Consider the following 57,671-nt stretch of genomic DNA (forward strand, 5'->3'; position numbering starts at 1 on the left):
ACCTGGATGCGTTGCGTAAACATAAATTGCCGGTGCAGGAATCGTGGATCATTCACTCCGGCTTCGGACAGGAAAGCGGATACCAGGATTTTCAGCAGCTTTGGGAGCTGCCGGAAAAACCAGACGCCATTTTTGCGGTCAACGACCGTAAGGCTGTCGGCGCCATGCTGGCCATGAAAGAAATGAAAATCATTCCGGGCAAAGAGGTGGGCGTGATCGGCTTCACCAACGATCCGGTATCAGCGATCATCTCCCCATCTCTCAGCACCATCGCAGAACCGGCCTATGAGATCGGCAGGGTAAGTTGCCAGCTGCTGCTGAATCATATCCGGAAAAAGAATTTCGTAGCGGAGGAGGTAGTGCTGCCGGGGAAATTGATAGAAAGGGAGTCCACGCAGCGTAATAGGTAAACTTCAATAATATGATAACGGTAAACATTGCAGGCTTACACTCAGGTAAAATCACCATGTAGAAATGAAACAAATGTTGCCCCTGTATCTCTGTCTGGTTTTCCTAACGGCTTGCAACATTACGCCAGTCGGGCCAGTGGAAGAACTATCGAGGAGTTATTGTCCTGATAGCAGTAAATATCTGTTGTTCTATCAGCGTCAGCAAGGCGCCTGGGATGGTGACCATGCCTGCCTGGTTACCGCCATGACAGCCATTGATACTTTAACAGCTACCGAAAAACTACCTTCTGTAGCGGTTTATTATTTAGACAGTGTTTATTGGCAAGAAAACGACTCAGCAGTGGTACTGGAAAAGTATACCGCATCTGTTCACAAGGAGCAACCGCCTTCCCGTGACACCATGATCAGGGGAATTAGCATACAAGTCCGGTATCATTAGCTATTCCGCCAGTTCTTTCACCCTATATTTTACAATCTTTTTAATCAGCGCTGCCGGCAGCGGCTTGTCTACCGGAAACTGGATAGCGCCTTTCGATGTTTTGTAAGCAGTTAAATCGTCCTGGAAGATATCGATGGCGCCACCACCGGGGTAAAAGCCGATATGGCTTTTATAACCGGCAAACCATACCAGCACTTTATTCTGCTTAAACGCTGGTATGTTATAACTGATCACTTCTGTAGCTTTGGGCGCCGCTTTGCGGATGATTTCCCGGATCTCCTGCGCCTTTGCAATGCTGGTTTCCGGCAGCGTGGCCAGGTATTCGTCGGTAGTAGTGAATTTAGTTCCCATCGTCGTTCAGTTGTACTGCAAACTTACAAATACTGCCGCAGCGGCACGCGGTGTCAATACGACAAATACAGGGGCATATGCCGCCATAAATGATTATTTTGGGAAACCTATTTTGATACAGATGACAAACAGCCAACAACCTAAGATCAGCCTTATCACCGGCGCCAGCAGCGGCATCGGTTATGCAATTGCGCGCGCCCTGGCGGCAGACGGCCATACCGTGGTGATTACCGCCCGCCGCCGGGAGCGGCTGCAGGAACTGGAGGCCGCCCATGTGAGGGTGATGCCCGGCGACCTCACCGATCCCGTTTTCCAGGAACAGGTGGTCAATACCGTTTTTGACGCCTACGGCCGCTGCGACTATCTCTTTAACTGCGCCGGCAGCATTGAAGCCGGCCCGATTGAAAGTATTGACATTGATAAGATGTCGGCCATGATGCGGCTGAACGTGGAAGCGACTTTCCGGCTGACTTACCTGGTGTTGAAACGTTTCAAGGCACAGGGCTCCGGACATGTGATCAACCTGTCGAGTGTGATGGGAACGAAAGTACGGCCTACGGCCGGCGCTTACGCGGCCACCAAGTTCGCTATGGAAGCGCTGTCCGAAGCACTGCGGATGGAGCTGGCAGGTACCCCCATCAACATCTCCTGTATAGAACCCGGACTGGTGATGACGGAACTGCACAAAGACTGGGCCGTGCATCCCAGGGAAAGTATGGGCATCCATGACCCCCTCACCGTAGCGGATGTCGTACGTACGGTGAAGTTCATTTTGGAACAACCAGCACATGTGCGTATCCCTAAACTGATGATCCTTCCGGGCCACCACCAGATATAAGTTATGGAGTCACCACCACTTTGCCGCGGGTGCTGCCGCTGGCGATCTGCTGATGTGCTTTCGCCATGTCGGCGAACGGGTAAGTGGCGGATACATGAGAGACCAGCTTTCCGCGTTCCAGCAGGTCTGCCAGCGACTGCATGTCTTTCCCGCTGGACGCCACCATGATAAAATAGCCGTTTTTATTCTGAGCGGCGGCCTTCTCTCCCACTGCCTCCCGCAATCCGCTGGGCAGGCTGATGATGGTGCCCTGTGGCCGCAGCGTTTTCAGGGAACGGTCAATGTATTCTCCGCCCATCGTGTCCAACACGAAGTCAAGGTCATGATAATGTTCTTCAAACGGAGCTGACCTGTAATCGAAGTGTTCATCGGCCCCGAGTCCCAGCACAAAATCACGATTGGCTGCGGAAGCGGTTCCGATCACATACGCGCCTGCCGCTTTGGCCAGCTGCACCGCGTAATGCCCTACACCGCCGGCAGCTGCATGTATCAGCACTTTATCTCCGGGATGAATGGTGGTGCTTGCCAGCGCCTGCAACGCTGTCAACGCCGCCAGTGTAGCCGCGGCGGCCTCCTCATAGGAAATGCCTGCCGGTTTAAGCGCCAGTTGCTCCGCCGGCGCCGCTACGTATTCCGCGTACGCTTTACCATGACCGGGAAAATTGACCATCCCAAACACCTCGTCTCCCTCTTTGAACAACGGAGAATGAGAGGCGGTGACGATACCAGCGATATCCCATCCCAGGATAATCGGGTCTTCTGCCTGTAATTTGGCAAACATTGCTTTACCGCTGCGGGTCTTTACATCTACCGGGTTGATGCTGATGGCTTTCACCTGTACCAATACTTCCCCCGTTGCGATCTCCGGCTCCGGCAAGGTGGTATGCACCAGCTGGTCAACCTCTCCCGCTCCTTTTAATATGATTGTTTTCATGGTGTCGAAATTGTTTTGTTGCAAATGTAAGTCGCCCACCGCCCCATTTTGCTGTACAATGCTGATATAAATCTGTAAAAATTCCAGATACCCGATAAAAAAAGCGGCCCGGAAAACCAGGCCGCCCGTGGATGTATATTCGTTCACTTTAAAACGTTTTGATGTCTTCACCGAGATCGTATACCGGCACCTGTTTTTTCAATGCGCTGGCCACGATACTGCTGCCTGCGGCACTGCGGTAACCGCCGGCGCAATGCACGACGATGGGCTTGCTCAACGGTATTTCGTGTGCCCGTTCCCGTAACTGGTCCAGCGGAATGGCAATGGAGCCGGGCAATAAAGCCCCCGCCTGAATTTCGTTGTCCATGCGTACATCTACGATGGTGAATGCTTCCGGGTGTTTGCGGAGCTCGTCCAGCGGCACGGGGGCCATCGTCTCGGAGCCTCCGGAATAAACTGTTCCGCCGCGTATCATACTTTCATAGCCGATGCTGGCCGCTCTGCGCAGCGCTTCCTTCAGCTGCGTCATATCTTCCGCTATCAGATAAAACATTTCACCCGGCGTCACCACACTGCCCAGCCACGTTTCAAACTTTCCTGTCAGCTGCAGGTTGATGGCATGCAGCAAATGACTTTGTTTAAAGGCTGCCGCCGGACGGGTGTCCACCAGCAGCACATCGCCTTTCATCGCAGCGTCGGGCGTGATCACCACTACCTGTCCCAGGGAAGCCATCATGGCTGGCGCCCCTTTCCGGTTGATGTCCACATCATACGGGAAATACTTGGGGATATACGGCTGCTGGGACAACAGCTCGGCCACAAAAGCGTCTTCTGTATAGTCCTGCAAGCTCCAGTTGGTCAGTTTCTCTGCGCCAATAGTACTGTGATTGGCTTCCCCCAGCGATTTACCGCACAGCGTGCCGGCGCCGTGGGCGGGATACACCAGGGTATCGTCCGGCAGCGTCATCAGTTTCTCCCGCAGGGAATGGTACATCTGCCTGGCCAGGTCTGCCCGGGTAGCGGTCAGATTACCTGCTTTCTCACGCAGGTCAGGCCGGCCGCAATCGCCGATGAACAGCGTATCACCGGTAAACACCGCTTTCACAACGCCTTTTTCCTCCAGCACAATGCTGATGCTGTCCGGCGAATGGCCCGGCGTATTCAGGGCTTTGAATGTCAACTCCCCTGTTTGTATCGTATCTCCTTCATCGAAAGCCGTATGCGGGTAAGCGGCGCCTACCAGCGCGGAACAGTAGATGGTAGCCCCGGTGGTCTGATGCAGCTCCAGGTGACTGCTTACAAAGTCGGCATGCGGATGCGTCTCTATCACACCGGTGATTTTTGCGTTTTTCGCAGCGGCAAACTCCACATACGGCGTTACGTCCCTGGCAGGATCTATCAGTATGACGGTTCCCGCCTGTTCGCTGTACACAGCATAGGAATAATGGGACAGCCCCTTATCTTCAAATTGTCTGATCTCCATAACTATATATTTTTAATGCGGTAATTGATCACGGAAACGGCCATACACCCAGGTACCGGCGATGGCACTCAGCAAAGTAACGGCGACTACGGTGGTGCCTACACCGATCTGGGCGAACAGCGGGCCCGGACAGGCGCCGGTGATAGCCCAGCCCAGGCCGAACATCAAACCACCATAGATTTGTCCTTTGTTGAATTTTTTAGGTTGAAACACAACGGTTTCTCCCTCCAGTGTTTTGATATTGTATTTTTTGATGAGCCACACTGATAACATGCCCACCATGACTGCACTGCCGATAACACCATACATATGGAAGGACTGCAGCCGGAACATTTCCTGGATACGGAACCAGCTGATCACTTCTGCTTTCACAAAAATGATCCCGAACAAAGTGCCGATCACCAGGTATTTTAATTGACTAAACCACGTATTCATAAAAAGTCAGCATTACAATGAAAGAATAAAAGGCAGTATCAGATTAGCCATTACAAAACCGCCTATCATAAAACAGATGGTGGCTACCAGTGAAGGCCATTGCAGCGTGGAAAGCCCCATGATGGCATGACCGCTGGTACAACCACCGGCGTAACGGGTGCCGAAGCCCACCAGGAAACCGCCGCCGACCATCATCAGCAGGCCGCGGACGGACAGCAACGCTGGCCAGTTGAACAGCTGGCCGGGCACCAGCGAATGAAAATCTGTAATACCATATTGCGCCAGGTCTGTCACCAGTTTGGGATTCACCGCCACCGGCGCCGGATTGACCAGCAGCGATCCTGCGATGATTCCTCCTAACAGGATACCCGCTACGAAAAGAAGGTTCCACACTTCCTTCTTCCAGTCATACTGAAAAAAAGGCACTTTAGCGGGTATACATGCCGCACAGATATGCCGCAGCGAAGAACTGATACCAAAAGATTTGTTACCCACGAGCAGCAACACCGGCACAGTGAGACCGATCAGCGGTCCTGCGATATACCAGGGCCAGGGTTGTTGTAAAAATTCAAGGATTGTCATTATGATGATATGTGTTTGTGTTACAAAGGTGTAGCAATACATTCACGAATATGGTGACAATTGTTACACAAGCTTTTTCTTATTTCAGCACTGTTTCGAGCAGGATGATGTAAACGCCCATGACCAGTACAAACCAACCGAAACCGCGCTTGAGCTTTCCGCCCGGTATCCTCCGGGAAAGCAGCCCGCCGCCGATCACCCCTGCCACGGCAATGCCGGTCAATGTCAGCAGCAGCGGCCAGTTGATGCCAGCATGGCCGGTGTCGCCCATAAAGCCGATCAGCGTGCTCATGGCCATGATCATCAGGGAGGTGCCTACCGCCGTTTTCATAGGCAGGCCGGCCATTATGATCAGTGCCGGAATGATAAGAAATCCGCCACCGGCGCCCAACAGGCCGGTCACAAAGCCAATCAGCAGGCCGTAGAGCGCCAGCCGTATTTTACCGGCAGGCCCCATCGGCCTCACGGTCTGCGGTGCTGCGGTCCGCCCCAGGATCATGGAGAAAGACGCCAGCAGCATCAGGCCGGCAAACAGCAGCATGACCGCCAGTTCCCGGGTGACCATCCAGTCGCCGATGCGGAACAGCTCCGCCGGCAGGGCCGGCATCACATAACGCCTTGTCATCCATACCGCCACAATGGTGGGTATGCCAAACAGCAACGCCACCGGCACATTGACCTGTTGTTTCCGGTAGCTGCCTACCGCGCCCACCAGGCTGGTGGCGCCTACGATAAACAGCGAATAGGAAGTGGCAGCCGCCGGGGTGATACCAAAAAGGTACACCAGCACCGGGAGGGTCAGTACAGACCCACCGCCGCCAATGAGTCCCAATGATACGCCTATCAGCGCTGCAGCGATATAACCTATAATTTCCATTTGTTACATATTTGCTTTACTATCCATACAAAAGTACGGACCCGCCAAAGCAAACTCTGTGACTTAGGTTACACAGGCAATACTTCTATAGAATTCCTGTTGAGTTTGACAATGCCTTTCTGTTCAAGTTTTTTTAGTAAACGGGAAACGACTTCCCTGGACGAGTTGAGATCAGCAGCGATCTCCTGGTGGGTTAATTTCAATTCCTGTGTGCCCAGTTTGGTGGCCTGGGAGCGGATATAGGATAAAAGACGCTCGTCCATATTTTTAAATACGGTGCTGTCCAATACGCTCAGCACCTCTTCGAAACGGCGGCGGTACGATTCTATCACAAACTGGTACCAGCTCTTGTGATCCTTCATCAGCGCCTCCATATACCGTACAGGTATCATCAATACCACGGAGTCTTCCACGGCTTTGGCCATCACCTCGCTCGCTTTTCCGGAAGCCACACATACCATGGAAATGGCACAGGCATCACCCGGTTCCAGATAATACATAAAAAATTCACCTATATCTTCGCCTTCGCGGTACAATTTGATCCTGCCTTCCAGCACCAGCACCGTATATTTAATGTACTGGCCCTGCTGCATCAGCACCGTACCGGCAGGTACCGTCTGCAAGGCGCCTATCTCCGACAGATGTGTTTTCAACGCATTGTCCAGTGCGGGAAAATGAGCGTTGAGGTATTCCAGAATATCCGATTTAGCATCCATAGTACGCGCGATATGGCTACAAGGTACAAAAAAGCCCGCGATCAGAACGCAGCACAGACATCATCACAAAAAAATATAAAAGAACTTAAAATTATATAACAACCATTCCGCTCCTTACGGCTACTTTTGTCTGCATGAAGAAAGTCCTCACACTCATTTTACTGCTGCTGTACGTTGGCACCTCCACCGGCGCCACGTTCCACATGCACTACTGCATGGGCAAGCTGGTAAAAATAGAACTGTGGCATGGGGACAAGAAAAAATGCAGCCACTGTGAGACAGACCTGAGCAAGGGATGCCCGAAAAAATGCTGCAAGGACGAGCATAAGACCGTGAAACTGGAGAAAGACCAGAAGGTGACCGTTCACGCCCTTCCTTTCCTGCAGATGCCTGTAGCAGACATTCCTGCGAGCTATGTGCAGCTGCCGGCTGCCAGGATAGTGCCGCTGGCGACAGCACACCCGGTGAGCCATGCGCCCCCCTATAGCAGTAAGGTCCAGCCCTATATACTACATTGTATTTTCCGCGTGTGATACCCCTCTCCACAGAATGGCAAGCCTGCCGTTACTGATTTACTACCCTTTTATTACTGTTTTTTCCCGGGAGATAACTGACTCCTCCGTGTGACGTATAGCCTGTGCCGTTATACCCGCCTGCCGGTATATGCAGTCTCCGACAGACCTTGTGCCTGCAGCGGTTTCTGTTATCTTCTGGTACCCATTGAACTAACATATATGGTACATCGAATTATCGAATGGTCGCTGCGCAACCGCTTCATTGTGCTGGTACTGGCCACCGCCCTGTTTGCCTGGGGCATTTATGCCGTCAAAAAAAATCCTATCGACGCTATTCCCGATCTGTCTGAAAACCAGGTGATCGTATTTACCGAATGGATGGGCCGCGGTCCGCAGCTGATAGAAGACCAGATCACCTATCCGCTGGTGACCAACCTACAGGGGCTGCCCAAAATCAAATATGTGCGCGGTTCCTCCATGTTCGGCATGAGCTTTATCTATGTCATCTTCCACGATGATGTAGACATCTACTGGGCCCGTGAAAGAGTGCTGGAAAGGCTCAGCACCGTATCCCGTACCCTGCCTGCCGGCGTGTCGCCGCAGCTGGGGCCGGACGGCACCGGCGTGGGCCATATCCTCTGGTATACGCTCGACGCCCCGCAGATGGACCTCGGCGAGCAACGCGCACTACAGGACTGGTACGTTAAATTCGCCCTGCAAAATGTGGAGGGCGTCAGTGAAATCGCCTCCTTCGGCGGCTTCCAGAAACAATACCAGATCACCGTAGATCCCAATAAACTGCTGTACTACCGTCTTTCCGTACCGGAAGTGATCAACGCCATCCGGACCAACAACAACGAGTCCGGCGGCCGCAAATTTGAAATCAGCGACATCGGCTATATCATCAAAACCTCCGGCTACCTGAAGTCGGCCGAAGAAATCGCCGACATACCCGTCAAAACCCAGAACAGCATCCCGATACGTGTAGCCGATGTAGCCACCGTGCAGATGACCGGCGAAACGCGCCTCGGCATCTTCGACCAGGACGGCGAGGGAGAACGTGTAGGCGGCATCGTGGTGATGCGCTACGGTGAAAACGCCGCAGAAGTGATCGATCACGTAAAAGCCAAAATGAAAGAAGTCGCCAAAGGTCTCCCCGAAAACGTGAAGTTCGATATCGTGTACGACCGCGGAGAGCTGATCAAAGAATCCGTAGACTCCATCCGGCACACGCTGATCGAAGAAATGATCGTGGTGTCCGTGGTAGTGATCATCTTCCTGTTCCACTGGCGCAGCGCCCTCAGCATCATCATACAGATACCGATCACCCTGGCCGCCAGCTTCCTGCTGCTCAACGCCTTCGGCATATCCTCCAATATCATGTCGCTCACCGGTATCGCACTGGCCATCGGCGTGATCGTGGACAACGGGATCATCATGAGTGAAAACGCTTATAAACATCTGTCCGAACGGTACGCCAGCTGGCAGGAACAACAAAAAAACAAATAACATGAACTGGCTGAAAAAGATATTCAAGAAAACACCACAGTGGATCAGCGAAGAAGAAAGACTGAAAGTCATCGAACAGTCCAGCAAGCAGGTGTCGCGCGGCGTGTTTTTCGCTACCATCATCATCATCACCTCTTTTCTGCCGGTGTTTATGCTCACCGGGCAGGAAGGTAAGCTGTTCCACCCGCTGGCCTATACGAAAACATTTATCATGATCATGGACGCCCTGCTGGTGATTACGCTGGCGCCGGTCCTGATCTCTTTCTTCATGAAAGGTAAATTCCGGCCGGACAATGCCAATCCGGTCAACCGTATACTGGAACGCATATACGAACCTGTTATCAAAGGCGTATTAAAATGGCGCAAGACCACCATCGCCATCAATGTCATCGCGCTGGTGATCACCATTCCCCTGCTAAAAAGCCTTGGCAGCGAGTTTATGCCGCCGCTGGACGAGCAGAGCATCCTCTTCATGCCGGTGACGCTGCCCGACATCTCCAACGCAGAAGCCAAACGTATCCTGCAGGTGCAGGACAAAATCATCAAATCCGTACCGGAAGTGGAGAAAGTGCTGGGAAAAGCCGGCCGCGCCAGCACCGCTACCGACAACTCCCCTATCAGTATGATCGAGACCATTATCATGCTGAAACCCAAATCACAATGGCGGGAAGGCAAAACGAAGAAAGACATCATCGACGAGCTGGATAAAAAGCTGCAGATACCCGGCGTGGTAAACGGATGGACACAGCCTATCATTAACCGTATCAACATGCTGGCCACCGGCATTCGTACAGACGTAGGCGTGAAGGTATACGGCCAGCAGCTGGACACCATCGCCGCCGTTTCCGAAAAAGTGAGAAAAGCGCTGGAAGGCACCCCCGGTATCACCGACCTGTACGTGGAACCCGTTACCGGCGGCAAATACCTCGATATCACCGTTCGCCGCGCCGACCTGGCCCGTTACGGCCTCAACGTAGACGATGTGAACCAGACCGTGGAAACCGCCCTGGGCGGCGCCCCCATCGGCAATACCATCGAAGGGCGGCAGCGTTTCTCCATCAGCGTGCGGCTGGCGCAGGACTACCGCAACAGCGTAGAGCGCATCCGCCGCATCCCCATTATGTCTGCCGCCATGGGCGAAGTACCTTTGTCCGCCGTCGCCGATGTGAAATTCACCGACGGTCCGCCGATGATCACCTCCGACAACGCCATGCTGCGTGGCGCCGTACTGTTCAACGTACGTGGCCGCGACCTCGGCAGCACCGTACAGGAAGCCATCAAAAAAATGGGACAGGCGCAGGGCATCCTGCCACAGGGCTACTACCTGGAATGGAGCGGCCAGTATGAAAACCTCATCCGCGGCCAGCAGACATTACTGTGGATAGCGCCGGTGGTGCTGGTCATCATATTTTTCTCCCTCTACTTCGCCTTCCACTCTATCCGCGAAGCATTCCTCAGCCTCATCACCGTGCCTTTTGCCCTTATCGGCGGCGCCTATATGATTTATTTCTGGGGCGTAAACCTGTCCGTGGCCGTAGCCGTAGGTTTCATCGCCCTCTTCGGCATCGCGGTGGAAACAGGCATCGTGATGGTCATCTACCTCAACGACGCCATGCAGCAGCTGGTGAAACAGAAAGGCAACAGTGCTGAGACCATCACCCGGGAAGACCTTCGGACCCACGTCATCTACGGCGCTGCCAAAAGGCTCCGTCCCAAACTGATGACGGTCTGTGTGTCCCTCTTCGGCCTGGTGCCCGTACTGTGGGCCAACGGCGTAGGCACCGATGTGATGAAACCCATCGTACTGCCCATGATCGGCGGCGTGCTCACCTCCTCCACGCATATCCTGCTGGTGACACCCTTGATCTTCCTCATGACAAAAGAATATGAACTGCGTAAGCACGGTAAACTGGAGATACATGAAGTACATCACTAAATATAAACACATAGAGGATTTGCACGCAAAGACGCGAAGCAGCAAAGGCGCAAAGATTGTATCCGGTTTTTTAATGCTGGTGATGTCTTTGGTGACAACTGCTGCTCCTGCGCAACAGGCGCCGGTACTATCGCTGCAAAACATCCTGCAGAAAATAGACGGCAACAACGTGTTGCTGCAATCCTACGGCCTGAAAGCGGAGAGCTACCGCCACAGCGCAGAGGCAGCCACCGCCTGGATGGCCCCTATGGTGGGCGCCGGCACCTTTATGACACCCTATCCCGGACAGATGCTGATGGACGACCGCGATAAAGGCAGCCTGATGCTGCAGCTGGAGCAGGACATTCCCAATCCGGCCAAACTGGCCGCCAAAAAGCGTTACATCGCTTCACAGGGCAACGTGGAAATGGCTACCCGCGGTATTACGCTCAACGAACTAAAGGCACAGGCCAAACGCCTGTACTATACGTGGATCGTAGCGCAACAGAAAATCCGGGTGCTGCAGGAGAATGAAAAAATCATGCAGACCATGCAGAAAATCGAAGAAGTGCGGTTCCCCTACAACCAGTCACAACTCAGCGGCGTATATAAAACCGCCGCCAAACTGGAAGACAACCGCAACATGATCCGTATGCAGGAAGGTACCATTGCCAAAGCACGCTCCTGGCTCAACAGCCTGATGAACGCCCCCGGTAACCAGTCCTTCGATATCGACACCGCTTTTCAGCCCGTCTTTGAACAGGCGTCCTCTTATGATACCGCCTCACTGGCTGCCGTACGGCAGGACGTGATGAAGATGAACGAGAGCATCCGTTCCATGCAGCTCAACGCAGAAGCCATGAAGCGGGACAAGAAGCCTGATTTCAAAATACGCTTCGACCACATGCAGCCGCTGGGCGGTATGATGCCAAAGGCTTTCAGCGCCATGGGCATGGTGAGCATCCCCATTGTTCCGTGGGCATCCAAAATGTACAAGTCGGGCATTAAATCCATGGAATACAGTGTGGCAGCGATGGAGAAAGAGAAAGCCGCCATGTTGCAGGAAACACAGGGAATGCTGTATGGCATGCAGTACGAGATCCGTTCCATGCAGCAGCGTATCACCGCTATGGAAGACAAGATCGTGCCTTCCCTGCGCCAGACGCTGGATGCCGGTTTCCTGAATTACCAGGAAAATAAACAGTCGCTCTCCACCGTCATCGACGCATGGGAAGCGCTGACCATGATGCAGTCCAATATTCTGGACGAGAAACTGAAACTCTATGAAATGATCGTGGATTATGAGAAACAACTATATCGTTAATATCAATATCCTGTCTGTGACAACAATGGCGTTGCTGACGCTCGCCGCCTGCCAGCGCAAGCCCGCGCAGACACATGCTACCGGTCACGCACAAACGCCGGACAGCAGCATCACCGCGCTGACGCAGCCGGTCAATGCCCGTGTGATTGCCACCATCCCGGTAATCAAAGCCAGCAGCGGCACGCGTATCCACACCTCAGAAGTGAGCGGTGTCATTACCTATGATACCCGCCGGCAGACCAGCATCGCCAGTCGTGTAGGCGGCCGTATCGAGCGGCTGCTGATCAGATACAACTACCAGCCTGTCAGCAAAGGGCAGCTGATCATGGAGATCTATTCTCCCGACCTGGCGGCCGCGCAGCGGGAGCTACTGCTTGTCGCCAAACAGGAAAGTCCGTTGCTGGCCTCCGCCAAACAGCGTTTGCAGCTACTGGGCATGCAGGCCGGCCAGATAGAGCAGGTACTGAAAACAGGGCGTATCCTTTACCGTATCCCGGTGTACAGTAACGCCAACGGCTATATCCTGGAGCAGGGCAGCGCCGCCGCACCTGCAGCCATGGCTCCTGCCAGCACGGCAGCAGCACCCGCCGGCGACGGTATGGGCAACATGGGCGGTGGTGGCGGTGGCAGCGCTCCTGCACCCGCTACGCCCGCAGCGCCCGCCAATACGCCCGTGATGCTGCGCGAAGGACAGTATGTGAGCGCAGGGCAATCGCTCTTCACCATCTACCAGGCCGACAACCTCGTCGCTGAATTTGCGTTTCCATCTGCCCTGGCAGCGAAGATAAAACCGCAGCAACGCCTGCTGTTTTACCCGGTACATGATAAAAACGCTATGCAGCCCGGCACCATCGGACTGATAGAACCGGTATACCGTAGCGGCCAGAATTTCACGCTGGTGCGGGTATACCTGGGAGCGCATCATTTCCGGGCCGGACAGCTGCTCACCGGCAGCATACCGCTGGTTTACCGCGAAGGCTGGTGGCTGCCCGTCAAAGCCGTGTACCGCTCTGGCAACCAATCGCTCGTATTCCGTAAAACCAACGGCGCCTTTACGCCGGTGGCCGTGGAAACCGGCGCCGCCGTGGGTGGCATGGTGCAAGTCACCACCCCCATCGCCGACTGGGAAGTGGCCTCCAATGCCGCTTACCTCGTAGACAGCGAAAGTTTTATCAAAACACAACCTTAGCACATGGAAAGAAAACATTTCTTACGCAACATATTGCTGGTATCCGTAGCGCCTGCCGTATTGCTGGCCGCCTGCAAAGAAACCGGCAAACCTGCCGCACAGGCGGGCCCGCAGCCAACGTTCACCTGCCCCATGCATCCGCAGATCGTACAGAACAAACCCGGTACCTGCCCTATCTGCGGCATGGACCTGGTGCCGTTCGACAAAAGCAATAAAGACCATTCCCTCACGCTGGACAACAGCCAGATCGCCCTCGCCAATATCACCACCGTGACCATCGGCGCCGGTAACCTGGCCGGCTTCAAACAGTTGAACGGCCGGCTGGCCGTCGATCCGGAGAAGACCAATGTTATCTCCAGCCGTGTACCGGGGCGTGTGGAAGCGCTCTATGTGCGGGAAACCGGTGTGAAAGTCACCAAAGGGCAACCGCTGTACCGCATCTACTCCGAGCAGCTGGCAGCTCTGCAACAGGAATACCTGCTGGCCGCAGCACAAGCGCGACAGTTCCCGGAAGACGCCCGTTTTGCGCAGATAGAAAAAGGCGCCCGCCAGAAACTGGCGCTGTACGACCAGTCAGACGCCGCCATTCAACAGCTGTTGCAGTCGCAAAAAGTAAATCCTTACGTAACCTATCCCGCCACCCAGAGCGGTATCGTGTCCGAGCTATCCGTCACCGAAGGACAGTACGTCGCCGAAGGCGGCCCCGTGATGCGCCTCGAAGGGTATCAGCAGTTATGGGTGGAAGCGGACCTCTATCCCGCAGAAGCCGAAGCCGTTAAACCAGGACAGACCGTAAAAGTGATGGTGGCCGGCTGGGAGCAGGAACCGCAGCAGATGACAGTACAGTTCATCAACCCTGCCCTGCAGAGCGGCAGCCAGCTGATGCAGCTGCGCGGCACCATTCCCAACCCGGACAACCGCTGGCAGCCGGGACAGCAAGCCAGTATTTTGCTGCCCGTTAAAAGTAAAAACGACGTACTGGCGTTACCGGTAGATGCCGTTATCCGCGATGGCAAAGGTACCCACGTATGGATAGAAAAAAGCAAAGGCAAATTCGAGCCGCGCATGGTGACCACCGGCATGGAGAACTATGACGCCGTAGAGATCGCAGACGGTCTCGCCGCCGGCGATAAAGTAGTCGTCACCGGCGCCTACCTGCTGTACAGCGAATACATCCTGAAAAAAGGCGCAGACCCGCTGGCAGCAGCCGCCGGTCATCAACATTAAACGACCAACTGTTCATCATAAAAAACATCCACATGACATCATTCGTAAAAGCGGGCATACCCGTACTCTCCGCTCTCCTGCTGGCAGCCTGTGGCAACAGCGTATCCACCGGCAGCAACGCCGATTCCACCCATCAGCATCAGCCCGAACCGGCAGCCACTGCGGCAGCGCAGCCGGCAGCCCTTCAGCTGAAAGATGATCAGCTCAACGCCGTGTACCAGCAATACCAGCAGCTGTCGGAAGCCCTCGTGAAAGGTGATGCCGGCGCTGCCCGTATTGCCGCCAACGCCATCGAAGTGGGCGCCAAAGACCTTGCCGGCGGCGCACAGACCGCCAGCACCGCCGCCGCTATCGTAGCTGCAGCAGATATCGAAGCACAGCGTACCGCCTATGCATCACTGAGCAACGACCTGATCGCGCTGGTGAAAAAATCAGGCGTGAGCAGCGGCACCCTGTATGTGGACTTCTGCCCGATGGCCCTCAACGATAAAGGCGGCTACTGGCTCAGCACGGAGAAAGGCATCCAGAACCCCTACTTCGGTGACCAGATGCTCACCTGCGGAGAAGTAAAGGAAACGATTCAATAACATCTAACGTATACGCATGAAAACGATCATCATCAGCACCCTGACTATCACCACGCTGGCCTTCGCCGCCTGCAACAACCAACCAGCCAGCCATGAAGGCAGCCATACCGACAGCGCCGCCACCGCGCATCACCACGATGCCACACCGGCCGCCGCTGCGGATGTTACCACCGTAAAGCCGCAGTTCACCGACGTAGACCCGGCCATCGCCACGGCCATGAAAGGCGTGGTGAACGGCTACCTGCAACTGAAAAACAGCCTCGCCGCTGATGACGATGCCGCCGCCGCCAAAGCCGGAGAAACCATGAGCGCCGCACTGACGCAGGTGGACGCTTCCCGCTTCACGGCAGATCAAAAGAAAATTTACGATAACAACGAAGAAGACCTGAAAGAACACGCCGATCATATCAGCAAAAATGTGGGCAATATCGCTCACCAGCGGGAGCATTTCGTGATGATGAGCGATGATATGTTTGAACTGGTAAAAGCTTTCGGAGGAGGGCAACCGTTGTACCGCACACATTGTCCCATGTACGACCAGAATAAGGGCGCCTACTGGCTCAGCGAATCCGTCACCGTAAGGAACCCTTATATGGGAACTAAAATGGCCGACTGCGGGTCTGTAAAGGAAATGATCGACACAGGGAGACCATAAACAAGTCAACTTATTTCGTTATATTAGAAGCGTCCCGGGGCTTTTTCGCCCCGGGATAAATAGCTATGAAAAAAGGTAAATTGATCGCGGGCGCATTGTTGCTCATTTTCGCCGGCATACAGCTTTTCCGGCCTGTTAAAAACCAGGGGAATGATCAAACAGCTGACATCAGCAAGGTAATCTCCATACCGGACAGCATTCATACTCTCCTACAGCAAGCCTGTTACGACTGTCACAGTAACTACACGAACTATCCGTGGTATGCGGAAATCCAACCGGTGGCCTGGTGGCTCGACAACCATGTACAGGAAGGTAAAAGAGAACTGAACTTCCATGAGTATGGCAAATATACGCCCAAACGACAGGTGCATAAACTTAAGGAGATGAAAGAACAAATTGCCGAAGGCGAAATGCCACTGTCATCCTATACGCTCATACACCGGGAGGCCATCTGGACGCCTGCACAACAACAGGCTGTTATTGCCTGGATAGATAGCGCCATGGCAAAGTAACGCCCCTGACACTCAGGTAAATTTCAGCACACCGCAGGAGAAGATGGTCAGCAATAACAAGAGCTGAATAATATAATACAGGTTCAGCCGTGCCTTCAGCGGCTCCAGCGAAGTACTGACGTTATCATTGGAAGAGGCTGACTGCAGGACCGGTTTCATCTTCAGGCCCAGCCGTCTTCCCATTATTCCGTTGACGATCACCAGCAGGAACATGATCATCTTAATCCGGAACCATAACTGTTCCCCATAAACGCCATGTACCTGCGCCATCATGGCGATACCAGAAACCAGCAACAGTAACATGCCAATACCCATTGCCATAGGAAAACGGGCCGTGAGGTCGAGGATAGCTACGGCCCTTACCCGGTCAGCCACATAAATCTTCCAGAAACGGCGATTCGCTAAAAATCCTGCCAGGACAATGCCGGCCACCATGGACAGCCCGGTAATGTGCATCAGTAAACTCAATAAATAGGTGTTCATCTCGCTAAATTTTATACCTACAAAGGTCAGCCCTGCCCGCCTTTTACATTTACATTAAAAGGAGTCTTATTTATATAAAAAGGAATTAGATTTGTAAAAAAAGTACCATGCCGATGGAATGGGACGCCGCCGGGAACGGACGGCAAAAGCTCAACACCGACGAACCGGATATCTATACGCCTCAGTTGCATGAAAACTCATCTGAGGTATCAGCGCAATTTGGCCAAGGGAAGATATCCACCTGGCAGTTTGATGGTATCCGCATGATCAGAAGCGACTGGGAATACAACAGCCGTAGCCAGTTGACCTGGCAGACCGAAGCTGATATGGTCCACCTGCATTTTATTCTGAAAGGAGACCTGGTCATGGAGCCGGTTGAGGGAAAGACGCCACTGCACTTCACCACCAATACGCACAATATGCTGTATAATAAGATGGTGCCAGGCGTACTTAATATTCAGGAGCTCGAAGCTTCTGCATTTATCCTCCAATTTTCCAAAGAACTCTTTCTTCAGCTGACCGAACATTCAGACGAAGTGCTACAACGGTTTGCCGATAAAGTACTGAACGGTCAACGCAGCACACTTTCTCCCCGTTCCATGCCTATTACGCTTCCCATGCAGCAAACCATCAATGCAATCCTGCATTGCGGCTACCAGGGCGGCATCAAAAAAATGTTCCTTTATTCCAAAGCTATTGAGATGCTGGTATTGGAGGCGGCTGCCTATCAGGAATATCACCACCCTAAAAACTCCGTTGTACGGACGGCCTATGACCGTGACCGGCTGCAGTTCGCCCGCGAGCATCTGGCACAAAACCTGGAGAACCCTCCTACCCTCTCTGCGCTGGCCAAACTGGCAGGGCTCAACGAATATAAACTCAAACACGGCTTTAAAGAGCTGTTCCATACCACCGCCTTCGGCTTTGTGGCCGAACAAAGGCTGGACCTTGCCCGCACTTATCTGCTGGACCAGCATAAGACCATCGGCGAAATTGCCAATATGCTGGGATACTCTTCTATCCAGCATTTCAGTACTGCATTTAAAAAGAAGTTTGGCTGTTCACCGAATAAAGCGAGATGACTTTACGCCGGCTATTACCCTATATTGCACTAACTGTTTTGTTAGCCGGTATTTACTGGCTGACGATAATCATTCCCGCCTCCTGGTTTGACAGCGGGCCTTTTGGCGCTTATCGGCAGCGAATTCAGTTACAGGGAGAGATTTTACTACTTTTGTTACCCGCCTGTCTGCTTATCGTCAACACACTGGAAATACTGACAGTTGCGTCCGACTCCTTTCTGCTCCGGTTACTAAAATCACTTTTCACGATCGTATTTACTTATCTGATGATGGCCACGTTATGGCAACTGGCCTTACGGCCTGCTGCCAACTTTTTCGGACCACATCGCGTATCTCCTTACTTTACCTGTGCGTTGGCTGTGGTGTTTACAATATGCCTTATTATTTGCCTCGAGATATTGCAGCGTATCCTGTTCCGCTTTATCAAAAAAGCGACTATTGCCCGGTATATCCCCCGTTTGCTCCGGATGGATTAATCTCCATAAAATTACCAAGAGCCCCTTTTTTCATTCCCTCCATTTTCCGGTTCACCCCCCATTTTTTCCGGTTCACCCTGATTGTCGGCGGGAGATCGTCTGTAATCGGCCACATTTGCTCTTTATAAAGAAAAAATGATGGCAATGACACACCAACGAAGCAACATAAGAAGCAGACGACTGATCCCGGGGCTGATCATGGCCTGCCTGTTGCCAGCTGCTCTCAGCAGCTGTGGTAATAAAGCCGGCGCCGAAACTGCCGGTATGGAAACTCCTGTGCCCGAACTGCCGGTGATGACCCTGGATACCACTACCGCGATGACCACCAGCGATTACTCCGCCTTGCTGGAGGGTAAGGTGAATGTTGATATTCGTCCGCAGGTAGATGGTTATCTCGATAAAATCTTTGTAGACGAAGGCAGCTATGTAAAAGCAGGTCAACCGCTGTTCCAGATCAATGAACAGACTTACCGCGAACAGCTCAACAAAGACATCGCCAGTCTGCATGCCATGGAGTCCGCGCTGAATGCGGCCCAGCTGGAGGTAGACAAAGTAAAACCGCTGGTAGATAACAAAGTGATGGCCGAAATGCAGTTAAAAACAGCGCTCGCCACCCTTCAAACCGCTAAAGCCAATGTAGAACAGGCCAAAGCGGCGGTAGCATCTTCCCGTATCAACGTAGGCTTTACCCTGGTCAAAGCGCCGGTGAGCGGCTACATCGGCCGCATCCCTAAGCGGATCGGTAATCTCGTTGGCAAAGGCGACGCCGCTCCACTCACCACCCTGTCCGACATCAGCGAAGTATATGCCTATTTCTCCATGAGCGAAAATGACTTCATGAACTTCAGCAAAGGTGCTTCCGGCGCTACTTTACAGCAGCAGCTGAAACTACTGCGCCCGGTAACGCTGGTCCTCTCCAACGGGGAAACTTACAGCCATAAAGGGCGTATCGAGATGGTAGACGGCCAGTTCAACAGGACCACCGCCGCTATCAGTCTGCGTGCCACCTTCCCCAACCCGGCTTCCCTGCTGCGTTCCGGCAATACCGGAAAAGTAAGGGTAGAGCAGCTCTTCAGCGGGGTGATACAGGTACCGCAGGCAGCAACGCTGGAAATGCAGGACAAGGTGTTTGTGTACCAGGTGGCCGACAGCAACAAAGTAGTGCGCCGTATTCTTGACCTGGCAGGACGTAGCGAAGAGAACTTCATCGTCCGCGACGGCGTGAAAAGAGGCGATAAGATCGTGACCGCCGGTATCGAGACCCTGATAGAGGGTACTGTGGTAAAACCGGCCGCCGGCAGTAAAGATACCGTTGCCCCGGCAGCGGGAAAATAAATCCAAAGTAATAGAAGCCATGCTGAATAAAATCATTCAACGACCAGTACTTGCCACCGTGATATCGGTGATCCTGGTTATCCTGGGTATCGTAGGACTTACCCGTCTTCCGGTGACCCAATTCCCCGACATTGCGCCGCCGAGCGTAGTGGTCAGCGCCACCTTCCCAGGTGGTAACGCCGCCACCGTGCTGCGTTCGGTAGTAACGCCACTGGAAGAAGCCATCAACGGCGTGGAAAACATGACCTATATACAGTCCACCGCCAGTAACGACGGTACGGGCATGGTCACCGTTTTCTTCAAACTCGGCACCGATCCCGACCAGGCAGCGGTGAACGTACAGAACCGCGTAGCGCAGGTAACCAGCCAGCTGCCTTCCGAGGTAATACAAGCCGGTGTTACCACCACCAAACAGCAGAACGGGATGATCATGATCCTTGACCTGGTGAGTGACGACAATAGAAAATATGACGAAGCGTTCCTTCAGAACTACGCTAAGATCAACGTGATACCGGAGATCAAACGTATCCCGGGCGTAGGCCAGGCGCAGATTTTCGGCGCCAAAGACTATTCCATGCGGGTGTGGCTGAAGCCCGAGCAGCTGTCCGCCTATAACGTTACGCCCGCCGAGGTGATGAACGCTATCCGCGACCAGAGCCTGGAAGCCGCCCCCGGTAAATTCGGGGAAGGCACCCACGAGCCTTTGTCTTTCGTGATCAACTATAAAGGGAAATTTAATCTCCCTGAACAGTATGAAAAAATTGTGATCCGCGTAGCGCCCGACGGTTCTGTGCTGTACCTGAAAGATCTGGCCCGTATTGAGCTGGGATCTGCCAACTACACCACCGACAACCGCGTGAATGGAAAAGACGCCGTAACGATGGCTATCTTCCAGACCAACGGATCTAACGCCAACGCTATCCAGACCACTATCGGGGAAGTGATGGACAACGCGTCCAAACTGTTCCCCAAAGGGATACGTTACAACGTGACTATGAGCACCAAGGAGCAGCTGGACATCTCCATCAAACAGGTGAAGTCCACGCTGATAGAGGCTTTCATCCTGGTATTCGTGATCGTGTTCCTGTTCCTGCAGGATTTCCGTTCCACGCTGATCCCGGCCATCGCCGTACCGGTATCGCTGGTGGGCACTTTCTTTTTCCTTCAGATGATGGGCTTCTCCATCAACATGCTGACGCTCTTCGCGCTGGTGCTGGCCATCGGCATCGTCGTGGATGACGCCATCGTAGTAGTGGAAGCCGTGCATAGTAAGATGGAACGATCGCACCTCCCCGCCAGGGCTGCCACGCTATCAGCCATGGGCGAGATTACAGGTGCGATCGTATCTATCACCCTGGTAATGGCGGCGGTGTTCCTGCCCGTAGGCTTTATGGAAGGCCCGACGGGCGTGTTTTACCGGCAGTTTGCGTTTACGCTGGCCATCGCCATCCTGATCTCTGCGCTGAACGCGCTGACGCTCAGTCCAGCGTTGTGTGCCCTCTTCCTGAAGAACACCCACGCCGGCGAAGGCAGTCACGATGGAAAGGCCGCAGCCCCCAAAGGCTTTGCCGGCCGTTTCTTCACTGCGTTCAACAGTGGCTTTACAGCGCTCACCAATAAATACGGCCGTGCCGTAAAATGGCTGATCTCCTACAAATGGGTAGGACTGAGCTTACTGGCTGTCGTGACCGCCGTCACCGTATGGCTGATGCAGGTAACGCCGAAAGGTTTTATCCCCAATGAGGACGGCAGCTTCGTGGCTTATTCTTTGTCCCTCCCTCCGGGAGCGGGCCTGGACAGGACCACCCAGGTGTTGCAACGTGCGGACAGCATCCTGCAAAAAATGCCTTTCGTGGAATCCGAGACGAGCATCTCCGGTTATAATATCCTCAGTAACGGTGCCAGCCCGGCTTATGCTATGGGTTTCGTGAAGCTGAAGCCTATCAAGGAGCGCGGCGAGATCAGCAAGATAGACGACATCGTGAGCGTGCTCACCATGGAGCTGGCTGCTATCAAGGAAGGCGCCTTCAGCGTGTTTACCTTCCCGACAGTGCCCGGCTTCGGTTCCTTCAGCGGCCTGGAACTGGTGCTGCAGGACCGCACCGGCGGCCCGGTGGACAAGTTCAGCGAAACGGCCAACAAGTTCATCGGCGAAATGATGCAGTCTCCTGAGATAGGTGTTGCCTTTACCATGTTCAAGGCGGACTTCCCGCAGTACGAGATCATGGTGGACGCCGTGAAAGCCAAACAGCTGGGCGTGAGTGTGAGTGAGCTGATGGCGACCATGCAAACCTACTACGGCAGTAACCAGGCCAACGACTTTAACCGCTTCGGCAAATACTATCGTGTGATGGTGCAGGCCGAGCCGGAGTCCCGCGGTAACCCGACCAGCCTTGAAGGTATCTTTGTGAAGAATGACCAGGGGCAGATGGTGCCGGTGAACAGTATCATTACGCTGAAAAAGGTGTATGGCCCGGAGATGATGAACCGTTACAACCTGTTCAATTCCATCACCATCAACGCCATTCCCAAACCGGGCTTCAGCACCGGCGACGCCATCAAGGCCGTTGAGCGGCTGGCAGCCGCCAAGCTGCCGACAGGCTTCAGCTATGAGTGGACCGGTTTAAGCAAGGAGGAAAAAACCGCCGGCAACCAGATGGTATTCATCTTCGTACTGGCGCTGGTGTTTGTATACTTCCTGCTGGCAGCGCAATATGAAAGTTACCTGCTGCCGCTGGCCGTACTGTTGTCCATCCCAACCGGTATCCTGGGCGTGTTCCTCGCCATCAATATGGCTGGTATCGACAACAACATCTATGTACAGGTGGGGCTGGTGATGCTGATAGGATTGCTGGCCAAGAACGCCATCCTGATCGTGGAGTTTGCCGTACAACGGCGCCGTGCGGGCAAAACGCTCCTGTCGGCCGCCCTGGAGGCAGCCAGGCTGCGTCTGCGTCCGATCATCATGACATCGCTCGCCTTCGTGGCCGGCCTGATGCCGCTGACGATCGTAAAAGGGCCGTCAGCGCTGGGTAACCACTCCATCAGTATCGGTACCGCCGGTGGTATGTTGTCCGGTGTTATCCTCGGTGTGTTCATCATCCCGGTATTGTTTATCGTGTTCCAATACCTGCAGGAAAAAGTTACCGTTCACAAGCCGGTGGCCGTCAAAGAACCTGTAGCAGTATAAACACTTTCTAAAAAATAGTATTACAATGACTATCAATAAATCACTGTTGTTCGCCATGGCCGTGCTCTCCGGCACGGTGATGGCCTGCAGGGTGGGCAAAGAGTTCACCAGACCGGCCACCGCGCTGCCCGAAAAATACCGGGATGCTCCTGCGCCGGCAGACAGCAGCAATATCGGCCAGCTGTCATGGAAGACTTTTTTCACTGATCCGGCGCTGCAAGCGCTGGTCGACAGCGCTATCGCGCATAATTTCGACATACAGACCGCTCTGAAAAATACGGAGATCGCCGCACAGAGCGTCAAAACCGCGCGGTTAGGCAATCTGCCGGACATCAACCTACAGATACAGGCCAACCGCAGCTATCCTTCCAGGAACAGCCTGAATGGCTCTATGGCAGATCAATTCATGGGTACCCGCTTTATGGACGATTACAACGCCAACGTGAGCCTGAGCTGGGAAGTGGTGGCCTGGGGAAAAATCAGCCGCCTGAAAGAGGCTGCCCTGGCCGGTTACCTGCAGAGCACCGAAGCTGCCCGTGCGGTACAGACCCGTATTGTCAGCGAGGTGGCGCAGGGCTATTACAACTTGCTGATGCTTGATCAGCAGCATGCTATCGCCGCCAGGAACCTGGCGCTCAACGACAGCACGCTGTCTATGATGCAGCTGCAGTACCAGTCCGGGCTGATCAACAATCTTGCTATAGAACAAACCGCCGCACAGCGGCAGGTGGCTGCCGCCCTGTTACCCCAGCTGGAACAGCAGATCACGCTTCAGGAGAATGCCCTGAGCATTCTCACCGGCACGCTGCCTGCCAGCATTGCCCGGAGCAACCGGCCTTCATCCGTAGTAACAGGCAGTCCCCTACAGGCCGGCGTGCCCGCCAGCCTGCTCAGTCAGCGCCCCGATGTACATGCCGCCGAGATGGCCGTGAAAATAGCCAACGCCAAAGCCGGCATCGCGCAAGCCAGCATGTACCCCGCGCTAAATATCACCGCCACTGCGGGTCTTAACACGTTTAAGGCCAGCAACTGGTTCAGCATACCAGGCAGCCTTTTTGAAACAGTAGCCGGCAGCATTACGCAGCCCATCTTCCAGCGGAAGAAGTTAAAGACAGATTGGGAAATAGCTAAAATCGAATGGGAAAAATCGGCGATCGACTTCCGGAGATCGGTACTGACAGCTGTAGGAGAAGTATCGGACGCTCTCGTGAAGATGGACAAGCTTAAAACGCAACAGGAGATGACACAGCTGCGGGTGGACAAGCTGCAAAGCGCCACCAGAAATGCCGGCTTACTGTTTCAAAGTGGCATGGCCACCTACCTGGAAGTGATCACAGCACAAAGCAATGTGCTGCAAAGTGAATTGGACCTTGCTTCCGTACAGCGCGCCCAACAGGGTGCCGTGGTGGAGCTTTATCGCTCTCTCGGCGGCGGCTGGAAATAGTTGTAACAACATGATAAGCCTGATTACTTTATATTTAGGGCCAGTTGAAGCACTAAAAACAAGCAATGACCAAAAATAATATGGCAGAGAAGATGTTCAACAGGTATTACCGGATATTTATCATCCCGATGATATTTCTCCTGTACTACCTGTTGTCCTACCTGGTAAATCCCTACAGCGAGTCGTGGGTGAAGATGTTCAAGCAGAGCACAAAGGAGTGGATGATAGAGATCACCATTATGATGGTTTTCTGCTGGCTGATCACAGAGGTGAGCCTGATCACCGCCCGCTGGATGGACCGGTGGATTCCCTGGGAGCGGTGGCCTATACGTCGTTTTGTGGCCCAGCTTTTTGGTCAGATCATTTCCGTGGGTATCCTGCTCAGCATTTTTTACGTGGTGCTGTCGTCGATATTCGGGCCCCGGGAAAACGAGCCGGTAACTATTCCTGAAAAGCTGGATGAGTGGCAGTTTGTCTTCGTGTGTGTGATGTTGTCTATCCTGATCAGCGCGGTACATACGGGCAACTATTTCCTGCAGCGCTGGAAGACATCTATGCTGGAGGCTTCCGAGCTGGAGCTTAAAGCGTCTGAACTACGGCAGATAGCGATGCAATCGCAGTTACAGTCGCTCAAGTTACAGCTGGACCCGCATTTTATGTTTAATAATTTCAGTACGTTGTCCGCGCTGATTGAAGAAGATAAAAATACCGCGTTGTCTTTCCTGGAAAATCTATCGCGCGTGTACCGGTACATGATCGTGAATCTGCCGAATGACATCATCACGCTGAAAGAGGAGTTACGATTTATAAAAGCCTACAGTTACCTGATCCGGATCCGTCACGGCGACAACGTAGACATCCGCATAGAGGTACCGGACGAGCTCTCCGGCCGGGGCATCCCTCCTATCACGCTGCAGCTGCTGATAGAAAATGCCATCAAACATAATGTGGCTACCGGGGAGCATCCGTTGCACATTCATATTTATCAAAGCGAAGAAGGAAAACTAACTGTCAGCAATAATACACAGCGTATCCCCAATGTGATCCCGTCAACCAAACTGGGCCTGGAAAATATCCGCAACCGTTATGCCCTGCTCTCCGATCAGGCCCCTGATATCCGGGAAGAGAACGGGATGTTTATGGTGACGCTGCCATTATTGGACTTTTAAAATTACTTGTATGAGAATTGTGATCGTTGAAGACGAAAAACCCAATGCCACCCGTTTAAAGAACCTGGTACAGGATATTTGTCCCGATGCGGTGGTGGAGGCGATGCTGGATACTGTCACCGGAAGCGTGGCGTGGTTCCGGGAACATTCGCACCCCGATGTAGTATTGATGGACATACGGCTGGCCGACGGCCTGTCGTTCGATATCTTCCAGCAGGTGTCTCTCGAATGCCCTGTTATATTCACCACCGCCTATGATGAATACGCTATCCGGGCGTTTAAGGTAAATAGTATTGACTATCTGTTGAAGCCGATAGAGAAAGAAGACCTGCGGCAGGCGCTGGACAAGATCAGGAAAGAGCCGGTGCAGGCGGGTCCGACCGATATGGTGCAGCAGCTGCTGGAGTTTTTTAAGCAGAAAGAGGTGACCTACCGTACGCGTTTTATGCTCCCCTTCCGCGATGGCTATCGTACTGTTTTGGCAGAAGATGTGGACTTTGTTTTTTACAACGCCAATGTGACGCACCTGGTGTTAAAAGACAAGTCGCATGTAGTGGTGACCCAGACGATGGACGAGCTGGAAGAGCAGCTGAACCCCGTACAATTTTTCCGGGCCAACCGGCAGCATATTATCGGCGTACATAGTATAGACCGTATACTCCATTCTTTTAACGGCAAATTACAGATCCGGCTGAAGCGCGATCCTGAGCGGGAAGTGCTGGTCAGCAAAGAGAAAGTACCGTTGTTTAAACAGTGGCTGGATAAATAGTTTATTTAAAATGCAACTGCCCGTTTTTATCAAAGTAATAATCCACGGTGGTCGTTGATTTCAGGTTATCCAGGAACACCGTGACAGGCTGACTGCGTTCGAGGCTGCCGGTGAAGGTTTCGGTGGCGATGCTGTTGTTGTCCATGATCACCGGTATGCCGAACCACCGGGGCAGTATGCGTGCGATATCAGCGAGCGTGGTGTTGGAGAAGAAGAAGACACCCCGGCGCCAGGAGAGTTCTTCAGACTCGTCGAACGGTTGGATGCGGATACCGTTGTTTGTTGCTATGGCTTGCTGACCGGGTTTGAGCGTTACTTCCTTCCCCATTTCCTTCATCTTTACGCTTCCTTCCACCAGAGACACTTTGATAATGCTGTTATTATAGGAGTTGACATTAAAAGATGTTCCCAACACCTGCACGGTGCTGCGTGCCGTATGTACGAAGAAAGGACGTTCAGCATCTTTGGCCACGCTGACAAAAGCTTCCCCATCGATGGACACTTCTCTTATTTTGCCTTGAAAGGGCACAGAAAAACGCATGGTGGTAGCGGAGTTAAGCCACACATCACTACCATCGGGCAGTTTCACTTTATAGTCGAGTCCTACCGGGACGGCCAATGTTAACTTTTCGTTTCTTTCCGACGAGTCGATGGTACTTGTAGCGAGGGAAAGCGTTTTATTGTTATTGGTCAGCTGCAGTTGTTGCAGCGTGATGTTTCCGCTGTCTGTGGACAGGTTGACCACTTTGCCGTTGGCGAGTTGCAACTGTACGCCATGTTTTTTATCAGCGAGATTAATGTGCTGGTGACTTACCGGGGAGGGTTTGAGCAGCCACCAGGCGGCGAAGGCGCCGATGAGGAGTGTTGCTGCGGCAGCCCACAGGGCGGGGTGTATGCGGCGTGGCCGGCTGTCAGCAATATCTTCATTATCTGACGGCAGATTTTCCGGTGTCACCAACGGCATGATGGTATCTGCCGGTTTTTCCTTTTCCCATGGCATGGACACGGGTGTAGGGTTATCATGGGAAAATGTTATGATATCCTGCCACGCGAGCTGATCAAAGCGGCTGAAGCCGTTGTTGATATCTTCGGGGGCATATAGTTTTACTGTCTGGTGCCATACGGCGGCTACCACGCTGTCTGTTTCGATCAGGTGGTCGAGATAGGCTTCATCGGCAGCGTTGATAACGCGACCGATTTTCTCCATCATCAGTTGCTGTATTTTAAAATTGGCTCTCATCACTTAAATAAGACACTTTTTTTAGCAAGGCGGGCTAACGATTAGTACACTTTATTTTTCAACAGGTTTCGCAGATCCTTCAGGGCGAGCGCCATATGAGTTTTCACGGTGGCTTCACTGACGCCCAGGTAATTGGCTATTTGCTGGCGGGAGAAATGGTGCAGATATCCCAGCTTAAACACCCGGGCCCGTACGGCGGGCAGTTGCGCAATGGCATCGGACAGGTGCTGTTGCAGTTCTTTATTTTCCAAAATATCAGCCGGCGGTTCGTAATCCGGCGGCAGTTGCAGTTTTGCTACGCGCTTACGCATGATTTCGTTCGACCGGATATGATTTAGGCAGCGGTTGCGGATGCTAATGAAGAGGAAGTTCTTAATAGGTCCGGTCAGGGCGCCGGTATTGCTCCAGTCCATCTGCCAGAGGTCCACGTAAAACTTCTGCACCAGGTCCTGCGCTTCCGTTTCATTTTGTACAATGCTGTAAGCCACTACCGTCAGCCATTTGCGGTAGGTGGTGTAAATATGGCCAAAAGCATCCGGATCGTGTTCCTTCAGCTTTTGCCATAATATCATATCATTCTCGTATTTGTTCATGGCTGTGTGTTCGGTATAGATACGCAGTTGTAACAGGGTTTACACCGGAAACATCCTTCAAAGGGATAAACAGGCCAGTTACGATAAAGTACCGGCATGATGTTAAGCATGACAATAAGGCTATTGTTGAATTCGCCGCTGCACAGCGTTTTCCTTGTTGTAAACCGTGTAACGCACTAAAGCATATCGATAATCTTACGATGAAAATAAGGTATAACAAGAGGCTACAGCTAAACGGACGAAAGGAAAAAATGTTAAGCAGTTGTTATGAAAACTATAATGCAAAGAAAGAATGCAATTGGGAATTTGCATATTAAATTTCTGTTATGCGGGTAACATTAAGTTAACGCAAAAAAGTTTTCCCGTTGTTAGGCCGGCGATTTTTTTCTGTTGTCTTCATTTCAGAGGTACCTGAATTACAACAACAACTATCAAACCTAACAACGTATTGTCATGAACTTTACACATTATGTACGTCAGCTGATCACACTGGTACTCATTACCGGTATGCTGTACATCTCCCCTCCTGTGAGTGCATCCGGTCAGGGTGAAATGAAAGTGACGCTCTCTTTCAAAGATGTCCCTGTCAGTAAAGTCTTTAAGGGCATCGAGAAACAAACCGGCCTTGTGTTTCTCTATAATACCAGCCAGGTACCGGACAACTATCGGGTAAGTATATACGTAAAGCAAGCTCAGTTGAATAACGTGCTGAAAGATATCCTTTCTTCCAAAGGTATTACGTGGGAGTTCCGGACGAAGACGATTGTACTAAGGCCCGAAAAGTCCACAGCACCGGCAGGCATCGTACCTGCTGACTCAGGAAGCGTGATCTCCGGCGTTATAAAAGACCAGAACGGAATACCGTTGCCTGGTGCATTTATCATTGTAAAGTCTACTCAGAAAGGAGCTGTCAGCAATGAAAAAGGGAAGTTCACATTGAACAACGTACCACGCGGAGCGCTGTTGCAGATCAGCTATACAGGGTACACGCCTAAACTGATGAACGCTACCGCAGAACCGATGCAGGTGAAGCTGGAGGTAGCGGACAATAGACTCGATGAAGCAGTGGTGATGGCGTATGGCACTACTTCGAGGAGGTTGAACACGGGGAATATCGGGAAAGTGACGGCAGAGGAGATAAGCATGCAGCCGGTATCTAATCCGCTGGCGGCACTGGAAGGGAGGATACCGGGGGTATTGATTACGCAGAGCAGTGGTGGGCCGGGGGCTTCTGTAAAAGTTCAGGTAAGGGGGCAGAGTTCACTGTTTAATGGATCTGAGCCACTATATATTATTGACGGAATACCTTTTGCTCCGAATAATGCCAACATCAACAGCCTCGGATCTATCCTCAGTCAGGGAGACGGAGGTCTCAGTCCGTTCAGTATGATCCCTCCTTCCGACATTGAAAGCATAGAAATCCTCAAAGATGCCGATGCCACAGCGATTTACGGAAGCAGGGGTGCTAACGGTGTTGTCCTTATCACTACAAAAAGACCGGAGGCTGGCAAAACTACGCTTCGTGCAAATGTAAATACTGGCTTCAGCAACACCACCAGGATGCCAGAAATGATGAACACGCAACAGTATCTGGCAATGCGAAAAGAAGCGTTCCAAAATGACGGCCTTACTCCCAGCGCATCCCCGTTTTCTACAGGGTACGCGCCAGACCTCACAATTTGGGATACCACCAGATATACGAACATACAAAAACTAATATATGGAGGAACCGCACGCCAATTAAACGCAGCATTGTCGCTTACAGGAGGAAGTGAACAAACCCAATTTTCTATCGGAGGCAACTTTCATCGGGAGACAACTGTGTTACCCGCAGACGCAGCAGACAATAAGTACTCTGTCAAAATAGGCCTCAATCATATGAGCAATAATAGAAAGCTTCGGATTTCGCTCTCTTCATTGGCCAATTTTGACAATAACAAACTTATTCCGGGCAATGGTCCTAACACATTAGTTCCCCCTAACATCCCAAAGCTCTATGACTCAACAGGTCGCTTAAATTGGATCAAAGATGGTGTCACCTTTCAAAATCCATTAGCTGATTTTCAGGCAAAATATCAGGCCAACACCAACAATTTCCTCACCAATCTAGTGGTGGACTACAAGATACTGGAAGGGCTGTCTTTTAGAACAAGTGTAGGATTTAACACGATGAATGTAAAGGAGCAGCAACTCATGCCCATTACGTCATTCGATCCCACAACCAACCCTACCGGCGCCTCCTCATACTCCAATACAAATTTCAAAAGCTGGATCATCGAACCCCAGCTGGAGTATAACAGACCGCTCCTCCGGGGTAAAATAAATGCTCTCCTTGGAATAACCTGGCAGAGTAATCAACGCGACAACGCATATTTCTATCTGAATGGTTACACCTCCGACAATCTGCTTGGTGCTATTGGTGCGGGACCGGAAGTAATCAGCAAATCATCAGATGACTCCAAATACCGATATGAAGCCCTATTTATGCGCGTTAACTATACATATGCCAATAAATACATACTGAATCTTACCGCCAGAAGAGACGGTTCATCTAGGTTTGGTCCCAATAAGAGATTCTCAAATTTTGGGGCCATAGGCTTGGCATGGGTATTTACGAATGAAACATTCTTCTCTCATAATACTGGCATTTTAAGCTTTGGTAAACTTAGAGGAAGTTATGGTATTACAGGCAACGACCAGATAGGTGACTACAAATACCTCTCCACCTGGGCGCCAGGCTATCCTTATCAGGGAAAAATCAGTGTTAGTCCCGACAATCCGTTCAATCCGGAATTCAACTGGGAGAAGAATAAAAAATTAGAAGGGGCAGTAGATCTAGGCCTGCTGCATGACAAAATTCTCGTTACCGCTACCTATTTCAGGAACAGCAGCAGTAGTCAACTCGTCAGCTATAAGCTTCCATCACAAGTAGGTTTCTCGTCAATGACAAGAAACCTACCAGCGCTCATTATAAATAAGGGATGGGAGTTTGAGTTAAGTATCAAGGCCATCAATAGCCAAACATTCAAATGGAATATACAATCCGTACTAACTATTCCAAGTAATATATTAGCAAGCTATCCTGGTCTTGAAAGATCCACCTATTCCAACACCTACGAAATCGGAAAATCAATAAATTTGGTTCGGCAAATTAAGTCCGCCGGTGTAGATCCTAAAACCGGACTATTTACATTCGATGATCTCAACAAAGATAATATCATTAATTCCAAAGACAATCAATACATAGGAAAAACCAATCCTGACTATTTTGGTTCTTTAGGAAGTGAATTTACTTTCAAGGGATTTCGGTTGAATATATTATTTAGTTTCAGAAAACAATTCGGAAAGAATGTCCAATACAGTATTTACGCCCTGAACAATATGCCAGGCATGATGTTTAACCAACCGAACGTCGTCTTCGACAGATGGCAACATCCGGGAGACATTACCACTTACGAAAAATTCACAGCCACTACTGGCAGCGCGGCCTACAAGCAAGGAACAATTTTTACACGTTCAAGTGGGGTATTCGGTGATGCCTCATTTATCAGGCTAAAAAATGTTTCGCTCAGCTATTCAATCTCAGAAAATTCACTAAAGAAAATAGGCCTGAAGGGGATGCGTTGTTTTGCTCAAGGACAAAATCTTATGACAATAACTGATTACCTCGGCGACCCCGAAACACAAAATTTCTACGGCATTCCCCCTCTAAGAACGATTGTCGCGGGATTAGACATTACTTTATAGACATCAACAAGAAAACAAATCAAATGAGCTTTATGCAGCAAAATACCTGTCATAAAAAAAGAAGCAGTGCCCCTGCGGCAAGACATCTGATGAAAAAAACACGAAAAGAGTGTGGCTTATGGGCATTACTTTTCGGCACTCTCATGCCAATAGCATGCAACAAGTTTGTAGACGTCCCCCCGCCCACTAACAAAATCACAACCCAGGAGCTCTTCAAAGACGATGAAAATGCGACATCAGCCGTACTTGGAATATATTCGCAAATATCGTTTCTTGGATTAAACATAGTAAATGGAGCATCCACAGTATACACTGGACTTGCTTCTGACGAGCTAAAATACATAGGGAGTTCCGTGGAAATCAATGAATATATGAATAACGCAATTTCCACCACAAACTCAACAAACCAGGGAAATATATGGTTCCCGGCATATCGATTCATATATCAGACTAATGCGTGCCTAGAGGGAATTTCAGGGAGTAACGGAATATCTCAGCGCACCAAAAATCAGTTACTGGGAGAATGCAGGGTAGCCAGAAGTATACTATATTTTTATTTAGTACAGCTATATGGAGACGTACCTCTTATTACAACCAGCAACTATGAATCCAATTCATCGCAGGAAAGAAGTCCAACCGACGAAATATACAGGTTTATCACAAATGATCTGAAGGAAGCAAAAGCGCTATTAGCCGAAGCTTATCCGTCACCCGGACGATTCAGACCCAATACTCACACAGCCGAAGCTTTACTGGCAAGAATATTCCTTTACACAGGCAACTGGAAACAAGCAGAAACTGAGGCCTCCAATGTCATCAATTCCACTCAATACACCCTAGAGGCAGATCTGACCAAAGTATTTCTTGTCAACAGTAGTGAAGCAATATGGCAATTGGCAGCCGTAGGAGGTGGAATTAATACACGTGAGGGCGCGACCTTTGTCTCCGGAAATCCCTCAGCGACACCTAACTTTCTGATCAGTCCCCAGTTAATGTCTGCCATAGAGCCCAACGATCCAAGAAAAAATGCCTGGATAGGCACAAAAAACGTAAACAACAAGACGTACTACTATCCATTCAAATACAAGGTCCCCATTGCAGCCGATCCCGTTATCACCGAAAGTTATATGATGTTACGGTTGGCAGAACAATATCTGATACGATCAGAGGTCAAAATAAGACAGGGTAAAATAGATGACGGAATAAGAGATTTAAACATTATAAGGAAAAGAGCAAGAGGAAGTAACAGCAATACCGTCCCCGACCTGCCTACAGCAGTTACACAAGACGAAGCACTTTCCTTCGTTCTGCATGAAAGGAGGATCGAATTAATGGCAGAATGGGGCAACAGATGGTTCGACCTCAAAAGGTTTCATTTATCAACTACAATTTTAAAGCCACTAAAGTCCTCCTGGCAAGACACCGATACCTTACTTCCTATTCCCAACCAGGAGATACTACTTAACAAAAACCTGACGCAGAATAACGGATACAACTAAATGACAGAGTCAAATCATTCATAGTCAATTTCAATAAGCACAATATGAAGAATCTACTTCTCCTTTTCATTCTTTCAACCTGCGTCCATCAAAATATATACGCGCAAAAAGTAAACATTGGAGACAAATGTCCTAATACAAGATTAAAAGGATTAATGAATCATAATGCTGAAGAAGCAAATCTATTGTCAGCATTCAACGACAAACCGCTTATTATAGACTTTTGGTTCATCAGATGTGCGCCTTGCCTTGAAGCCATGCTCCGACTTGATTCACTTCAGAAAGTGTATCATAATCAATTTAATATACTATTGGCCACAAGCGAAAAAGAAGAAGATGTAAAAGCATTTTTTCAACGAAACAAAAAATTCAGAGATTTTAATCACCCTATAGTTTACTCAGCTCACTCCAACTCTAATTTGAAGAAACTATTCCCTCACACAGGAGAACCCCATGAAGTCTGGATAGGAAAAGAGGGCATTGTAAAAGCTATCACCTCATCCTATGAAATTACCCCGGAAAATATACAGAAATTCCTGCTTAATGAAAACTTAAACATTCCTGAAAAGAAGGATATTCTGGATGAGAAATATGCAATGGGAGGACAGCCACTACTTATGACCGATGAAGAAAGAAACGCTGGAAAAAGAAAACTATATTATTCGTGGATAGGGGCTGCAGATCCTCAGGTACCCAGCCTTGTTACAGGTCAATTAAACATACAGACCAATGAACAAAAAATAATATGCCAGAATACCCCTATAACCGGATTATATCAAATTGCTTACAGAACATACAGAAGCAAAACACAAATAGAAAACGAGGAGGTAATAAAAGTGACAAACCAATCCAAAGATTCCCTAAATTTTACCCCGGACAGCAGAACGCAAAAAAACCTCTTTTGTTATGAGATATTTATGCGCGACACAACAGACGCAAAAATCAGAACAAGGATGCAGAAGGAATTAGACGATTTTTTCAATCTAAAAAGCGAAATCAAACAAGGAAACATCCCGTATTATATACTATCAAGACTTAAAAAAGATACCCTCCAAATTTTTAAACCAGAAGTAAAAACAGCCGGCTATATTCAAGATGAAGGAGATACTATTTATATCAGAAACGTGGCGATACTTTCCGTTGTAAGAAACAAATTATACAACAAACTACAACACAGCATCATCAACGAAACCGGATACAACGGAAAGATAGATCTGGCCATTCCTAAAACAGCAAACATCGAAACCATTAGGCATGCCTTAAACAATTATGGGTTGGATATCAATCTTGAAATGAGACCAGGCAATATTGTTATCCTAAAAGATGCACATTAAGCCTCTAACAATATTAGTTGATTCTCCTACATCAGGACTTTCATTTACATCAATGCCCTGTTAGGGACGAAACAATGTCACAGGCACCTGATGATATGCTGAGGCAGTTCCACGTAAACATATATCAATACCATCATATGGACAAACGCTCTTTGCAACCGCTATAGTAGCGCTGAAGGCGAGATCACCACTTGATATATACCAATTATACATCACACCGTTGCCTCCCGTTTCGCGGGAATTATTGGTAGCATATGCTCCGGCTATACCAAGCAAAGTTCCCAAAACTGAAAATATCATCTTGATCTTTTCCATAAATACTCTATTTTATAAAAGTTTTCCATGAAATGAGATAACATTCGAACTTGTCTTGTTCCTAACAAAGAAAGGAGACGGCTAACCGCCATCTCCTTTCTTGAAACAAATAGCTTAGTCTTTCTTCAAAGTAACTGGATTTTTACCAGGAGCTGTTCCACGCAGACAAGTTTGAGCAGTACCAAAACATTGACCAAACGTAGTAGCTTTAGCTACAGTCCCTACGAAAACAGTGGTATTACCAACAGTATGCCATTTAAAGATGGTACCTGCTCTGTTAACAGAACCTTGATGAGTAGTTGCATAAGCACCACCAATTCCGGCAACAGCAGTAAGGGCTGCAAAAGCGATTTTAATCTTTTTCATAAATCTGATTTTTAAAGGTTATTTAACATATTGCCATTTTTTTAACAGGCCCGGCGAACCTGTACTATGCGCATGAGTATCTTAATTTAACTTCAAAGATTTCTTTTCAAATGGAGGTAAAATAGCCACCACTCCCAATATCAGGAAAAACAGATTAAACCATAAATGCTGATTCCAGGTAAACGTACTAATAACACCCGCACACGTGCAGGGAGGATTCACGAAATAGCCAAAGTTCGCTAGAGAAATATATCCTGTAAAAACAAGCATTAATCCCATTGCGAGCTTCAAACCGACAATCCTATAGCCAGGTACCGACAGCACCAACACAATCAACACTTCGACAATGGGAATCCCCCATATCAGATACGGCACCAATGACGCATTAAGCGGCTGTAGTCTCATTTGCGCTGCAAATTTTTCCATATCCATTAATTTACTTGCAGCCACAAACGAGAAAAGGAGAATATAAGCGAAAGTCGCTATGTCTCTTAACAGGTATCTTCTCATATATCTTATTTTTACTTGACCATACTTTCCACGGCCGCTCTTACATCTTTTAATTCAGGCCGCTTGTCAGGACTTAAATCAATACAGCTTAATATTACTTCCTGCAGAAATAATTCCTTAACTTCTTCAACTATCGCCTTCGCATCCACTTCACTTTCGTTACTGATAAACGAATTGGGATGTTTACCTGTCAAAACATGTAACAATAACGCTCCCATGGTATATACATCTTCCTTTATAGTGGGTATTCCAAGCGCTATTTGCTCAGGAGAGGCATATCCAAATACTCCCATTGCAAACGGAGGAAATGGTTCGTTTCTGTATATACTATATGACAGCTCGAGATCAATTGTATACACCTCTCCTGATGTCAAAACCATAAAATTACTCGCAGTAGCATCTCTATGGATATACCCTTTTTGATGCATTTTTTCAATTATGAATAAAACATCCAGATAATATCGTATCAGTAGTTGCTGTGTTTCCTCGTCCAGTTCACTCCATTTTCTTTTTTGATACATATCATCAATCCTTCTAAAAAGATCTACACCGTCAAGAAATTCCATAACCAAATAACACTCTTCTCCCTGCTCGAAATAGTCAATAAACTTGGGTATCGGAATGTGATCTTCTAATTCACAAAGTACTTTCGCCTGCCATTTCAATCTGTCTTTAATATATCTGCCATACTTATCATTAAAAACATGATACTTGCCTTCCTTTATAAAGCACCAATTAAACTTTAAACCCCTCAAATCAACCGATTTGAGCAAATCTCCCTTCGGCGAACGGCTGATCATCTGCAACGGAACATACCTTCTTTTCAAGAGCCTTTTCCTTTTCCAGTATTGGTATTTCCGGCATATCTTAAACGGCAACCTCCTGGCATTAGGAAATACAAGACTTGTAATCCGTTCAACGCTTCCGTCGTCTTGTTGTTGATCAAAATATTTTATATAGGTCACGTAGATTATTTCCGCCACTCTGACCGAATAGTTTACGCCAGGCCCCCAAAAATCTTTAGTAAGAACAGCCAGCCTAGCTATCATTTTTCTGGTAATATCCTCTTCAACAGTAAAAACTATTATCATTTTTCCCACTTCATCTGGTCCATGCCAAAAATCATTCTTCCTTGTCGCCAGTGTCTTATTCTTTATCACACTGAATGCAATACCTTCATTGTACAACAAAGGAGAAACTACCTTAATAAGATCCCGAACCTGCAGGACATCGGATGTTAAAAACAATGCCCATCCGTTAGCTGAAGGCAGTCCTCCTACATTGAGATAGACCTCCTCATCCGTATACAATATCCCCATTTCATCAAGCAGGTGGTGGAAACCATTTTGCTGATCTACATTCTGGTTGTGTGTTTCCTTCAATTCGTTTATCATATGGATTGTTTTATGCAATGCGAAGCCATTACCATACAAACTGCTGGCAGATAATACGGGCACAATGTGTACACATCACTATTCGGGATTACTTAAAGCATCCGTTGGCATAGCAAGGCTGCAAGAGGCCAGGAGGCCTCCTCGCATTTTATTCGCTGCATTTTTTGATAAATTGTTCGATTTCGTCCTTAATGGTAGCGCTCCAGGAAAAAAGATCGGTTATTTTGATAAGTTGTTAGGTTCTTCTTTTCGGGCTTTCTGATTTTCCTGGCAACAACGTCAACAATATAAAGTTCCTTAATAAAAAGATAACAAAATATTCATTTTGGGAATGGTACCTTATCATTTTAGCCTTTTCCAAAAAGTTAACATTGGAAGGTTAACGGGCAGCACCCGGGAGTTTGCCGTGGTATTTTTTATACTCCCTGGTGAAGTTGGCCGGGTAGCCGTATCCCAGCATGTAGGCTATTTTATTCATACTCAGACCGGATTCCCGCACCAGCCGTTCCGCTGTTTCCATCCGTTGTTTGATCAGGTATTTACTGATGGGTATCTGATAATATTTAGAGAAGCCCCTCTTGATTTTCGATTCACTGATATTATACATATGTGCCAGTTCCGCTATCGTATGGGGGATATCGAGATTCTGGTCTATATAGGATTTAATACCGGCAAACAGCATAAACTCGTTGTTCCCCGCGTCTGATGGTTGTTCACCTTCAAAATAACCTACTACCCACATCAGCACCTCGAATATTTTATGCTGCATCCACAGATGCTTCAATTTCTCAGGCACAGCTGCCTTTTTCATTTCACGAATACGGTTTCCCAGCTCCTCCTGTATGATACCGGAATGCTTGCTGACAGCGACAAACTTAGCACCGTCTATCATTGATAACCACTTGTTCAGCATGGGCGATAGTCCGGCCAGGTCGCTGATCTGTTTCCTTGAGAAAGCCATCCCCTGCCATTCATACACTCCTGGTTCAAAGTACAGCAGTAATTTTTCCGGCTTTATCTCGAAGAGGTTGAACTGCCCCTGATAAAGCAACACTTTGCCGACATTCCTGACAAATACCTCCGCTGTACCCTGCAGCATACAGGAACATACATGAAATACACCCTTCACCTGCGTCTCTACAATCGATTTCTCATGCGCAATAAAAACAATATTGACAATCGAAGTACCACTCGCCTCATACCGCTGTACCAGGATATCTATTTTGGAAGAAGTAAACAAATTAGGCCTGGCAAACCCTTGTGTATACTGACGATAAGCCTCCGGGACAGTCACGGCCGGGACCAGGTGAATACTGGGCGCATTTGCTATAACAAACTCCATGGTGTGGATGAGGGACATCTCAAAAGTGGTTTTAGGCGGTCGACCAAATAAGTAGATCTATACAAATTACCACAAAGTACTGCAAACCCGTCACAGGAATACACAAAACGATTCTTACCAAACCCTTTACAGCAAAGTATTACACCCAATGTTAAGTTTTCATTGCTGCGGTCACATCAGCAGTTTGGAATCATAACTTGTTAGTTATTTTTTCACTGCCCTCAAAGAAAACACTATGATATTACAAATCGCCGAAACCCAAGAAATAGCATATACCATCGAAAAAGTAGTTCCTTTTTACTACACCGGCTATGTCAGACCGTTCACTAAGCCCTATTTCATTCAATTTAAGGATGCAGGCGTTCTTTTCCAGGACAAACAATACGAAAGCGTCTCCCTGCGCTGGATGGTCTGCTTCACGGAACAACGACGAACATTACTCATCAACGAAGAAAAACCCAAGCTCGTCATCGAAACGTCTCCCAACAAAACCCTCTACACCCGCTTCGTGGAACAGGGAAAGGTATTGCTCAAACCGGACGAATATGGCATCGTCCACGGCAGTACGGAATACTCTTCTATCATCCTCACCAAAGGCAGACAAGAAGTTATCCGCCTGGAATTTACGGCTGACGCATTAAGACAGGATATCACACAACACTACCTGGACAATTTCGAACAGGAAAAATCCTGGCTCTACGGCAGCGGCAAAATAGGCAACATCTTACAACAGCAACTTCAGGATATCATCCACACGCCAGCCAACACGCCGGAGGAAGAAGCAGTTTTCGGCGCCAGATGCCGGGAGATATTACACCAGGTAGCCTCGGAACAGATCACGGCATAATTGCCTATCTTCACTGCATGATCATCAGACCATACACCAAGGCCGATAAATCTGCCTGCCTGGAGGCATTCAGCAGCAACATGCCCGGGTTCTTCGCTCCGGAAGAACGGAAAGACTTCGGCGAATGGCTGGATCAACAGGAGAAACGCGACCTATCGGATAAAAACGAATGTTATTTCGTCATCGTAACAGACGAGAAGATCATCGGTTGCGGCGGTTATTATATCCGCCCCGACAAAACCACCGCGGTCATGACCTGGGGACTGCTTCACCAGCAATACCACAAACAGGGCTGGGGCAAAAAGTTGTTGCAGTACAGGATAACCGCCATCAGGGCAGTATGCCCCTCCTGCGCCATCCAGCTGGACACCACACAACACTCCGCCCCCTTCTTCGGGAAAATGGGATTTGCCGTAACGAAAGTCACGCCTGATTTCTACGGTCCGGGATTGGACCGGTATGATATGGAACTGAAAAACTAACCGTTAAACCGGGGATGGTTCAAACCATATAACATCACATACACATCGTCTCCCTCTGCATTAAATTCATTGATCAGGCCAATGCCCAGGATCTTATGGTCCATATAGTCCGACAGGCTGTCGGTCTCTGCGTCGAAGTTCGGTGTAAAATACAGGCAGATACCCAGAAAATTAGGGCTCATCAATCCGCCCGGAGGAGAATAACAGGTAAAGCCTGCATCCACCTGCAGGACCTCACGCACGGTCATACCTACACGAAGCACGCCGTTAACCGTACCCTGATAGCCTTTCGTGGCAATAATATTAGTAATCCGCCCATCATAGATGTCCACTTTCAGGCGAATAATACCACCCATATACCAGTATTCTATATATCGCAAGGAAGGTGTTGTCACGAGGCTGATCTTCTTGTCACGGGCAAAGTACTGGTCTGTACGAAACATCTTCTCCAGGCCTTTTACCAACATCCCCTGCTGTATGCCACCAAGACTTACCCCGGGAATGATCGGTGCCTCAATGTCAAAATATTGCTCCTGGAAATTTATTTCCAAATTTTTATACATATTCATAAACTCTTGTGGAGCTATTATTCTTTTAAGTCAGGCGTCAAAAATAAGGGAATTCCTGTACAATCAGGTATACAACATCGCCGGATATAAAAAAGCCTCGCAGGCGAGCAAATCTTCAAGGCAAAAACATTACAACAAAATATATGTATATAATTACATATCAATAATTTATAAATTAAAATAATAAAATATCATCTAAAACGCGAATTCAGCTGTACTATGCAAACCCCGGCAACACCGCCATCTTTGTTACCACCACACACCGGCACCGTCGTTATCTTCATCCCCTTCCTGTCCTCTTCGCCTGTTGTCCGACCTGTCCGATAAGAAAGCTAGTATATTTTCCGGACCTGCAAAATCATATAGGCGAGCGCGTTAAACCCGGAAGTTCCCACCCATTTACCGGCATCTAAAAAATCAGTAGCTATTCGAACGAATTCGTCCCTGTCGGCCCAGCCGCTGATGTTCATTTTATTGAAGGTAAGAAAATTGAACCGGTACAATTCCTCCTGCGGATCAGAGGTGAGCAGGCCAAAGGACAGGAAGTTATGGGGGTCGGTGATCAGCTCCCCGTCAACCGCGCAAACGCCACCGCGTGAAGGAAGACTGGCATCGTACGCGTCGAGGATGGAGAGCACTTGCTGGCAGCTGGGGTGGCTGTGCAGGCAGCTTTCATGGACGGCACAGTCGCTGAAGTGGTACAACGGGTCTTTGGTATTGCCGGTAAAAGGAGGAAAACCGACATAGGGCCGCGAAGCGTCTATGACTTCGTTGCAGAGGATACATTCGGTGAGAGAGAGGAAGATGAGCGCGCCCAAATATAATACAAGCATCTGAGAACAGGCTGCAATATTAAAACACCCGCCAGGCTTAGCTTTGGATGATTATGTCCACTCAACCCGGTAAAGACCCGCAACACCGTCCTCAAAATACTGCTGTACGATTCACCTTTAAACATCTACCCATGAAAATCAAATGCTACTCCCTCATCATGCTACTGCTTTGCGTACCATGTGCCTGGTTAAAAGCACAAACTTATGCCAACATACAAACGAACGGCGTCACAGGTCTCTGCCTGCTCTGTGGCGTCGTCAATCCGAACAATGCCGTCAACACCAACCGGGACGACTATTCCGCTTTCACCATCACCGCCGGCTTGCTGGGCGTGGCGGTACAACAGACCCTGATATTTCCTGCAGCGAGCAGCACGGGCTGCGATTCATTGGTCATCGGCATAGGCAGCGGAAACACACTCTTGTCCGCCAACCTGTTTCGTGGCGTTAGCATACAAACATACAACAGTGGCACACCCAATAATGATGCCCAGGTCGTCGACAGCAGCATCCTCAGGTTGTTGCAGGGAAGCTCCCGCGCGACGGTCATCCTGCACCCGAAACAGCCCTTCGACCGGGTAAAAATCACGCTGAGCAGCAGTCTGCTGGGATTATTGGATGGCTTCCGCGTTTATTATGCCTACTACCATACTGGTACCCCTGCCCTCCCCGCCTACAGCGTTCCGCAAGGCCAGGTCTGTGGGGAACAACTGCTACCTGTACACAATCATCAACCCGGAATTGACTATCGCGTTCATGCAAAATACACCGCCGCCAACGGCGGGCTTCTGAAAGATACTACATGGACAGTAAAAGACAACGACACCATCGCCGTGCCCGGGGTAGTTGCGTTTATGGGAGCGACGGTCAATATGGCTGTACAGGCGGTAAATCCTTTCACTGGTTGTAGCTCCGACACGGTAAGGCAGGTATATCACCTCGGTGGCAGCGGAGGTCTGCCAAGTGTAGATGCCGACAGCGTCACCATTTGCCAGGGAGGTTATGCGTTTCTGCATGCCTTCAGCCCTCAGTCTTCCGATATCGTGGTCCGCTGGTACGATGCACCTGTCGGTGGGAACTGGCTGGGAGCCGGCAATTATTTCCTCGTCATCCCCGATACCACCACCACCTACTATGCCGCCGGCGCTTTTACCTGCGAATATCCCGAACGCAAACCGGTGAAAGTTATCGTGCAAACTATGCCGGCGCCAGTGTTTGCCGTACCGCAGGAAATGGTCTGTGACACGCAGGTGATCTCCATACAGAACCATCAGCCGGGACTGAATTATAAAGTCCGTGTTTTTCATTCCAGCTTCTTAGGGCCGGTAGCGGATACTACCTTTTACATTTTAAATGACAACCGCATCGTAATACCACCGCGTATCACCTACAACCCGCTGGAGGTAGAACTATATGTACAGGCGATCGGCAATGGCTGCACCTCCGACACGGCATACCAGGCGTTCCTGCAAGGTGGCTTCGCCGGACCGGTAACCGTTGACCAGGACAGCATCGCTATTTGTGCCGGGGACAGCGTCTCCCTTCATGCGGCAGATCCCCGCTCAGCGTTTTCCGCCATCCGGTGGTATGACGCTCCTTCCGAAGGTAACTTGTTGTTTACCGGCAATACCTACGTGGCACACCCCTCTGCAACGACTACCTATTATGTTACAGCAGGGTTTGAATGCGACTATCCACAGAGAAAACCGGTGACCGTCTACGTCACACCCTGTGCAACGCAGCAGCGTATGCTTACAACACCAGCCGCCAAAGCGATGACGCTGAAAGTATTCCCCAATCCCACCAGCGGGGAAGTAAAAATCGACAGCAAAACGGATTTTGGCGGCGCGCTACTGCTGGTATATGATCTTCAGGGCAGAGAAGTGAAAAAAGACAGGCTGGGCGGCAATATGTTCCGGCTGGACGGCGCGAACGGCTTGTACCTTGTGAGGATAGTTTTGCAGACTGGAGAAGTTTATCAGTCCTTTATTACGCTACAAAAATAACAGCGTTGTGGAATCTAAAAAGCTGGGGGCGGTCTGTACCTGCAACTGTCCCCGCTTTTCATTCTGTCATCACAGACTTATAGCTGAACCTTTTCAACCGATTCAGCAAGTATTTTTATGTCACTGCCTGTAGACGAGGTCTTAATTATATAGCACTTCAATAGAACGTTATCAAAAGCCCCTTTCCATTTCTCATAGAAAAACAACAAATCCGGATCATCCTCGGGAGCGATATAAGCTATATCAATTGATCCTTTGGCATTTATGTCGAAATTCATCGCAGCCTTGAACAAACATACCCCATTGAAAACTATTTTTGATCTTGGCTCATCATACCAGTCAACAACCATTTCTATCGTATCATTATTACCGGGGTCTTCTATCGATGAAGATACTTTCTAAAATAGAATCATGCCAATAGCAATCATCAAAGTCGAATTCCATGAATAGGTGATTTAAAGCCCATGATAACAAAAAATGTAAACGGAGCAACATTGGATACCAAAGGAAATATTAACATCCCTGCTAAGCTTCAATCATCCTTTCTCCTTCTTAACGGAATTGCCAAATTTTCCGGCATCTCCGTTGCAATGAAAAATATTTCTTGCACTATACTATCTTTAACTTATTCGTGTAGTAGGTGCTTCTTCCGGGCACTTCTTACCTGACAGCGGTCCGACTATTTATCTTTCTCCAAAATACCATCCAGGTTTAATACTATCTAATTTTGCATTTTTTATATCCAAAACTCATTTGTCACTTTTTTATCATGAACATACACTAAATATCTTTTTCATCCAGATAAAAGGCTAAAATAACAACACTCTTTCCTGAAACTTTGCGTACATTCACCTCCTCGAACACCGATATTACACTGTCAGCATATTTTTTCGAATACACCCACGCCTCCGAGAATGTCTTTTTCCAAAACACTCACCATATTTAAGCACATCAAACATTTTAGGGCCGCTGGACTTAATACTATCAAAACAAAAAAAGAGAATCCCAAAAAAGCGTATTACTTGTTAACTTTTTGTTATTAGACCGGCCATCTGCTGCATTATTCAACTGAGCAGCAGCAGCATATTATCCCTGCTAGTCTATCTTTCAAACTGCCTTCAGGTCAATTATTTACCAGATACTTATAAATAATTTTTAAATACATCTTCTCCCTTATACATAACGCTGTATAGACTTTTTTCGTCCAGAATTGCGACCACAATTTTATTTTCTTCGGAAGATATCTTTATTTGTACACTATTCAAGCAACTATCAGTTACTATGACGATTTCTTCCTGAATGGGAAGAGTATACACAAATCCTTCAGGTTCATGTATTATTTCCATATCAGAATCCGAACTATTATAAATACTAAAACTTGTTTGTTGAATCATTGTAAAAAAATTATTTTCCAAAAAAAGTTCTTGCTAATTCCATTGCCTGATTCCGTCTCACCACAGCGGCCTCATTTACTGCCCCTCTGGCTTGTGCTTTCAGTATTTGTTCATTACACGACCTTGCCAACTTGACCAATTTGTCCTTTGTCCAGCCATTCTCTAATAACTCTGCTTTTGTGAAATCAGATATAGATTTGGTTAATTGTGTTTTATTTCCCCATCCGAAAAACACACTAGCTCTTTTAGTATCTGTTCCCATTGAATTCAAAAACCTAGTTAAGCTAGTTCCTCTTTCCTGAGTGGCGCTTACTAACTCTTGTGCTGTACTCTGTAACGCAGTCTTAGTTGCCCCTTGCAGAGCCTTGTTGGCTATTGTACTTTCTACAAATCCGGCTATCTTACCCGCCATACTCAAAGTCTTCGAAATTGGCATTGCACTTAATATACTTATAGAAGATTCTCCAGTGCTCATAGCTCTTCCTGATTGAAGATCCTTTCCGGTAAACAATGCCTGAGCACCATTTACTGCAGCATAAACAGGATTTAAATTCTGGTTTATTCCTGCAACTATTTCATTCGCGGTTCCTGCTACATATTGGCCTGCAAATTGGAGGGCAGAACCTATACCAGTTGGAGCTGTCAGATTATACTCCCTACCTGTAACAAGTCCAACCTGTTTAATAGGATCTCCTGGCCCGTCTGGCTCATCACCTAAGAAGTCCTTATATCGAATTGGGTTATCATAGTTAGAAGCATACGGCGACCAAGCTTCCATATTCTCTATCTTCGGATCTATCTGGTTCCACCTTCCTATCTGCGGATCCAAATTCCTCAATTGAGCATCATATATATCCAGATCTAATTCGCTCGTGTATTCAATCCCGTTATACTTCTTACGATTCTCCGGGTAATTCGCACCCTTCAACGCATTCGAACTTATCCCCGCCATCGTCAACCCAAACGGATAATAATGCGTCACTTCCAGCAGCGGACCGGTCGCCTGCGTCACGACAAGGTTATCAAAGAACACGTCCTGCGGGGCTTCATTACTGGTATACACATACAGAAAACCGCTTTTGGATACCGGCATTTTATCCGTCGCCAGTGTCTGCAGTTGGTCAGGCTCCTTCTTCACCTGCTTCACCCCGCTGTTATTATCAACTAAGTTAAACTGTTCATCAAACAATACAAAATTGAGATAAGCGCGCGGGGTTGTCCGGCTTTTGCTGGTCGGCGTCTTTGGCTTTTATTAATAGCATGATTATAAAAATCAGCGGTGAATGGCGTGGTGTTATTCGCAGCATCAAAGCCGTGCTGCCCCTGCCCGGTAGCGGTACCCTGAAACGCCAGGGCCAGGCTGGCGATCATATCCTCTACCGGCGGCGGGGTATTCTTATCTGCCGGCGCCTGGGATTTATAAAACGCTTTAACGCCTATCTGGATGGTGTCCCCGGCCATCACTTTCAGCACCAGCGACGGTCCTATTTTATGAGCACCGGTTTTGGCGTTCAGTTTAGCAACGGAGGCATTTTCGCTGGTACTTTCGTCGGGCGGGTAACCGGCAGGTTTGGCGGCACGGGTTTCGGTGACGTTGCTGAACAAAGCTGTCTCCTGCGGCGCGCGGGCGCTTTCCATGGTAGCTGTGTACATGGACAGGTCCGTTTGTTCTGTCAGCACAATCCGGACGTTGCCCAGATGGTCCTTTTCAAAATAATCATAGACACTCGTATATGAGTTCCTCGATTCCTTCATTGCTAATAGAAAAATCAAAAACGTATTGCAATAAGAAAGCCGCAGTTTATATCCTGCGGCTTTTTATCATTTAAAGATTATTTTCCCTGTTTTCAAAAGACTATCGAACTTTAAATCCCCTTGTTCTCTATAATTGCTTTCTCTCCAGTAAGCCTCATCAGCAGCTATACCTTTCTCTCTATCCGTTGGAATGAGAAAATGAATATAATAGTAACGCTTGGCATTAATCGTATTACTCGTTTCAACCCGACCTAAATATCTAGCATCAGCTGTAACATCCACTCCTTCCTCATATATTTTTACTTGTAAATCTTCCCTCTTATCCATTAAGTTGGCTGGGACATAGGCAACTCCATCCTTATTAATTTTATAAACGTTCTTAGAAGATATTTCAAAAGTAAAGCCTACTGTATCCTTTACTGGTATAACATAATACCACCCTTGCTTCCCTTTCGGAACACTCACATTAATTGTATTAAAGATTAGAGAGCAGCTCATTAAACCAGGTAAGATCAATAATAAATAAAGCATAATATTTTTTACCATGATATTTTAGAATATTTTTTTGGGTTTACCGGTGAGGCATTAAATCCACCAAAATTCATATAAGGAGCTTGCTTAGACCGGTTAAGTAAATTAACCGCATCAGATGTCCGTTGATATGGTTGCCCTGCTGCTTCTCTCCCTACTGAACCGTACCAACCTCCATAAATGCTTTGTGATAATAAGAAAGAATGTTGTCTAAACTGATAAGCAGTATTTCCATTCATTTTAACATCTACAGAAGGAAAGGTACCATGCATTATTGTAGCACTCATTGCTCCATCTTTTCCAATCTTTACAGTTAAATCCTGAGCAACATCTACTAATCTTCCGTGCATTATTTTTAAACCAATGGCTTCCACCTTGTTAACTTCTGTATGTTGCTCAACGCCCGCAACTACGGTGCCATCAGATAAAGTTTTCACATATGCATCCTGATTGGGTGCGCCATCTACACCATCCGCCCCTGGTACTAGCCCAAAACTTGCACCTGTTTCTCGTTGCGATGACGCAGAAAATCCGCTAAACTTACCTTCATCATCATAGTTACCCGTCAATGAAAATTTTGTCGTTAATTTATCACCGCCTGCACCTGGTACACCTAGATCGTTATCTTTATGTATATAACTATTTATCTCAAAATTAAGTGTATTACCTATATTAGAATAAGAAGTCTTGTTCTGAGTTAGTGTTTTCTCTCTGGAGTCATTCCAAATAATATTTCCTTTCTTATCCTGAAACCAATCCCTCCCATCCAAATCAACAATATTAGTAGGGTTGTTGCCAACATAGTTATAGGGAGACCAACTTAAATAATGCTCAGCACTTGGATCAATAGTATACCAGCGGCCTATTTGTGGATCTTGCATCCTCGCCCCGTAATCATACCATTCTAACCCACTACCATCTCCGAACTCCCCACGTTGTAATTCTTTGCCATTATACTTCTTACGATTCTCCGGGTAATTAGCACCCTTCAACGCATTCGAACTTATCCCCGCCATCGTCAACCCAAACGGATAATAATGCGTCACTTCCAGCAGCGGACCGGTCGCCTGCGTCACGACAAGGTTATCAAAGAACACGTCCTGCGGGGTTTCATTACTGGTATACACATACAGAAAACCGCTTTTGGATACCGGCATTTTATCCGTCGCCAGTGTCTGCAGCTGGTCAGGTTCTTGCTTCACCTGCTTCACCCCGCTGTTATTGTCAACTAAGTTAAACTGTTCATCAAACAATACAAAATTGAGATATGCCCGCGGATTGTCCGGTTTCTGCTGGTCTGCGTCTTTGGTTTTCAGCCGCTGGTATTCGTGATTATAAAAATCAGCGGTGAATGGCGTGGTGTTATTCGCAGCATCAAAGCCGTGCTGCCCCTGCCCGGCAGCGGTACCCTGAAACGCCAGGGCCAGGCTGGCGATCATATCCTCCACCGGCGGCGGGGTATTCTTATCTGCCGGCGCCTGGGATTTATAAAACGCTTTAACGCCTATCTGAATGGTGTCCCCGGCCATCACTTTCAGCACCAGCGACGGTCCTATTTTATGACCGCCGGTTTTGGCGTTCAGTTTAGCAACGGAGGCATTTTCGCCGGTACTTTCGTCGGGCGGGTAACCGGCAGGCTTGGCGGCACGGGTCTCAGTGACATTGCTGAACAAAGCCGTCTCCTGCGGCGCGCGGGCGCTTTCCATGGTAGCCGTGTACATGGACAGGTCCGTTTGTTCTGTCAGCACGATCCTGACGTTGCCCAGATGGTCCTTTTCAAAATAATCATAGACATAGCTTACAGGCTGATTTACTTTCAGCACCGTGCGGATACGCCCTTCTTCATGCCCGAGGAACTGCAGCGTATCGTTTTTAAACTCTCCAGCGACAGCATAGTCGGTGACGGTGGTCTGTGAAGGCGCCTGGGTATTGTCTACGATTAGAAGACATTAATGCCCTACCTGCAGAAGCTAAAGATTATGTACTCAATCACATTGATATAATGATTCGCGATTTTAAAAACAAAAAAGCATATAGTCATAAATGATAAGAGCCTTGCTAATATTGGCAAGGCTCTTATCATTTATGACTATATGCTTAAAGGTTATCTACCGTAATATAATGTAATACAGCTCTCTCTTTATCATATATAACACACTCTATACTTTTATCCCCCTTTATAATATTCTGTGCAGCTAGTAAAGCTGTTTTTACATCCCCAAATATTGTATAGACCTTCTGGCGATCATCAATAGCCAGTTCATGATTTTCATCCAACACATTTCCTGTTTCAACTCTAGCCCTAAGCAATGCCACTTGGCCTCCTTGTAAGAAAGGAAAATTTTCCATCATATTCATTTTTATTGTACATATCTAACAGTTGCACCCCTCACTGGTCCCTTTATTAATACTTCTGATTCACTAACTATTGTTCCGGGGGCTTGCTTTAAATTAACTGATTTCAAATTAGGACTTGTTACTAGCGATGATTTAGGAACCGTAGTTTCCAAAACAACACCACCGCCATTAGGTCTTAATGCAAAATTAGTTGCAACGTCTGGATTTGTCGACCAAGAAGTATAAGCGCTTTCTGTAGTCACTGTATTGTGCTCTAATGGTGTCGCATTTCCGCCTCTGGGATAAGCATTACCTTCTACAGCTTGTCCATATCCAGGATGCGACTCATTTACCCCTCTATAAACAGTCGACATTTCTTCAGCAGCAGCTCCCGCTTTACCTGCACCTTTCAATGCATTAACTACTTTAGCTCCTCCTTCAGCAACAACTGCAACAGTTAACTCCGCTGCCTTTTCTCCAACAATTTTTCCTGCACCATGTGCACCTTCGTTAATCACTACGCGTGTATTATCAATAACACCTTTCGCCATACCATAACCACCCATTGTGGCAACATTAAGTGCATTATCCAGAAGCGCTTTCGGCGAAAACATAGCCTTTACTGTCTGCCCAGGATTCGCTATCGCATTTCCTGCGTTTCTAAAGAACCCTGTGAACCCTGCCTTAACACCATTAACAAATCCCTTCTTGTTGGGATCTTCTCCTTCATCTCCTAAAAAGTCATTGTATCTAAGCGGGTTATCATAGTTAGAAGCATACGGCGACCACGCTTCCATATTCTCTATCTTCGGATCTATCTGGTTCCACCTTCCTATCTGCGGATCCAAATTCCTCAACTGAGCATCATATATATCCAGATCTAATTCGCTCGTGTATTCAATCCCGTTATACTTCTTACGATTCTCCGGGTAATTCGCACCCTTCAACGCATTCGAACTAATCCCCGCCATCGTCAATCCAAACGGATAATAATGCGTCACTTCCAGCAGCGGCCCGGTCGCCTGCGTCACGACAAGGTTATCAAAGAACACGTCCTGCGGGGTTTCATTACTGGTGTACACATACAGAAAACCGCTTTTAGCTACCGGCATTTTATCCGTCGCCAGCGTCTGCAGCTGATCTGGCTCCTTCTTCACCTGCTTCACCCCGCTGTTATTATCAACTAAGTTAAACTGTTCATCAAACAATACAAAATTGAGATATGCCCGCGGATTGTCCGGTTTCTGCTGGTCTGCATCTTTGGTTTTCAGCCGCTGGTATTCGTGATTATAAAAATCAGCGGTGAATGGCGTGGTGTTATTCGCGGCATCAAAACCGTGCTGCCCCTGCCCGGTAGCGGTACCCTGAAACGCCAGGGCCAGGCTGGCGATCATATCCTCTACCGGCGGCGGGGTATTCTTATCTGCCGGCGCCTGGGATTTATAAAACGCTTTAACGCCTATCTGGATGGTGTCCCCGGCCATCACTTTCAGCACCAGCGACGGCCCTATTTTATGACCACCGGTTTTGGCGTTCAGTTTAGCAACGGAGGCATTCTCACCGGTACTTTCGTCGGGCGGGTAACCGGCAGGCTTGGCGGCACGGGTCTCGGTGACGTTGCTGAACAAAGCTGTCTCCTGCGGCGCGCGGGCGCTTTCCATGGTAGCCGTGTACATGGACAGGTCCGTTTGTTCTGTCAGCACGATCCGGACGTTGCCCAGATGGTCCTTTTCAAAATAATCATAGACATAGCTTACAGGCTGATTTACTTTCCACACCGTGCGGATACGCCCTTCTTCATGCCCGAGGAACTGCAGCGTATCGTTTTTAAACTCCCCGGCGACGGCATAGTCGGTGACGGTGGTCTGTGAAGGTGTCTGCGTATTGTCCACAACCGTCTTCCGCAGTTTGACGCCGGCCGCATCATACTGGTAGGAAATCGTCCCTTTCCCGGTAATGGTGATCCGCTGCGGCAGGTTCAGGTGATTGTACTGTATACTGGTAATCCCTTTGTTATTGTCCTGTGTTAGATTACCGTTGGCATCATAGCTATAATCCTGTGTTTCGTTAGACACCGGCTCCTTAAAATCACCCAATGTGCTGTTAGGGTTATTCGCCCGGTCGGTCACAAAACGGAGCTTGTTGCTGTTGGCCACATAACCGTATTTGAGGTCATCCACGGTCACACGCGCACCACCAGACAAACCCTGCTGTTTCATGAAGAGGATATTACCGTTTTCATCATATTGCAGGCCACTGACGGAAAAATCCATCAGGTTACGTGTCCAGCTCGTACTCCCGGCGTTCTGCTGGTTAAAATCCGCCAGTGTCAACCGGTTGACGGCATCATAACCAAAGTCATATTTCCGGGAGATGCCATCGTTCCTGCTCCGCCATATTGTTCCGGAGATGTTGCCGTTAAACGCGGGTGTGGCATATGCGGTGCCATCGATCACAGATGCCGGTTGGTCATACCCCAGCTCGTAACCAAAATAACTACCCGTGTTGTTTTTCACGTAACTTCTGTTGGCCCCCAGCTGCCATCCGCGGATGTTATAGTCATAGTGGATATTGTCGAGATTATTCCCCAGCGTTTTATCTGTCAGCTGCCCGATGGCGTTGTACCGGTTAGCGGCAATCACTTTCGAAGTCCCTTCATCGTTGAGCTGTTTGGCAACCGTCAGCAGGCGGCCGGCATGATCGTAAGTAAAGACGGTACGTATCCGGACATCAGGCGTAGTGCCGCTTCGCGGATTACGCTGCCTGACATAAGCGCCCAGCACCTTTCCTGAGAAATCGTACAGCGTACTGGACACATCACGACCGTTATTGTTATTTTCAGATACTACCTGGATAATACGGCCTTTCTCATCGTAATAATTGGTTGTAGTAAGATATTGGTCCGTTCCAAGTATCAGCTTCTTTATTCCTGTCACCTTGCCCGTCACCACCGCCGCCAACGGCGCCGGGTCTGCATTGGCGCCGCCACCGGCATTCACCCTGGACAAATCACCCGTTTCGGCAGCCAAAGCTCCGGTGTAACTGTAATCGTCATAAAAGGTATAGATCAGCGGCTGCAGCGATGCACCCGGAATACCCGGCAACGGATTATTAACTGCTGTAGCCTGCGTCCCACCCGTCAGCGCAGGATCGGTTTCTGCCACCATGTCCGCGCCGGTACCGGTATCAAAACCACCTTCCAGTGTCACGCTGCTGCGGGCCCTGTAAGCGTCACGGCTATCGTAAGACGCCACTACCAGGTTATCCGGACCAGGAAAGGAATGGGTTATGGTGCTTTGCGTCCCCGAAACGGTATTCATGGACGCCTGCAAGGAGGCCCGGGTAGCGGCGGAGGTATACAACGCTGTCATCACAGGTCTGTTCTGACCATCGTAAAAAGTGACCATCCATTTTCCCTGTGCCGCCAGATTACCATCACGGGTAAAGACCAGCCGGTCGCGCACATCGTAGACCATCTCCGTCACAGCGGCGCCGGGTACTTTTTTGGTGATCATCCGCCGCCGTTCATCGTATTCATAGATAAAACAGAGCTCTGCTGCGATATCCGGATGACCGGTAAAAGTCCAGCCGCCCGCCGCCAGTGCTGTTACCGCCTTCGGCGGGATAACATAACGCTGGTTGTTATAATCATCATATACATAGTAGGTACACAACCAGTCGGTATGCGCATTCACGGGATTGACAGCCAGCTGTGTTCTCTTCAGCACTACCTTCCCTTCCCTGTCGGTAAAAGTAATGGTCTGTTTTCCCTGCTCGTCAATCGTAATATTTTTAAAGAGGTCGCCGGCCAGATAGCTGCCTGCGACCGGATCGCCACCGGCACTGGGGCCGATCGTCCAGCGTTTTACATCGTCAGCGGCGGTATTGACGGCATACACTTGTTGCTGCGTATGTCCTCCGCCAGGTTGCCAGCTGCGTCCCGGCGCTCCCTGCTGCAGCGGCCGGCTCAACGGGGAAAGCTCCGGCACCTGCTGTCCAAAAGGCCGGTCGTCTTTGGCAATGTCCGGCAGCGTTGTATTCGCCGGACTATAGAAATTGAGCTGGTCGGCAAAAGCGCCTGTCCGGAAACTGCCCGGCCCTGCGCCCGTCATATCTGTGTACGGCAGAATGGTTTTCACTGTCCGCCCATAATTATCATATTCTGTCGGCGTGATAATATCCTTTTTATCCGGACTGCCCTGCAGCACAATCGCCTGCACCTGCCGGCCAAGCCCATCAAAGTAGGTAACGCTCCTGTTCCCGCTTTCAGCCGGCAGCGCGTTCACCTGCGCCTGCGTGCTTACACCAGGCACGTTGACCGCCGTCCTGCTGATGAAGTTATGCCCGGTACTCAGCTGCGCTGATGTACTACCGGTCAACAGCAATAAAAACAATACTTGTATGATCGTATATATGCGCTTCATGGTATCAGGGATTAACACAGTTAGTAGGAGATAATTTGGTATACGTTCCGCTGGTAGTCCCGTCGCTGAACTGATACTGGTATGTACAGCGGTATTGCCCATTTTCCGGCACGCTCGACAGGTAATACAATGTCCCTGTCTCGCAGACGCCGTTGATAAACTTCTTCCCTTCGCCCGAGCAGGCGCAGGAACCGTATTTATTGGCGGCCGCCTGCCCGTTGGCATTGATATCATCCTGTGCCAGCTGGTCGGCCGCAGCCTGGCTCACAGGACTGGACCATTTACGTGCCGGTACTTCATATTTGTAGATTTTGCCGATGTCCGGCGCACAGTCATTTTTAAAGAAATTCTGATAGCGGTACACGTTATAGAACAAACACTGCCCTTGCGCATTGGCGTAAGCCTGCCCTTTGGCATTGATTTCAGCGATGGCTTTAGCATCAGCATCAGCCTGACTTACAGCCGATACATAACTTCCATATTTCACTGTATACGTCACCGTGGTGGGTTCTCCCTGTGTACAGTCATTTTTCAGGATCGCCCTGGACGCCTCAGCATTGTAAAACAGTGTGGGGGTAGCCGGCGTCATGGGAGCACCCGGCCCGTAGTTGTACACAAAGTTCTGGAGGATATTACCTTTATCGTCCCGGATGTTCATCAGCCGGTTCAATCCATCGTATTCATAAAAAGTGGCAATATTGTCCGGGGAGGTGGTGCTGGTAATGCCAACGCCCGGTTCGTAACTGTAAGAGGTCACCTGTGCATCGGCGGGGTATATCCGGATATCATCCACCCAAACATTAGCGCCGGCCAGCCGAACCGTTGATGTAGTGCCGGAAAGGCGATACAGGTAAAGTGTCCAGCCATTGCGGGTAATACCTGTTGCCGATAGCGGGACACTGGTGGCGCCATTCTGCGTGACCGCCAACGCTCCCCCTCTGGACCAGTAACTGACAATCATGGGTTTGGCCACGGCGCTCGCCAGCGTACACTGTATAGAAGCGGATGCAGAAAACTTCAGCGACTGCTTTCCGGTATGAGCTACGCTGCCATCGAACTGCCCACCGGTATTTACCCAGTTTCCGCCATACAGCCCGGCTGTCTCAAAGCCGGTATAGGCAATTTCGGCGATGCCTGCATTCATGGCCGCCATCGTCGGATAGCGGTCAGGGTAGTCTCTGACAAAGGATTGCAAGGCATCTTTGTCTTTACTTTGCTCCACCACCTGCCCAAAGGAATATTTGAAAGTGGCCAAAGGCTTGTAACGGCTGTCCGTTACCAGGTTGCTGCCGCTCCAGGACGAAGTTGTCCACGTACCGGGCGCGTTGGCAGCTTCCAGCCGGAAAGTCTGCACCGGCAGGTAATTGTCATAGTACGTCAACAGTCCGCTGAGGAGCTTTTTATTGCCGCCGCCCGCGCTCTGGCGATACTGGATACTTTCAATCTCCGTCCCTGGCATTCCGGCATTCACGAGCGCCGCGATACCGGCCGCAGGACCATTAACGCCCGTATAATCACCGGCATATTTTTTCACGGTCACCACCTCTTCATTATTGGTTGTTTGATCGGTGATTTGCGTGGGGAAAGTGTGTTTATCACTGCCATAAACCATTTTCCGAACGCTGGTCAGGTAAGCGCCGGTCAGCTGGTCATACGTTTTCTCCTGCTGCTGTACCAGTTGTTTTTGCTGCGCCCAGATGGTATAACCATCGGCATACAGGATTTTGTAGTAGGTGCGGGTGTCTATACAGTCGCTCATGGATTTCCAGGTCCCCCTCCCCTCATAGGTGAACAGGCCGTTGACATCCTGTTTCTTACACCACTGGATAAGATTATCCTGCGCATCCTTCACTTTCACCCTCGTCTGCGGAACGTTTCCAATGATCTGATAAACATAGGTATTGGTCAGTTCACTGAGTAGATTTCCTTTGTTGTCGTATACCGATTTCTTTTCCAGGTCTCCGTTACCTACGTGATCATCGAACTGGTTGATATTCTCGATATGATACTGATAGACGGTCTTTCCCAACGGCTGGGAATTATTGAAATCAAACTGGTATTCCGTAACGCGGCTGTAACCGATGGGGGAACCCTGTACAGATCCCATTCCATATACAGCATTCGCAGACACGGTGTAATTCGCGGTGCGCTGGTCTTCCGTGCCGGGGTTGATAATCGGCGGCGGCCAGCGGTGCATGGAAGTGGTGATATCGTAACGGGGGAAATTATTGTCGCTCCGGCCGCTTGTCCTGCCGTTTTCCTGCAGGTATTCATACCGCTTCACCGTCCCTTTTTTGTTGGCATATGAATAATCCGTGATCTCGCGGATACGGACACCACCGACTTGACGCGAGGAGGAATCATCACTCAACAACGCCTCATGGGCCTCGTAGGTAAAAGTAGTGTACCCCCCGGTTGGATAAGTGATCCGCGACAATACGCCCTGAATAGCCCCTTCAAAATGTGGCTCCCTGTCCGCCCCGTTACCGACTACCCGGCCATTCGGGAACGTTACATTCGGTACGAGGCTGGAATTTCCACTCGCGTTATAATATCCCCAATGGTCCAGCGAAGCGGTAAACCTTTCAGGCGTATTACCAGCCATTTCGTAGTAGGCAAACAGATAAGGCGGAGGCGCTGTCATGCCGGCCACCGGCGTCACTTCTGCCAGTGTATCCAGGTGAAGCCTTTTTTTCGAATAAGTATTCCCCGGGTTTTGGAAGAAACCATAACCAAGGCTATATTGTCTTAGCAGTTTATCAGCGCCGTTGAGCGTTGTATAAATACTGATCTTTTTCAGCAGCCTGTCATGTGGAAAATTTGAATCCGGGCGGTCTTCCACCGACTCCAGTTGAATACGTCCTACCTGGATGCCATTTCTTTGATAGCTGATAGCCGTCAAAAATTTACGCTGGACCCAAACAAAAGGCGGAGAAGCGGTAAAGCTGCTCAACTGCTCTTCGTATCCGGATTGTGGCGGCTGCACCTGTGTCCGGATAATACTCAGCGTCACCGATTTGTTCCTGGAGATTTCTTCCGTGATAGCCCCTTCCGCTGTTGTCTGATAGGAAAAGTTAAGGCTTTCCATCGCATTGGGAGCCACCATACTCGTCAGGTACCAGCTGGAATTATACTGATAGTACCGGCGCGGCGGCGCTTCCGGTTCGGCATCATCCATCAGCTGCATCGTTGTCCTTTCCGGATCTGCAAAGCGGTAAACGGTACCATTTTCATCGGTGATGATAAACTCATCGGGATAGTTAAAACGGATAGTGAGGTTGTCACGCTCTTTTTTTACGATGCTTTTATCCGGCAATACGATAAATTTCCCCGCTTTACCGGCGAAATTGTAATAGTAAACATCCGGTTGCAGGTCCCGCACTTCCATCTTCATCTGCCGCAGGAAATCCTGGTAGGCAAATACGTCGGAACTGGACGGTACCACCAGCGGACCGTTATTGTAGTAGTTTTCCGGGATGTCCGGGTTACCCATGACCCCTCGCGTGATCACGCCGCCGGCATTCAGCGACCAGCCCATCCCCACCCAGGTGGCTACTTCCCCCGGCTTAAACCCGCCGTTATTATAACTGAGACTTACCGGCAACTCCAGCTGCTGTCCTTTGATGGTATACAGAGGAATGCTGATCTGCGGAGTACCGGTAAAGAGGCTCACCGGCACGTTGCCGTATTTCCCCAGTTGTGCCGCT

Annotated in this window: 50 protein-coding genes (2 of these 50 cut by a window edge); 25 read left to right on the forward strand and 25 right to left on the reverse strand. The window is 49.3% G+C overall.

Translation table 11 applies throughout. The features are described 5' to 3' along the window. Together B5D63_RS32690 and B5D63_RS32695 are read left to right on the forward strand one after the other, a co-directional pair. Nucleotides 1–410 carry the end of a LacI family DNA-binding transcriptional regulator gene (locus tag B5D63_RS32690; RefSeq protein WP_078673105.1) on the forward strand. 610 nt of this gene lie to the left of the window's left edge, so 410 of the gene's 1,020 nt are visible here — the last part of the coding sequence; its start codon lies off the left edge, out of view; it ends in the stop codon at nt 408–410. A 64-nt stretch (nt 411–474) separates the two neighbouring features. Continuing rightward, nucleotides 475–849 carry a hypothetical protein gene (locus B5D63_RS32695; RefSeq protein WP_078673106.1) on the forward strand — a complete coding sequence of 125 codons (375 nt, stop codon included), beginning with the start codon at nt 475–477 and terminating at the stop codon, nt 847–849. Here the strand turns inward: B5D63_RS32695 and B5D63_RS32700 are convergent, their stop codons facing one another. Continuing rightward, nucleotides 850–1,200 carry an iron chaperone gene (locus B5D63_RS32700; RefSeq protein WP_078673107.1) on the reverse strand — a complete coding sequence of 117 codons (351 nt, stop codon included), beginning with the start codon at nt 1,198–1,200 and terminating at the stop codon, nt 850–852. Nucleotides 1,201–1,321: 121 nt separating this feature from the next. Here B5D63_RS32700 and B5D63_RS32705 point away from each other — a divergent pair, with 121 nt between their 5' ends. Next, a complete protein-coding gene (locus B5D63_RS32705; RefSeq protein WP_078673108.1) occupies nt 1,322–2,038 on the forward strand; it encodes an SDR family oxidoreductase in 717 nt (238 codons plus the stop codon). A 1-nt stretch (nt 2,039) separates the two neighbouring features. Here the strand turns inward: B5D63_RS32705 and B5D63_RS32710 are convergent, their stop codons facing one another. The 6 genes from B5D63_RS32710 to B5D63_RS32735 form a co-directional block, all read right to left on the reverse strand. Then, nucleotides 2,040–2,972 (reverse strand): NADP-dependent oxidoreductase, encoded by a 933-nt coding sequence (locus B5D63_RS32710; protein ID WP_078673231.1) that lies wholly within the window; start codon nt 2,970–2,972, stop codon nt 2,040–2,042. Between the two features lie 148 nt (nt 2,973–3,120). After that, a complete protein-coding gene (locus B5D63_RS32715) occupies nt 3,121–4,455 on the reverse strand; it encodes an MBL fold metallo-hydrolase (RefSeq protein ID WP_078673109.1) in 1,335 nt (444 codons plus the stop codon). A 12-nt stretch (nt 4,456–4,467) separates the two neighbouring features. Next, the gene (locus tag B5D63_RS32720; protein ID WP_078673110.1) at nt 4,468–4,890 is read right to left on the reverse strand and encodes a DUF6691 family protein; all 423 of its coding nucleotides are present in this window, start codon (nt 4,888–4,890) and stop codon (nt 4,468–4,470) included. Between the two features lie 12 nt (nt 4,891–4,902). Then, a complete protein-coding gene (locus B5D63_RS32725) occupies nt 4,903–5,472 on the reverse strand; it encodes a YeeE/YedE family protein (protein ID WP_200817149.1) in 570 nt (189 codons plus the stop codon). A gap of 79 nt (nt 5,473–5,551) precedes the next feature. After that, entirely contained in the window at nt 5,552–6,349 is a 798-nt protein-coding gene (locus B5D63_RS32730) for a sulfite exporter TauE/SafE family protein (RefSeq protein WP_078673111.1), read from the reverse strand. Nucleotides 6,350–6,417: 68 nt separating this feature from the next. Next, complete coding sequence (locus B5D63_RS32735) at nt 6,418–7,065, reverse strand: Crp/Fnr family transcriptional regulator (RefSeq protein WP_078673112.1); 648 nt, start codon at nt 7,063–7,065, stop codon at nt 6,418–6,420. Nucleotides 7,066–7,199: 134 nt separating this feature from the next. On the opposite strand from B5D63_RS32735, the gene B5D63_RS32740 reads away from it, so the two are divergent. The 9 genes from B5D63_RS32740 to B5D63_RS32780 all read left to right on the forward strand — a co-directional run bounded on the left by B5D63_RS32740 (nt 7,200) and on the right by B5D63_RS32780 (nt 16,498). Then, nucleotides 7,200–7,598, forward strand: coding sequence for an HYC_CC_PP family protein (locus tag B5D63_RS32740; RefSeq protein ID WP_078673113.1), 399 nt, complete (start codon nt 7,200–7,202; stop codon nt 7,596–7,598). A 201-nt stretch (nt 7,599–7,799) separates the two neighbouring features. Beyond that, nucleotides 7,800–9,089: an efflux RND transporter permease subunit gene (locus B5D63_RS35650; protein WP_078673114.1), complete on the forward strand. Its 1,290-nt coding sequence runs from the start codon at nt 7,800–7,802 to the stop codon at nt 9,087–9,089. 1 nt (nt 9,090) lies between these two features. Continuing rightward, entirely contained in the window at nt 9,091–11,025 is a 1,935-nt protein-coding gene (locus B5D63_RS35655) for an efflux RND transporter permease subunit (protein WP_078673115.1), read from the forward strand. After that, complete coding sequence (locus B5D63_RS32755) at nt 11,009–12,328, forward strand: TolC family protein (RefSeq protein WP_200817150.1); 1,320 nt, start codon at nt 11,009–11,011, stop codon at nt 12,326–12,328. The genes B5D63_RS35655 and B5D63_RS32755 overlap by 17 nt, the downstream gene beginning before the upstream one ends. Continuing rightward, nucleotides 12,306–13,517 (forward strand): efflux RND transporter periplasmic adaptor subunit, encoded by a 1,212-nt coding sequence (locus B5D63_RS32760; protein ID WP_078673117.1) that lies wholly within the window; start codon nt 12,306–12,308, stop codon nt 13,515–13,517. Before B5D63_RS32755 ends, B5D63_RS32760 begins: the two co-directional genes overlap by 23 nt. A gap of 3 nt (nt 13,518–13,520) precedes the next feature. Continuing rightward, nucleotides 13,521–14,744 carry an efflux RND transporter periplasmic adaptor subunit gene (locus B5D63_RS32765; RefSeq protein WP_078673118.1) on the forward strand — a complete coding sequence of 408 codons (1,224 nt, stop codon included), beginning with the start codon at nt 13,521–13,523 and terminating at the stop codon, nt 14,742–14,744. A gap of 32 nt (nt 14,745–14,776) precedes the next feature. Further along, a complete protein-coding gene (locus B5D63_RS32770; protein ID WP_078673119.1) occupies nt 14,777–15,331 on the forward strand; it encodes a DUF3347 domain-containing protein in 555 nt (184 codons plus the stop codon). Nucleotides 15,332–15,347: 16 nt separating this feature from the next. Further along, the gene (locus B5D63_RS32775) at nt 15,348–15,986 is read left to right on the forward strand and encodes a DUF3347 domain-containing protein (RefSeq protein ID WP_078673120.1); all 639 of its coding nucleotides are present in this window, start codon (nt 15,348–15,350) and stop codon (nt 15,984–15,986) included. Nucleotides 15,987–16,051: 65 nt separating this feature from the next. After that, nucleotides 16,052–16,498, forward strand: coding sequence for a heme-binding domain-containing protein (locus B5D63_RS32780; protein ID WP_078673121.1), 447 nt, complete (start codon nt 16,052–16,054; stop codon nt 16,496–16,498). 12 nt (nt 16,499–16,510) lie between these two features. On the opposite strand, the gene B5D63_RS32785 is transcribed toward B5D63_RS32780, so the two are convergent. Next, nucleotides 16,511–16,981, reverse strand: coding sequence for a DUF2214 family protein (locus tag B5D63_RS32785; protein ID WP_078673122.1), 471 nt, complete (start codon nt 16,979–16,981; stop codon nt 16,511–16,513). A gap of 107 nt (nt 16,982–17,088) precedes the next feature. Between B5D63_RS32785 and B5D63_RS32790 the strand changes: the two genes are divergently transcribed. From B5D63_RS32790 to B5D63_RS32820, 7 genes are all read left to right on the forward strand, one after another. Further along, nucleotides 17,089–18,063 carry a helix-turn-helix transcriptional regulator gene (locus B5D63_RS32790; RefSeq protein ID WP_078673123.1) on the forward strand — a complete coding sequence of 325 codons (975 nt, stop codon included), beginning with the start codon at nt 17,089–17,091 and terminating at the stop codon, nt 18,061–18,063. Nucleotides 18,064–18,101: 38 nt separating this feature from the next. Next, the gene (locus B5D63_RS32795) at nt 18,102–18,539 is read left to right on the forward strand and encodes a hypothetical protein (RefSeq protein ID WP_143313279.1); all 438 of its coding nucleotides are present in this window, start codon (nt 18,102–18,104) and stop codon (nt 18,537–18,539) included. A 144-nt stretch (nt 18,540–18,683) separates the two neighbouring features. Then, nucleotides 18,684–19,874: an efflux RND transporter periplasmic adaptor subunit gene (locus B5D63_RS32800; RefSeq protein WP_078673125.1), complete on the forward strand. Its 1,191-nt coding sequence runs from the start codon at nt 18,684–18,686 to the stop codon at nt 19,872–19,874. Nucleotides 19,875–19,893: 19 nt separating this feature from the next. After that, nucleotides 19,894–23,064 carry an efflux RND transporter permease subunit gene (locus B5D63_RS32805; protein WP_078673233.1) on the forward strand — a complete coding sequence of 1,057 codons (3,171 nt, stop codon included), beginning with the start codon at nt 19,894–19,896 and terminating at the stop codon, nt 23,062–23,064. Between the two features lie 25 nt (nt 23,065–23,089). Next, nucleotides 23,090–24,508 (forward strand): efflux transporter outer membrane subunit, encoded by a 1,419-nt coding sequence (locus B5D63_RS32810; protein ID WP_078673126.1) that lies wholly within the window; start codon nt 23,090–23,092, stop codon nt 24,506–24,508. A 65-nt stretch (nt 24,509–24,573) separates the two neighbouring features. After that, on the forward strand, nt 24,574–25,677 hold the full coding sequence (locus B5D63_RS32815; protein WP_078673127.1) for a sensor histidine kinase: 1,104 nt from the start codon (nt 24,574–24,576) through the stop codon (nt 25,675–25,677). 10 nt (nt 25,678–25,687) lie between these two features. Beyond that, complete coding sequence (locus B5D63_RS32820) at nt 25,688–26,446, forward strand: LytR/AlgR family response regulator transcription factor (protein WP_078673128.1); 759 nt, start codon at nt 25,688–25,690, stop codon at nt 26,444–26,446. 1 nt (nt 26,447) lies between these two features. On the opposite strand, the gene B5D63_RS32825 is transcribed toward B5D63_RS32820, so the two are convergent. Then, on the reverse strand, nt 26,448–27,686 hold the full coding sequence (locus tag B5D63_RS32825) for a FecR family protein (protein WP_078673129.1): 1,239 nt from the start codon (nt 27,684–27,686) through the stop codon (nt 26,448–26,450). Nucleotides 27,687–27,727: 41 nt separating this feature from the next. Then, nucleotides 27,728–28,258 carry an RNA polymerase sigma factor gene (locus B5D63_RS32830; protein ID WP_159456254.1) on the reverse strand — a complete coding sequence of 177 codons (531 nt, stop codon included), beginning with the start codon at nt 28,256–28,258 and terminating at the stop codon, nt 27,728–27,730. Between the two features lie 474 nt (nt 28,259–28,732). Here B5D63_RS32830 and B5D63_RS32835 point away from each other — a divergent pair, with 474 nt between their 5' ends. From B5D63_RS32835 to B5D63_RS32845, 3 genes are read left to right on the forward strand one after another with little or no spacing between them, the layout of a single operon-like run. Next, nucleotides 28,733–32,026, forward strand: coding sequence for a SusC/RagA family TonB-linked outer membrane protein (locus B5D63_RS32835; protein ID WP_078673131.1), 3,294 nt, complete (start codon nt 28,733–28,735; stop codon nt 32,024–32,026). A 32-nt stretch (nt 32,027–32,058) separates the two neighbouring features. Further along, a complete protein-coding gene (locus tag B5D63_RS32840) occupies nt 32,059–33,525 on the forward strand; it encodes a RagB/SusD family nutrient uptake outer membrane protein (protein ID WP_159456255.1) in 1,467 nt (488 codons plus the stop codon). Between the two features lie 44 nt (nt 33,526–33,569). Beyond that, the gene (locus B5D63_RS32845) at nt 33,570–34,859 is read left to right on the forward strand and encodes a TlpA family protein disulfide reductase (protein ID WP_078673133.1); all 1,290 of its coding nucleotides are present in this window, start codon (nt 33,570–33,572) and stop codon (nt 34,857–34,859) included. A 60-nt stretch (nt 34,860–34,919) separates the two neighbouring features. Here B5D63_RS32845 and B5D63_RS32850 read toward each other — a convergent pair whose 3' ends face one another. The 5 genes from B5D63_RS32850 to B5D63_RS32870 all read right to left on the reverse strand — a co-directional run bounded on the left by B5D63_RS32850 (nt 34,920) and on the right by B5D63_RS32870 (nt 38,804). After that, nucleotides 34,920–35,174: a hypothetical protein gene (locus B5D63_RS32850; protein WP_078673134.1), complete on the reverse strand. Its 255-nt coding sequence runs from the start codon at nt 35,172–35,174 to the stop codon at nt 34,920–34,922. Between the two features lie 114 nt (nt 35,175–35,288). Beyond that, nucleotides 35,289–35,540 carry a hypothetical protein gene (locus tag B5D63_RS32855; protein ID WP_078673135.1) on the reverse strand — a complete coding sequence of 84 codons (252 nt, stop codon included), beginning with the start codon at nt 35,538–35,540 and terminating at the stop codon, nt 35,289–35,291. An 81-nt stretch (nt 35,541–35,621) separates the two neighbouring features. Next, nucleotides 35,622–36,050, reverse strand: coding sequence for a MauE/DoxX family redox-associated membrane protein (locus tag B5D63_RS32860; RefSeq protein WP_078673136.1), 429 nt, complete (start codon nt 36,048–36,050; stop codon nt 35,622–35,624). 11 nt (nt 36,051–36,061) lie between these two features. Then, the gene (locus tag B5D63_RS32865) at nt 36,062–37,444 is read right to left on the reverse strand and encodes a serine/threonine protein kinase (RefSeq protein WP_078673137.1); all 1,383 of its coding nucleotides are present in this window, start codon (nt 37,442–37,444) and stop codon (nt 36,062–36,064) included. A 379-nt stretch (nt 37,445–37,823) separates the two neighbouring features. Continuing rightward, nucleotides 37,824–38,804 (reverse strand): helix-turn-helix transcriptional regulator, encoded by a 981-nt coding sequence (locus B5D63_RS32870; RefSeq protein ID WP_078673138.1) that lies wholly within the window; start codon nt 38,802–38,804, stop codon nt 37,824–37,826. Nucleotides 38,805–39,021: 217 nt separating this feature from the next. Here B5D63_RS32870 and B5D63_RS32875 point away from each other — a divergent pair, with 217 nt between their 5' ends. Together B5D63_RS32875 and B5D63_RS32880 are read left to right on the forward strand one after the other, a co-directional pair. Continuing rightward, entirely contained in the window at nt 39,022–39,633 is a 612-nt protein-coding gene (locus tag B5D63_RS32875; protein WP_078673139.1) for a hypothetical protein, read from the forward strand. A 17-nt stretch (nt 39,634–39,650) separates the two neighbouring features. After that, nucleotides 39,651–40,115: a GNAT family N-acetyltransferase gene (locus B5D63_RS32880; RefSeq protein WP_159456256.1), complete on the forward strand. Its 465-nt coding sequence runs from the start codon at nt 39,651–39,653 to the stop codon at nt 40,113–40,115. On the opposite strand, the gene B5D63_RS32885 is transcribed toward B5D63_RS32880, so the two are convergent. Continuing rightward, complete coding sequence (locus tag B5D63_RS32885; RefSeq protein WP_143313281.1) at nt 40,112–40,666, reverse strand: hypothetical protein; 555 nt, start codon at nt 40,664–40,666, stop codon at nt 40,112–40,114. The two genes, B5D63_RS32880 and B5D63_RS32885, sit on opposite strands and share 4 nt — an antisense overlap. A gap of 350 nt (nt 40,667–41,016) precedes the next feature. Further along, nucleotides 41,017–41,517: a hypothetical protein gene (locus tag B5D63_RS32890; protein WP_078673142.1), complete on the reverse strand. Its 501-nt coding sequence runs from the start codon at nt 41,515–41,517 to the stop codon at nt 41,017–41,019. A gap of 131 nt (nt 41,518–41,648) precedes the next feature. Here B5D63_RS32890 and B5D63_RS32895 point away from each other — a divergent pair, with 131 nt between their 5' ends. Next, nucleotides 41,649–43,523: an Ig-like domain-containing protein gene (locus B5D63_RS32895; protein WP_078673143.1), complete on the forward strand. Its 1,875-nt coding sequence runs from the start codon at nt 41,649–41,651 to the stop codon at nt 43,521–43,523. Between the two features lie 1,142 nt (nt 43,524–44,665). On the opposite strand, the gene B5D63_RS32905 is transcribed toward B5D63_RS32895, so the two are convergent. The 8 genes from B5D63_RS32905 to B5D63_RS32940 form a co-directional block, all read right to left on the reverse strand. Next, nucleotides 44,666–44,917: a hypothetical protein gene (locus B5D63_RS32905; RefSeq protein ID WP_078673145.1), complete on the reverse strand. Its 252-nt coding sequence runs from the start codon at nt 44,915–44,917 to the stop codon at nt 44,666–44,668. A 10-nt stretch (nt 44,918–44,927) separates the two neighbouring features. Further along, nucleotides 44,928–46,106 carry an RHS repeat domain-containing protein gene (locus B5D63_RS32910; RefSeq protein WP_078673146.1) on the reverse strand — a complete coding sequence of 393 codons (1,179 nt, stop codon included), beginning with the start codon at nt 46,104–46,106 and terminating at the stop codon, nt 44,928–44,930. Further along, nucleotides 46,082–46,672, reverse strand: a complete 591-nt coding sequence (locus B5D63_RS32915; RefSeq protein ID WP_078673147.1) for a hypothetical protein — start codon at nt 46,670–46,672, stop codon at nt 46,082–46,084. Before B5D63_RS32915 ends, B5D63_RS32910 begins: the two co-directional genes overlap by 25 nt. A gap of 66 nt (nt 46,673–46,738) precedes the next feature. Next, on the reverse strand, nt 46,739–47,218 hold the full coding sequence (locus B5D63_RS32920) for a hypothetical protein (RefSeq protein ID WP_078673148.1): 480 nt from the start codon (nt 47,216–47,218) through the stop codon (nt 46,739–46,741). Next, complete coding sequence (locus B5D63_RS32925; protein WP_235021693.1) at nt 47,212–49,026, reverse strand: RHS repeat-associated core domain-containing protein; 1,815 nt, start codon at nt 49,024–49,026, stop codon at nt 47,212–47,214. Before B5D63_RS32925 ends, B5D63_RS32920 begins: the two co-directional genes overlap by 7 nt. Before the next feature lie 274 nt (nt 49,027–49,300). Then, the gene (locus tag B5D63_RS32930) at nt 49,301–49,552 is read right to left on the reverse strand and encodes a hypothetical protein (protein ID WP_078673150.1); all 252 of its coding nucleotides are present in this window, start codon (nt 49,550–49,552) and stop codon (nt 49,301–49,303) included. 11 nt (nt 49,553–49,563) lie between these two features. Next, nucleotides 49,564–53,964, reverse strand: a complete 4,401-nt coding sequence (locus B5D63_RS32935; RefSeq protein WP_078673151.1) for a DUF6443 domain-containing protein — start codon at nt 53,962–53,964, stop codon at nt 49,564–49,566. Nucleotides 53,965–53,968: 4 nt separating this feature from the next. Further along, a protein-coding gene (locus B5D63_RS32940; RefSeq protein ID WP_143313289.1) for a DUF5977 domain-containing protein crosses the window boundary here: on the reverse strand, nt 53,969–57,671 show its 3' portion. Its footprint extends 134 nt past the window's final position; 3,703 of the gene's 3,837 nt are visible here — the last part of the coding sequence; its start codon lies off the right edge, out of view; it ends in the stop codon at nt 53,969–53,971.

Source organism: Chitinophaga eiseniae, from assembly GCF_900167135.1.
GTDB classification, from domain to species: domain Bacteria; phylum Bacteroidota; class Bacteroidia; order Chitinophagales; family Chitinophagaceae; genus Chitinophaga; species Chitinophaga eiseniae.

Coding starts and splice junctions, on each gene's coding strand:
- B5D63_RS32695 (WP_078673106.1), top strand. CDS start 475: ATGAAACAAATGTTGCCCCTGTATCTCTGTCTGGTTTTCCTAACGGCT.
- B5D63_RS32700 (WP_078673107.1), bottom strand. CDS start 1,200: ATGGGAACTAAATTCACTACTACCGACGAATACCTGGCCACGCTGCCG.
- B5D63_RS32705 (WP_078673108.1), top strand. CDS start 1,322: ATGACAAACAGCCAACAACCTAAGATCAGCCTTATCACCGGCGCCAGC.
- B5D63_RS32710 (WP_078673231.1), bottom strand. CDS start 2,972: ATGAAAACAATCATATTAAAAGGAGCGGGAGAGGTTGACCAGCTGGTG.
- B5D63_RS32715 (WP_078673109.1), bottom strand. CDS start 4,455: ATGGAGATCAGACAATTTGAAGATAAGGGGCTGTCCCATTATTCCTAT.
- B5D63_RS32720 (WP_078673110.1), bottom strand. CDS start 4,890: ATGAATACGTGGTTTAGTCAATTAAAATACCTGGTGATCGGCACTTTG.
- B5D63_RS32725 (WP_200817149.1), bottom strand. CDS start 5,472: ATGACAATCCTTGAATTTTTACAACAACCCTGGCCCTGGTATATCGCA.
- B5D63_RS32730 (WP_078673111.1), bottom strand. CDS start 6,349: ATGGAAATTATAGGTTATATCGCTGCAGCGCTGATAGGCGTATCATTG.
- B5D63_RS32735 (WP_078673112.1), bottom strand. CDS start 7,065: ATGGATGCTAAATCGGATATTCTGGAATACCTCAACGCTCATTTTCCC.
- B5D63_RS32740 (WP_078673113.1), top strand. CDS start 7,200: ATGAAGAAAGTCCTCACACTCATTTTACTGCTGCTGTACGTTGGCACC.
- B5D63_RS35650 (WP_078673114.1), top strand. CDS start 7,800: ATGGTACATCGAATTATCGAATGGTCGCTGCGCAACCGCTTCATTGTG.
- B5D63_RS35655 (WP_078673115.1), top strand. CDS start 9,091: ATGAACTGGCTGAAAAAGATATTCAAGAAAACACCACAGTGGATCAGC.
- B5D63_RS32755 (WP_200817150.1), top strand. CDS start 11,009: ATGAAGTACATCACTAAATATAAACACATAGAGGATTTGCACGCAAAG.
- B5D63_RS32760 (WP_078673117.1), top strand. CDS start 12,306: ATGAGAAACAACTATATCGTTAATATCAATATCCTGTCTGTGACAACA.
- B5D63_RS32765 (WP_078673118.1), top strand. CDS start 13,521: ATGGAAAGAAAACATTTCTTACGCAACATATTGCTGGTATCCGTAGCG.
- B5D63_RS32770 (WP_078673119.1), top strand. CDS start 14,777: ATGACATCATTCGTAAAAGCGGGCATACCCGTACTCTCCGCTCTCCTG.
- B5D63_RS32775 (WP_078673120.1), top strand. CDS start 15,348: ATGAAAACGATCATCATCAGCACCCTGACTATCACCACGCTGGCCTTC.
- B5D63_RS32780 (WP_078673121.1), top strand. CDS start 16,052: ATGAAAAAAGGTAAATTGATCGCGGGCGCATTGTTGCTCATTTTCGCC.
- B5D63_RS32785 (WP_078673122.1), bottom strand. CDS start 16,981: ATGAACACCTATTTATTGAGTTTACTGATGCACATTACCGGGCTGTCC.
- B5D63_RS32790 (WP_078673123.1), top strand. CDS start 17,089: ATGCCGATGGAATGGGACGCCGCCGGGAACGGACGGCAAAAGCTCAAC.
- B5D63_RS32800 (WP_078673125.1), top strand. CDS start 18,684: ATGACACACCAACGAAGCAACATAAGAAGCAGACGACTGATCCCGGGG.
- B5D63_RS32805 (WP_078673233.1), top strand. CDS start 19,894: ATGCTGAATAAAATCATTCAACGACCAGTACTTGCCACCGTGATATCG.
- B5D63_RS32810 (WP_078673126.1), top strand. CDS start 23,090: ATGACTATCAATAAATCACTGTTGTTCGCCATGGCCGTGCTCTCCGGC.
- B5D63_RS32815 (WP_078673127.1), top strand. CDS start 24,574: ATGACCAAAAATAATATGGCAGAGAAGATGTTCAACAGGTATTACCGG.
- B5D63_RS32820 (WP_078673128.1), top strand. CDS start 25,688: ATGAGAATTGTGATCGTTGAAGACGAAAAACCCAATGCCACCCGTTTA.
- B5D63_RS32825 (WP_078673129.1), bottom strand. CDS start 27,686: ATGAGAGCCAATTTTAAAATACAGCAACTGATGATGGAGAAAATCGGT.
- B5D63_RS32830 (WP_159456254.1), bottom strand. CDS start 28,258: ATGATATTATGGCAAAAGCTGAAGGAACACGATCCGGATGCTTTTGGC.
- B5D63_RS32835 (WP_078673131.1), top strand. CDS start 28,733: ATGAACTTTACACATTATGTACGTCAGCTGATCACACTGGTACTCATT.
- B5D63_RS32840 (WP_159456255.1), top strand. CDS start 32,059: ATGCAGCAAAATACCTGTCATAAAAAAAGAAGCAGTGCCCCTGCGGCA.
- B5D63_RS32845 (WP_078673133.1), top strand. CDS start 33,570: ATGAAGAATCTACTTCTCCTTTTCATTCTTTCAACCTGCGTCCATCAA.
- B5D63_RS32850 (WP_078673134.1), bottom strand. CDS start 35,174: ATGGAAAAGATCAAGATGATATTTTCAGTTTTGGGAACTTTGCTTGGT.
- B5D63_RS32855 (WP_078673135.1), bottom strand. CDS start 35,540: ATGAAAAAGATTAAAATCGCTTTTGCAGCCCTTACTGCTGTTGCCGGA.
- B5D63_RS32860 (WP_078673136.1), bottom strand. CDS start 36,050: ATGAGAAGATACCTGTTAAGAGACATAGCGACTTTCGCTTATATTCTC.
- B5D63_RS32865 (WP_078673137.1), bottom strand. CDS start 37,444: ATGATAAACGAATTGAAGGAAACACACAACCAGAATGTAGATCAGCAA.
- B5D63_RS32870 (WP_078673138.1), bottom strand. CDS start 38,804: ATGTCCCTCATCCACACCATGGAGTTTGTTATAGCAAATGCGCCCAGT.
- B5D63_RS32875 (WP_078673139.1), top strand. CDS start 39,022: ATGATATTACAAATCGCCGAAACCCAAGAAATAGCATATACCATCGAA.
- B5D63_RS32880 (WP_159456256.1), top strand. CDS start 39,651: ATGATCATCAGACCATACACCAAGGCCGATAAATCTGCCTGCCTGGAG.
- B5D63_RS32890 (WP_078673142.1), bottom strand. CDS start 41,517: ATGCTTGTATTATATTTGGGCGCGCTCATCTTCCTCTCTCTCACCGAA.
- B5D63_RS32895 (WP_078673143.1), top strand. CDS start 41,649: ATGAAAATCAAATGCTACTCCCTCATCATGCTACTGCTTTGCGTACCA.
- B5D63_RS32905 (WP_078673145.1), bottom strand. CDS start 44,917: ATGATTCAACAAACAAGTTTTAGTATTTATAATAGTTCGGATTCTGAT.
- B5D63_RS32915 (WP_078673147.1), bottom strand. CDS start 46,672: ATGAAGGAATCGAGGAACTCATATACGAGTGTCTATGATTATTTTGAA.
- B5D63_RS32920 (WP_078673148.1), bottom strand. CDS start 47,218: ATGGTAAAAAATATTATGCTTTATTTATTATTGATCTTACCTGGTTTA.
- B5D63_RS32930 (WP_078673150.1), bottom strand. CDS start 49,552: ATGGAAAATTTTCCTTTCTTACAAGGAGGCCAAGTGGCATTGCTTAGG.
- B5D63_RS32935 (WP_078673151.1), bottom strand. CDS start 53,964: ATGAAGCGCATATATACGATCATACAAGTATTGTTTTTATTGCTGTTG.